General features: G+C 48.6%; 43 protein-coding genes (2 of these 43 cut by a window edge). 38 read left to right on the top strand and 5 right to left on the bottom strand.

Features of this window, described 5'->3' with window-relative positions; all coding sequences use genetic code 11:
• The 5 genes from cdaA to B1748_RS38125 form a co-directional block, all read left to right on the top strand.
• On the top strand, nt 1-542 hold the 3' portion of the coding sequence (cdaA, locus tag B1748_RS24990; protein ID WP_087570669.1) for a diadenylate cyclase CdaA. 298 nt of this gene lie to the left of the window's left edge; the window shows 542 of its 840 coding nt (coding positions 299-840); its start codon lies beyond the left edge, outside the window; its stop codon occupies nt 540-542.
• Between the two features lie 3 nt (nt 543-545).
• Nucleotides 546-1,979, top strand: coding sequence for a CdaR family protein (locus B1748_RS24985; RefSeq protein ID WP_087570668.1), 1,434 nt, complete (start codon nt 546-548; stop codon nt 1,977-1,979).
• Nucleotides 1,980-2,111: 132 nt separating this feature from the next.
• Nucleotides 2,112-3,455 carry a phosphoglucosamine mutase gene (gene glmM, locus B1748_RS24980; protein ID WP_087570667.1) on the top strand — a complete coding sequence of 448 codons (1,344 nt, stop codon included), beginning with the start codon at nt 2,112-2,114 and terminating at the stop codon, nt 3,453-3,455.
• 662 nt (nt 3,456-4,117) lie between these two features.
• On the top strand, nt 4,118-5,950 hold the full coding sequence (gene glmS / locus B1748_RS24975) for a glutamine--fructose-6-phosphate transaminase (isomerizing) (RefSeq protein ID WP_087570666.1): 1,833 nt from the start codon (nt 4,118-4,120) through the stop codon (nt 5,948-5,950).
• A gap of 130 nt (nt 5,951-6,080) precedes the next feature.
• Nucleotides 6,081-6,266, top strand: coding sequence for a helix-turn-helix domain-containing protein (locus B1748_RS38125; protein WP_087570665.1), 186 nt, complete (start codon nt 6,081-6,083; stop codon nt 6,264-6,266).
• 445 nt (nt 6,267-6,711) lie between these two features.
• Here the strand turns inward: B1748_RS38125 and B1748_RS24965 are convergent, their stop codons facing one another.
• On the bottom strand, nt 6,712-7,191 hold the full coding sequence (locus B1748_RS24965; protein ID WP_256975910.1) for a toll/interleukin-1 receptor domain-containing protein: 480 nt from the start codon (nt 7,189-7,191) through the stop codon (nt 6,712-6,714).
• A 782-nt stretch (nt 7,192-7,973) separates the two neighbouring features.
• Nucleotides 7,974-8,612 carry a hypothetical protein gene (locus tag B1748_RS24960; protein ID WP_087570663.1) on the bottom strand — a complete coding sequence of 213 codons (639 nt, stop codon included), beginning with the start codon at nt 8,610-8,612 and terminating at the stop codon, nt 7,974-7,976.
• A 317-nt stretch (nt 8,613-8,929) separates the two neighbouring features.
• On the opposite strand from B1748_RS24960, the gene B1748_RS37645 reads away from it, so the two are divergent.
• From B1748_RS37645 to B1748_RS24930, 6 genes are all read left to right on the top strand, one after another.
• Nucleotides 8,930-10,516 carry a restriction endonuclease subunit S gene (locus tag B1748_RS37645; protein ID WP_087570662.1) on the top strand — a complete coding sequence of 529 codons (1,587 nt, stop codon included), beginning with the start codon at nt 8,930-8,932 and terminating at the stop codon, nt 10,514-10,516.
• 15 nt (nt 10,517-10,531) lie between these two features.
• Nucleotides 10,532-12,055, top strand: coding sequence for a class I SAM-dependent DNA methyltransferase (locus tag B1748_RS24950; RefSeq protein WP_087570661.1), 1,524 nt, complete (start codon nt 10,532-10,534; stop codon nt 12,053-12,055).
• Entirely contained in the window at nt 12,045-13,355 is a 1,311-nt protein-coding gene (locus tag B1748_RS24945; protein ID WP_143810383.1) for a restriction endonuclease subunit S, read from the top strand. The genes B1748_RS24950 and B1748_RS24945 overlap by 11 nt, the downstream gene beginning before the upstream one ends.
• Nucleotides 13,356-13,372: 17 nt before the next feature.
• Nucleotides 13,373-16,510 carry a type I restriction endonuclease subunit R gene (locus tag B1748_RS24940; protein WP_087570660.1) on the top strand — a complete coding sequence of 1,046 codons (3,138 nt, stop codon included), beginning with the start codon at nt 13,373-13,375 and terminating at the stop codon, nt 16,508-16,510.
• Nucleotides 16,511-16,639: 129 nt separating this feature from the next.
• Nucleotides 16,640-17,407 carry a hypothetical protein gene (locus B1748_RS24935; protein WP_087570659.1) on the top strand — a complete coding sequence of 256 codons (768 nt, stop codon included), beginning with the start codon at nt 16,640-16,642 and terminating at the stop codon, nt 17,405-17,407.
• A gap of 34 nt (nt 17,408-17,441) precedes the next feature.
• The gene (locus tag B1748_RS24930) at nt 17,442-18,698 is read left to right on the top strand and encodes a helix-turn-helix domain-containing protein (RefSeq protein WP_087570658.1); all 1,257 of its coding nucleotides are present in this window, start codon (nt 17,442-17,444) and stop codon (nt 18,696-18,698) included.
• Between the two features lie 407 nt (nt 18,699-19,105).
• Here the strand turns inward: B1748_RS24930 and B1748_RS24925 are convergent, their stop codons facing one another.
• Nucleotides 19,106-19,579 (bottom strand): carboxymuconolactone decarboxylase family protein, encoded by a 474-nt coding sequence (locus B1748_RS24925; RefSeq protein WP_087570657.1) that lies wholly within the window; start codon nt 19,577-19,579, stop codon nt 19,106-19,108.
• 117 nt (nt 19,580-19,696) lie between these two features.
• On the opposite strand from B1748_RS24925, the gene B1748_RS24920 reads away from it, so the two are divergent.
• On the top strand, nt 19,697-20,566 hold the full coding sequence (locus B1748_RS24920; protein ID WP_087570656.1) for a sigma-70 family RNA polymerase sigma factor: 870 nt from the start codon (nt 19,697-19,699) through the stop codon (nt 20,564-20,566).
• Nucleotides 20,567-20,656: 90 nt separating this feature from the next.
• Here the strand turns inward: B1748_RS24920 and B1748_RS24915 are convergent, their stop codons facing one another.
• Complete coding sequence (locus B1748_RS24915) at nt 20,657-21,073, bottom strand: VOC family protein (RefSeq protein WP_087570655.1); 417 nt, start codon at nt 21,071-21,073, stop codon at nt 20,657-20,659.
• A 204-nt stretch (nt 21,074-21,277) separates the two neighbouring features.
• On the opposite strand from B1748_RS24915, the gene B1748_RS24910 reads away from it, so the two are divergent.
• The 11 genes from B1748_RS24910 to B1748_RS24860 all read left to right on the top strand — a co-directional run bounded on the left by B1748_RS24910 (nt 21,278) and on the right by B1748_RS24860 (nt 34,938).
• Entirely contained in the window at nt 21,278-21,526 is a 249-nt protein-coding gene (locus tag B1748_RS24910; RefSeq protein ID WP_256975908.1) for a type II toxin-antitoxin system Phd/YefM family antitoxin, read from the top strand.
• Nucleotides 21,523-21,960, top strand: a complete 438-nt coding sequence (locus B1748_RS24905) for a type II toxin-antitoxin system VapC family toxin (protein WP_087570653.1) — start codon at nt 21,523-21,525, stop codon at nt 21,958-21,960. The genes B1748_RS24910 and B1748_RS24905 overlap by 4 nt, the downstream gene beginning before the upstream one ends.
• A 411-nt stretch (nt 21,961-22,371) precedes the next feature.
• On the top strand, nt 22,372-23,328 hold the full coding sequence (locus B1748_RS24900; RefSeq protein WP_087570652.1) for an ABC transporter permease: 957 nt from the start codon (nt 22,372-22,374) through the stop codon (nt 23,326-23,328).
• Nucleotides 23,329-23,359: 31 nt separating this feature from the next.
• Nucleotides 23,360-24,238 (top strand): carbohydrate ABC transporter permease, encoded by an 879-nt coding sequence (locus B1748_RS24895; RefSeq protein ID WP_087570651.1) that lies wholly within the window; start codon nt 23,360-23,362, stop codon nt 24,236-24,238.
• Nucleotides 24,239-24,331: 93 nt separating this feature from the next.
• The gene (locus B1748_RS24890; protein ID WP_179215816.1) at nt 24,332-25,930 is read left to right on the top strand and encodes an extracellular solute-binding protein; all 1,599 of its coding nucleotides are present in this window, start codon (nt 24,332-24,334) and stop codon (nt 25,928-25,930) included.
• Between the two features lie 82 nt (nt 25,931-26,012).
• Nucleotides 26,013-27,746, top strand: a complete 1,734-nt coding sequence (locus B1748_RS24885) for a polysaccharide deacetylase family protein (protein ID WP_087570649.1) — start codon at nt 26,013-26,015, stop codon at nt 27,744-27,746.
• 27 nt (nt 27,747-27,773) lie between these two features.
• Nucleotides 27,774-29,015 (top strand): DegT/DnrJ/EryC1/StrS family aminotransferase, encoded by a 1,242-nt coding sequence (locus B1748_RS24880; protein WP_087570648.1) that lies wholly within the window; start codon nt 27,774-27,776, stop codon nt 29,013-29,015.
• Nucleotides 29,016-29,061: 46 nt separating this feature from the next.
• Nucleotides 29,062-30,903, top strand: a complete 1,842-nt coding sequence (locus B1748_RS24875) for an SMP-30/gluconolactonase/LRE family protein (protein WP_087570647.1) — start codon at nt 29,062-29,064, stop codon at nt 30,901-30,903.
• Between the two features lie 28 nt (nt 30,904-30,931).
• A complete protein-coding gene (locus tag B1748_RS24870; protein ID WP_143810382.1) occupies nt 30,932-31,972 on the top strand; it encodes an alpha/beta hydrolase family protein in 1,041 nt (346 codons plus the stop codon).
• A 110-nt stretch (nt 31,973-32,082) separates the two neighbouring features.
• On the top strand, nt 32,083-33,525 hold the full coding sequence (locus B1748_RS24865) for an extracellular solute-binding protein (protein WP_087570646.1): 1,443 nt from the start codon (nt 32,083-32,085) through the stop codon (nt 33,523-33,525).
• A 279-nt stretch (nt 33,526-33,804) separates the two neighbouring features.
• A complete protein-coding gene (locus tag B1748_RS24860; protein ID WP_179215815.1) occupies nt 33,805-34,938 on the top strand; it encodes an SGNH/GDSL hydrolase family protein in 1,134 nt (377 codons plus the stop codon).
• An 18-nt stretch (nt 34,939-34,956) separates the two neighbouring features.
• Here the strand turns inward: B1748_RS24860 and B1748_RS24855 are convergent, their stop codons facing one another.
• The gene (locus B1748_RS24855) at nt 34,957-35,898 is read right to left on the bottom strand and encodes a helix-turn-helix transcriptional regulator (protein WP_179215814.1); all 942 of its coding nucleotides are present in this window, start codon (nt 35,896-35,898) and stop codon (nt 34,957-34,959) included.
• A gap of 190 nt (nt 35,899-36,088) precedes the next feature.
• Between B1748_RS24855 and B1748_RS24850 the strand changes: the two genes are divergently transcribed.
• The 15 genes from B1748_RS24850 to B1748_RS24780 all read left to right on the top strand — a co-directional run.
• On the top strand, nt 36,089-37,984 hold the full coding sequence (locus B1748_RS24850) for an ADP-ribosylglycohydrolase family protein (RefSeq protein WP_179215813.1): 1,896 nt from the start codon (nt 36,089-36,091) through the stop codon (nt 37,982-37,984).
• Between the two features lie 88 nt (nt 37,985-38,072).
• Complete coding sequence (locus tag B1748_RS24845; protein ID WP_087570642.1) at nt 38,073-39,449, top strand: ABC transporter substrate-binding protein; 1,377 nt, start codon at nt 38,073-38,075, stop codon at nt 39,447-39,449.
• A gap of 84 nt (nt 39,450-39,533) precedes the next feature.
• Nucleotides 39,534-40,652 (top strand): ABC transporter ATP-binding protein, encoded by a 1,119-nt coding sequence (locus B1748_RS24840; RefSeq protein WP_087570641.1) that lies wholly within the window; start codon nt 39,534-39,536, stop codon nt 40,650-40,652.
• Nucleotides 40,646-43,606, top strand: a complete 2,961-nt coding sequence (locus B1748_RS24835) for an extracellular solute-binding protein (protein ID WP_087570640.1) — start codon at nt 40,646-40,648, stop codon at nt 43,604-43,606. The genes B1748_RS24840 and B1748_RS24835 overlap by 7 nt, the downstream gene beginning before the upstream one ends.
• Nucleotides 43,603-44,541 carry a carbohydrate ABC transporter permease gene (locus B1748_RS24830; RefSeq protein WP_087570639.1) on the top strand — a complete coding sequence of 313 codons (939 nt, stop codon included), beginning with the start codon at nt 43,603-43,605 and terminating at the stop codon, nt 44,539-44,541. Before B1748_RS24835 ends, B1748_RS24830 begins: the two co-directional genes overlap by 4 nt.
• A gap of 1 nt (nt 44,542) precedes the next feature.
• Entirely contained in the window at nt 44,543-45,457 is a 915-nt protein-coding gene (locus tag B1748_RS24825) for a carbohydrate ABC transporter permease (RefSeq protein ID WP_087570638.1), read from the top strand.
• A gap of 12 nt (nt 45,458-45,469) precedes the next feature.
• The gene (locus tag B1748_RS24820; protein ID WP_087570637.1) at nt 45,470-47,599 is read left to right on the top strand and encodes a YIP1 family protein; all 2,130 of its coding nucleotides are present in this window, start codon (nt 45,470-45,472) and stop codon (nt 47,597-47,599) included.
• Nucleotides 47,589-49,874, top strand: coding sequence for a DUF5696 domain-containing protein (locus B1748_RS24815; protein WP_087570636.1), 2,286 nt, complete (start codon nt 47,589-47,591; stop codon nt 49,872-49,874). Before B1748_RS24820 ends, B1748_RS24815 begins: the two co-directional genes overlap by 11 nt.
• Nucleotides 49,871-50,797 carry a carbohydrate ABC transporter permease gene (locus B1748_RS24810; RefSeq protein ID WP_256975906.1) on the top strand — a complete coding sequence of 309 codons (927 nt, stop codon included), beginning with the start codon at nt 49,871-49,873 and terminating at the stop codon, nt 50,795-50,797. Before B1748_RS24815 ends, B1748_RS24810 begins: the two co-directional genes overlap by 4 nt.
• On the top strand, nt 50,794-51,816 hold the full coding sequence (locus tag B1748_RS24805) for a carbohydrate ABC transporter permease (RefSeq protein ID WP_179215812.1): 1,023 nt from the start codon (nt 50,794-50,796) through the stop codon (nt 51,814-51,816). Before B1748_RS24810 ends, B1748_RS24805 begins: the two co-directional genes overlap by 4 nt.
• A 40-nt stretch (nt 51,817-51,856) precedes the next feature.
• On the top strand, nt 51,857-52,720 hold the full coding sequence (locus B1748_RS24800) for a sugar phosphate isomerase/epimerase family protein (protein ID WP_087570634.1): 864 nt from the start codon (nt 51,857-51,859) through the stop codon (nt 52,718-52,720).
• Nucleotides 52,721-52,752: 32 nt separating this feature from the next.
• Complete coding sequence (locus tag B1748_RS24795; RefSeq protein ID WP_179215811.1) at nt 52,753-53,724, top strand: Gfo/Idh/MocA family protein; 972 nt, start codon at nt 52,753-52,755, stop codon at nt 53,722-53,724.
• A gap of 26 nt (nt 53,725-53,750) precedes the next feature.
• Nucleotides 53,751-54,770 carry a Gfo/Idh/MocA family protein gene (locus tag B1748_RS24790; protein ID WP_087570632.1) on the top strand — a complete coding sequence of 340 codons (1,020 nt, stop codon included), beginning with the start codon at nt 53,751-53,753 and terminating at the stop codon, nt 54,768-54,770.
• Between the two features lie 72 nt (nt 54,771-54,842).
• Nucleotides 54,843-57,209, top strand: coding sequence for a hypothetical protein (locus B1748_RS24785; RefSeq protein WP_143810381.1), 2,367 nt, complete (start codon nt 54,843-54,845; stop codon nt 57,207-57,209).
• Nucleotides 57,203-57,671 carry the 5' portion of a glycosyl hydrolase gene (locus B1748_RS24780; protein ID WP_087570630.1) on the top strand. Its footprint extends 2,639 nt past the window's final position, so the window shows 469 of its 3,108 coding nt (coding positions 1-469); its start codon is at nt 57,203-57,205; its stop codon lies off the right edge, out of view. Before B1748_RS24785 ends, B1748_RS24780 begins: the two co-directional genes overlap by 7 nt.

Here is a 57,671-nt window from a genome sequence, read left to right as displayed (position 1 = left end):
CGCGTTCCAACAGTCCGGAGAAGACCGCGCTCAGCGAGCAGATCGACGAAATTATCCGTGCCGTGCAGCATATGGCGAAGCGCAAGATCGGCGCGCTGATCGTCTTCGAGCGGCAGACGGGCCTCAGCGAGATGATCGAATCCGGCATTGCGATGGAGTCGAAGATTACATCGGAGCTGCTTATTAATATTTTCACGCCGAATACGCCGCTTCATGACGGGGCCGTTATCCTTCGCGGCAATCAGCTGATGGCTGCGGCCTGTTACTTGCCGCTCTCGGAAAATCCCTTCATCAGCAAGGAGCTGGGTACGCGTCATCGCGCCGCCATCGGCGTGTCCGAAGTGAGCGATGCGCTCGCGGTTGTCGTGTCCGAGGAGACGGGACAGGTGACGCTGTCGCTAAACGGCATGATCGTTAGGGACATTAACGAAGAATCGCTCATCTCGAAGCTCTTCGAGGAGCTGACTCCCAAGGCGAGCGGCCGGGGCAAGGACAGCGGCGGAGCCGCCAAGTCCCCGTTCTGGAAGCGGAAGGGGGTATAGAGGATGGATAAGTGGCTAAATCATCCAACGGCACTAAAGATCGTGTCCGTCGTGCTGGGGCTCATTCTGTTTGCAATGGTACATATCGATCCCGAGACATCGCCGCAGACGACGGCTTCCAGCGTCGATACGAAAGTGATCGAAGCGGCGACCATTGTGCCTACGGGGTTGGATCAATCGAAGTATGTCATGACCGCTATGGAGCCGACCGTCACGAAGCTCGTCGTGGAGGGCAGCATCAGCAAACTGCTGGCGGCATCCACCGACGATTATGTCGTAAGCGTCGACCTGACGAATGCGAAGCCGGGACCGCAGGAGCTGCCATTGACAGTCAAGCTTCCTCGGGGCATCAAGGAGATCCAGCTGTCTCCGCGTACTGTCGTCGTGCAGATCGAGGAGATCGTCACCAAGTCGTTCGACGTGCAGATCATTACGGAGGGCGAGCCGGCAGAAGGATACGTGATGGGTACGCCTTCGATATTAACAGAGAATGGAAGCTCGGTCGAAGTGACATTGCCGAAGGATGACATGGAGCGGGTCGGCGTCGTTGCCGTCACGCTGAACGTGCAGGATGAGGATAAAACCGTCTCCAACAAGAAGGCCAAGGTGGTCGTATACGACTCCGAGGGAGTCGAGATTACGGGAGCGTTCGTCACGCCAAGCACGATACATGCGGAAGTGCCGATTACGCTGCCATTCAAGCAGGTGCCGCTGCAAATTCGTTACAGCGGCACGCTGGACGACAACCTCAGTCTGGTGTCCGTGAGACCGACAATAGAAAATATTACGGTCTTCGCCCAGCAGGACAAGCTGGATACGATCCAGGTTTATGACGGCGCGGTGCTGGATCTCAGCAAGGTAAAGGAGTCCGGCAAGATGAAGGTGAAGGCAACGCCGATCGACGGCATTCAAGCCGTGTCTCCTGGCGAAATCGAGCTTGACGTAGTCGTGGAGAAGACGGCGACGCGCACGCTCGACAATTTGAGGATATCGGTAGTCGGCGCGCCTGCCGGAATGAAGGCTGTAATGCGTACGCCGGAGAGCGGACGGATGAGTCTGCAGCTATCCGGTGCTGAAGCCGTGCTGGCGGACGTAAAGGAAACGGATGTCGTCATCACCGCTAACGTAGAAGGACTCGCTCCGGGCGTTCATACCGTACCGCTGGAGTTGGAGCTGCCTCCGTATATTGAGGCTGTATTAAACGATGGACAACCCTTGACGGCGTCCATCGAGATCGTGGACGAGTCGGCTTCGTCCGGCGGCGGCGAGACCGAACCGCCGGAGGATATCGAAGTTGGCGGTACGCCGACCGAGACGCCGGATCCCGGAGAAGAGAATTCCAATAATAGCGGCGGCAGCGGCAATGAAACGGCTGAAGAAGGCGGAGCAAGTGGCGGGGATGGCAGGAATACCGGCACACGCTCGTTGACCACATAAAAATTCATAAATAACCAAGCTTGCGGGATGCCATAGAGGAGCGATTCTCGACGTTTTTGTCACCGTCTAGGCGCTTGCTGCGTATTCGTATCAGGAATGCACCATTATTGTACTTAAAGGAGAACAGGAAATATGGGGAAATATTTCGGAACCGACGGCGTTCGCGGCGTCGCCAATAGAGAATTAACGCCAGAGCTGGCTTATAAGATTGGCCGCTGCGGCGGTTATGTGTTAACGAGAACGGCAACGGGGCAGCCGAAGGTTGTCATTGGCCTCGATACGCGAATCTCCGGACCAATGCTGGAGTCCGCATTGATCGCGGGCTTGCTGTCGATCGGAGCGAACGTCGTCCGGCTTGGCGTCGTATCGACGCCGGCGGTTGCTTATTTGACAAAGGAGCTGGAGGCCGACGCAGGGGTCATGATCTCCGCATCGCATAATCCGGTTGAAGATAACGGCATTAAGTTTTTCGCGGGAGACGGCTTCAAGCTATCCGACGATACGGAGCTGGAAATCGAAGCGCTGATCGATGCGGAGCAAGACGAACTTCCTCGCCCCGTGGGCGTTGAAATCGGCACGTTGACGACGGACGAAGGAGCGAAGAAGCGTTACCTGGACTACTTGAAAACGACGATCGAAGGGGGCTTTGGCGGCCTTAAGATCGTGCTTGACTGCGCGAACGGATCGGCATACGAGCTTGCCCCTGCCGTATTCCGCGAGCTTGGAGCGGATATTACGACGGTCGGCGCGGAGCCGGATGGCCGCAATATTAACGCAGGCGTCGGCTCGACGCATCCCGAATACTTACGCGAGAAAGTGCTGGAGCTTGGCGCCGATCTCGGCCTGAGCTTCGACGGCGACGCCGACCGGCTGATCGCGATAGACGACAAAGGCGAAGAAGTCGACGGCGACTTCATCCTGTGCATTATCGGCGATCGGCTTAAGCGCGAGGGCAAGCTGGCCCATGACACGGTCGTGACGACGGTGATGGCGAACATCGGCTTCTTTAAGGGAGCCGAGAGCATCGGCCTTAAGACGGCGCAGACGGCTGTAGGCGACCGCTATGTTATGGAAGAGATGCGCCGCGGCGGCTATAACCTGGGCGGAGAGCAATCCGGTCATGTCATCTTCCTCGACCATATTACGACAGGCGACGGCATTCTGACCGCGCTGCAGCTGGTGGATACGCTGGCGGCATCGGGCAAGAAGCTGAGCGAGCTGAAGGGTCTGATGCGAAAGTACCCGCAGAAGCTCGTAAACGTTCGCGTCGCGGACAAGAGCTTGTACAACGGCAACGAAGCTATTTTGGCTGCCGTAAAACAAGTCGAGGATGAGCTCGGCGACAATGGCCGCGTACTCGTCCGTCCATCGGGCACGGAATCGCTGATCCGCGTTATGGCGGAAGGCCCGGACAAGGAGCAAGTAGAGGCTTACGTCGACCAGATTGCCAACGTGGTAAAGAGCGCGCTAGGCTAAACATATCGAAAGTTGTCGATGGATGCGGTTGTCACAGCGGCAGCGAATTTCCGTTACGGATATTCGTTGCCGGCTGGGCCGTTCGTTTCTCGTCATTTTCAGAAAATGGTTGCGCGGGCAGAATAAAATGAATATGATAAGACGTAGGCTTCCATTCAAGAAGGAAAGAGAGGGCAGAGGTTACTCCAGATTGATAAGCGCCAGAGCTTGCGTGATGAAGGCTGATGTACGTGCTGACTTAGAGTAGAGAGCATGGACGAAGCTTCATACGGAAAGCTGACGAGGTGAAGGTGTTCGAAATTTCGGCGGGGACCTTCCGGTATATAGCGGCCAACCGAAAGCCGATACGCAAAACGATTGGGCGACCAATCCGACAAACGTACGGCGGGCTGCAGCAGAATGAAAAATTCGCTCCCGAGTGTCCAGGGGTGCCTCCTGTGAGGAAGGCGCGGGCAATGGGGTTGGTTTTGTCGCACTTATTTTTTCGTAATCATAGAGATCGTGATAAGGTGCATGGCCGGATTCGAAATTCGGGATGGCGACCTTCTCTTGGAATATGCTTACTTTGAGGAAATCATAAGACAACTTCATAAATTGCCTGTGCCGCCTTGGTTGGCATCCGTCTGGACGGGGAAATATACCGTTAACGGAGGTCTATTCATATGTGTGGAATTGTAGGATATATTGGTAATCGCGGGTCGCAGGAAATCTTGCTCGAGGGTCTAAAGAAGCTGGAGTACCGGGGTTACGACTCGGCAGGCATCGCCGTGTTTACGGACAAAGGGCTGGAGATCAAGAAATCGAAGGGCCGTCTCGCCATGCTGGAGGATAAGCTGAAGGGTGAGCCGCTGGAAGGCTCCGTCGGCATCGGGCATACGCGTTGGGCAACGCATGGCAAGCCGTCTGACGTAAACTCCCATCCGCATACGGATAATTCTTTGAAATTTTCGGTCGTGCACAACGGCATTGTCGAGAATTATCTGGATCTGAAGGATGAGCTCATCGCCAAAGGGCATGTGTTCGTATCGGAGACGGACACGGAGGTCATCTCCCATCTGGTGGCTGACGAATACGACGGCAACATTGTCGAGGCTGTACAACGCGCGGTAAAACGGATGCGCGGCGCGTTCGCGCTTGGCGTGCTGACGGAATACGAGCCGGAGCGGCTTGTAGCCGTACGTTTCGCTAGTCCGCTCGTTATCGGCATCGGCGAAGGCGAGAACTTCATCGGTTCGGACATTCCCGCCATTTTGGAGCATACGCGCAATGTGTATATTCTGAACGACGGCGAAATGGCTGTTCTGACACGTAATGGTGTCGAACTGATGACGACGGATGGCGATACTATTTCCAAGGAAATATTCCATGTCGATTGGGATCTGGTAACTGCGGAGAAAGCCGGATTCGATCACTTTATGCTGAAAGAAATCTACGAGCAGCCGAAAGCTTACCGCGACACGATGCTCGGCAGAATCGCGGATGACGGCAAGTCCGTCCATCTCAAAGAATTGTCGATGACGGATGATTATATCCGCTCCATCCGCAAAATTCATATCGTCGCTTGCGGTACGGCGTATCATGCAGGCTTGGTGGGAAAATCGGTCATCGAGACGCTGGCTCGCATTCCGGTCGAGAACGACGTCGCTTCGGAATACCGTTACCGCTCGCCCATTATTACGCCAGATACGCTCGTCATCGTCGTCAGCCAATCCGGCGAGACGGCCGACACACTGGCCGCTTTGCGCGAAGCGCAGAAAAACGGCGCTCGCGTGCTCGCGATCACGAACGTGGTCGGCAGCTCCGTCGCCCGCGAGGCGAACGATGTCATTACGACTTGGGCGGGACCGGAGATCGCAGTCGCTTCGACAAAGGCATACACCTCGCAGTTGATCGCATTCTATCTGCTGGGCCTGCATCTGGCTCGCGTGGCGGGTACGCAGGAGCAATCCGCTGTCGAGGAGATTATCGCAGGTTTGCATGAGCTACCTGAACAAGTTGAGAGCATTTTGGAGCAAGCTCTGGTGCTCAAGCAAGTCGCCGAGTCCATGGCTCATCACAAGAGTCTGTTCTTTATCGGCCGCGGCGTCGACTACGCTGTCGCTCAGGAAGGTTCGCTCAAGCTGAAGGAGATATCTTACATCCACTCCGAGGCTTATGCCGCCGGCGAACTGAAGCATGGCACGCTGGCTCTGATCGAGGACGGCGTACCGGTCATCGCTCTGGTGACGCAAGAGTCGCTGTACGAGAAGACGCTTAGCAACATTAAGGAAGTGAAGGCGCGCGGCGCCCACGTGCTTGCGGTCGCGAACAGCGGCTTCGAAGGCGAGGTCGCGAAGTCTGTCGACGAAGTATTCTCGATACCGAAGACGCTGCCGATTTTGTCGCCAGCTCTGGCTGTTGTGCCGCTGCAGTTGCTGTCTTATTACGCGTCGCTGGCTCTGGGGCATGATGTGGATAAGCCGCGGAATTTGGCGAAGTCGGTTACTGTGGAGTAATTGGGAATTGATGTTGCACAAATTGTCTGGTGAAATAAAAGTGTGGAACCGCTAGAACAGTCCCGATGATGCTTTATTAGGTCATCGGGATTTTTTTCATGAAGAAGGGGGTGTTGTTTGTCAATGTTAGGTGATCGATCGAATTAGGGGTATTAGAAAGCTTAATCAACTCAACCAAATTGAGTTTTCTCAGCGTATAGGAGTATCTCAAGGAACCCTGAGTGAGTTGGAACAGAACAAATACAATCGATCTCTGGAGACAATTCAAGCCAATATCAAAGTGTTCGATGTTAATGCTGCATGGCTCTTATTTTGATATGAAGCAATTGTCTTGAGTAGCCATGAGGGACTTGGGATTCTAAGCTAGTTGGAAAGATCCATGGTTAATAATTTCAGAAAGTTGTCATCACAAGAGCAGATGAGGATATTGAATATTATTGATTTAAATGTAGATTCACAAAGGTAATGAATAAGTGTCTAATGACATTAAGTTGGTGTGCTGTATTAATGTTCGTGTCTAGACTTCAAAAGGTTGTCCTTATTATCAGGGCTACCTTGTGGTTTTGGAGTCCATAAGATTTGTGAACTGTGAAAAGATGGTTAAGCGGGAGTTTAGTTCTAAGCTGACGGTTGCTGATTTATTCCATTCCCGACAAAGAAAAACCCAATGCAATTGCATTGGGTTTAAACATTGGTGCAACCGCGTTTGCAAAGTAACTGAGGTCCATGTAGCTCAACAAACTTAAGTAAACCAACAGAGCCTAGAGGGCGACTAGCTCTGCGAGCTTGGCCGCTACGTCTGCCATTGGCTCTTCTGCAGTGCTCAGGCCGCTTCGCGATCCGAGCAAGGGACTGACTTCGCGGAGAGCTTCATACGTTGTCTCGTGCACAATCGGAATGAGCCGATCACCCGCGAGGAGTGCCGAAAGTTCTTTGTCGGCGATGCCCTCTGATGGGAGGCGGCGTAGCATCGCAGGTGTCACCAGCACAATCCCAACTCGCGATTTCGCCAAGCCTTTGTCGATGGCGCGAAGCAACGGCACACCGAGGCCAACGTCTTTCTCACTGAACCAGACTTTAACACCATGTGACTCGAGTAGATCGTGAAGTTCCTTGGCGGCTCCCTTCCGGTCGTCCCACGCATGGCAAAGGAAGACGTCCCGAAGGTCAGGCTGATTGGCCAGGTTTTCGACGCTGTTGCGGACTGGTGTGAGTGCCCGAACTTCTTCAGCCGTGTACAATATGGCCGAACCTGCTCCTGACCAGCGCGGTTTTGAACTGCGGACGGAACCGCTAACGCTGCTTCGGCTGCCCCCAATTGTCGGGGAAGAGGAGTAAGATGAGGGCGAATAGGACCTGTAGCCACCACCACTTCGGCCATAACGCCCTCTGCACGCTGGACAGTTTTCTGCGGCACTCGCTGAGCTATGTCCCTTTACTGGAGCTGTGCATCTAGACATGTTTCTACCTCTCTAATTGAGTAAATATTTCTGACAAATTATAACACGATTCTCTAATATAATACAGATACAGATGATTACTGGCCTAACAAGAAAAGGACAAATACGAGAACGCATGTGAAAGCCAAAAAGGCATTGATAGTGGGATCGGGTCTTTACGAGGAACGTTAGTTCAACAAAGTAGCGGCAGTCTAAGACTTTATTTTCTCGTTTAGAGCTCCCGAAGGTGAAAATAATGGTGTCAGTCTAAAACTTATTTCTCAAACGCTGATGATTTTCTAGCTCAAAACCACGTCAAATCAACAATTGCAGTCTAATACTTTATTTTTTTGGAAAATTTGTACTGAGAAAATGACTCCATACGAGGCTGCCTTAGGGTAGCCCTGTTTTCTTTTTAGGAGGTGTTATCGTCATGCCCAAGCGTAAACGTGAAATCACGGACGCGAATCAGATTCATAAAAGTAGGCAGAGGACTAGGATATTGAGAAATTCAAAATTGAAGGGAATTTTATCAAGTCGATTGGGAGATTGCTACAGAATGTAGTTTGACCACTAATGGAACCTTAGTACTCCCAATCGTTTTCATTGTAGTTAAGAAGTGAATTTTCTACACGAACTCGAAATTCTTCCTCTTTAAGATAGCCTCGGTTTAACAAGAAATTGATGACTGGCGAAAACATAACTATTAATCCTATTACCATGAGAATGAACAAGGCAACGATAATGATTACATATTTGTTCCAATCAGTTGACTCAAAGAAAGTTGGGATAAATCCTAAAATAGGAGAGATAACTGTAATAATAAAACCATTCTTAATCTTAGAACCGGGTTTCGTACGAATTAAGTGATGACCTGATATAGTAAGTAAATCACGAAGCATAGCTACTCTGTCGCCATCAGTAATCGCTACTCTACTAGCGAGGAAATGTGTAAATTTTTTTCGGTTATATTCTTTGATACGATCGAAGTTTTTAGAGTTAATCTTTTTATGAAATCCAAGAACTATTAGTACAATCATCGCCAAGTAAACAAATATTAAGATTTTTGATTCGAGCAAAACCCCAATTATTGCAATAGATAAGGCACACAAAAAGAGGAATACAATTAGGATTAACCACCGCTCAGGGAGAGTTTTTCGAACATCTTTGAATGTATTAAATTCTTTTTTATAGTCGCTTATCAACGAATAATATGATGTCATATTTTTCAACCCCTAGATGAATTTATACTAAATACGCAGAAATAAAAGCATTGGTTTCTATGTTACTGTAAATTTGGTTTGAAAAACTAGCTTAGTAGATCATTAAGAACTCATAGACGGATTAGTATTTTAGAAAGGTTAATTTCAAAGAAATACAATAACGACAGCAGAATAACATTCTCGAAACAGAAGTGTAAAACTTACAAAAACTGCTGATATGAAGATCCGCCGTAGTTAGATCTAATTTTAGTATTGTAATACTGGATTATTGCGTGGTATTATTTAGGTGTAAGTTCCTAGGGCTAGAGGGTGATACATTGATTGAAACATTCTGGAATATTTGTCTTCTTCACGATATAGGGACTCGGGATCAATTGCTTCGAGAAGCAGTACGGGTTGTTCAAACAAGAAAGTCGCTCGAGCTGCAAGGAGCAGCACATACATCGATTCTAGAACCGGAAATGCTGTTCCAGTGGATGAAGCAGTATGCTGGTGAGCGTGAGTTCGGACACTTCCCCGGTGACCGGGAATTGTTTTATAGACTGTATCAAGTGGGCAAGGATATGGACTTGTTAGATTATGCCGTACAGACGATACAGCAAGACCGAGTTACGGGTGGCATTGTCGTTCATACGAGCATTGTTGAAAGATTTAAAGACATGTGTGAACGCAACCTCTACCGAACCTTGTTCATTACAGAAGTTGAGAAATACTTGCGTGGTCTGGCGGAAACTCGATTATACAAGCAATCGTTTACGATTACACTGCTGACCGAGAGTTACATCATCGCCAAGTTGTTGAAAACTTATTTTGAAACTTATCCTAATGTCCAAATCATTCAGGGATCGATTTATCAGCCGTTACCTTTGCAGGAGAAGTTCGATGCTATCTTAACCATTCCGAACTTTGGATTAAAGATGGATGACGTTAAAGATGCGACCATTAGAGATTCGGAAGGTGTAGCTATTAACCACTTACTTCCCCTGTTGCGGGACCCAGGGAGAATAAGCGTGACGTTCCCCCCAAGGATGATGTTTCAATCGGGGAGCATTGCAAAGTGGCGTGAGAAGACGAATGAGTCTTACCCTGTCCAATCCGTACATATGCTGCCCGATGGTTTGTTTCGACCCTATACATCGGTCAAGACGTATCAGGTTGAATTTGGGAGATCGCCTTCAGAGCAAGTGCTTATAGGTCGCTTACAGCTTCAGAAGGTGTCCTTAGAGCCTGAACGAGAAATTTCGATTCACGCCGAAGCATTTGCGCAACTTGAGAACTGGCGAATCGACATGTTGCTTGATGAAGATCATGATACACTCCGGTCCTTCCAACAGGCACCTGTCCCTAAGGCGAAGTTACGGGATGTTGCAGATATATTTCGTGGAAAATCTATTCTCAAGCAGGACCTAAAAGCTGGAAACATCAAGGTATTAAATATCTCCAACATTGAAGACGGCGAAGTGAAACTGGATCAGCTGGAGACAATTGATGAAGAAGAACGGAAGGTCAAACGCTACGAGATCCTGCCCGGCGATCTCGTCATGGCTTGCCGTGGAACAGTGAATAAACTTGCCATATTTCCAGAAGCAGAAAGTACGGTGATTGCTTCTGCCAATATTATCGTAATTCGATTCAAAGAGTCCATGATAAGCGGCTTTGCAAAAATATTTCTGGAAAGCCCTGTGGGAATAACAATGATTCAGAGCTTCCAGCGAGGAACGACTGTTATGAATTTAAATCCCTCAGATGTAGGTGAAATTGAACTGCCTCTCCTCCCTATCGATGAGCAGGTCAATCGAGTGAATTGTTATAACGAGGAGAACGAACGGTTTAAACAAACGATTCGTGAGGCAACGAGTCGATGGGAACAAGTGAAAAACAAACTTTATAACGAGCTTTACTGAGGAGGAAACTTAGGAATGGCAACAGCGAACTTGGGCTTTGAAGAAAAATTATGGAGCATGGCCGATAAACTGCGCGGCAGCATGGATGCAGCGGAGTATAAGCACGTCGTGTTAGGTCTGCTTTTTCTTAAATACGTATCGGATGCTTTTGAAGAGAAATATGAAGCATTGAAGAATGAGCCATATGCGGATCCCGAAGATGGTGACGAGTATGTTGCCGCGAATATCTTCTGGGTGCCTAAGGATGCTCGTTGGAGCCACATCAAGAACAATGCGAAGAAACCTGAAATCGGCCAAATAATTGACCAAGCAATGATCGACATCGAGAAGGAAAATACATCGCTGAAAGGTGTTTTGCCGAAGGATTATGCAAGGCCTGCTCTTGATAAAACACGCCTAGGTGAAGTTATTGACTTGTTCTCGTTCAAGGTTGGCGATGAAGATAGCCGTTCCAAGGATATGCTTGGCCGTGTATATGAATACTTCCTTAGCAAGTTCGCCAGTGCTGAGGGTAAGAACGGCGGCGAATTCTATACGCCCAATAGCGTTGTCCGCTTGCTCGTTGAGATGATCGAGCCATTTAAGGGCCGTGTCTATGACCCGTGCTGCGGTTCTGGTGGTATGTTCGTTCAGAGCGAAAAGTTCGTCGAAGAGCATCAAGGTAAGCTTGGGGATATAGCAATATATGGCCAAGAATCCAATCCCACGACTTGGAAGCTTTGTAAAATGAACTTGGCGATCCGCGGAATCGATAGCAACTTGGGGGAACATCATTCAGATACGTTCCATAACGATCTTCACAAGAACTTGAAGGCCGATTACATACTGGCCAATCCTCCGTTCAATATAAGTGACTGGGGCGGTGATCGGTTAATAGAAGACGCTCGATGGTCTTATGGTATTCCACCAGGAAGCAATGCAAACTATGCTTGGATTCAGCACATGGTAAATAAACTGGCTCCAAGCGGTATAGCCGGATTTGTCTTGGCGAACGGCTCCATGTCCACGGGTACCACGGCTGAATTGGACATTCGGAGCAAGCTGGTCAATGCTGATCTAGTAGATTGTATTATTACGTTACCAGGGCAGTTATTCTATTCAACGCAAATTCCTGTCTGCCTCTGGTTCATGGCGAAGAATAAAGCTCCAAGAGGGCTTCGTGATCGTCGCGGAGAAATTCTGTTTATTGATGCCCGCAAAATGGGCCAGATGGTCGATCGTACGCATCGAGAGATGACTTCGGAAGATATCAAGAAGATAGTCGATTTATATCACGCTTGGCGCGGGCAGGCCGAAGCTGGAGCATACGAGGATGTTAAAGGCTTCTGTAAAGCTGCGAAGCTTGCGGAAGTGCATGAGCATGAATATATTTTAACACCTGGGCGATATGTAGGTATTGAGGATGTCGAAGAAGACAGCGAGCCGTTTGAAGATAAAATGGCCCGTCTGACATCTGAGTTGGCAGAGCAATTTGTCAAATCGCGTCATCTGGAAGACGGGATTCGTAAGCAGCTTGGGGGGATTGGGTTTGAGTTTTGAGAATCAAGAATGGCGAACGTTAGAATTAGATGCATTATGTACAGTTACTGATTGCCAACATAAAACTGCGCCTGTAGTAGATTACAAAACTAAATTTAGAATGTTAAGAACTACAAACATTCGATATGGTCGAATTAATTCAGATGATGCGAGGTATGTGAATGAAGAAACCTACGAAGCATGGTCTGTTAGAGGTAAGCTCGTTGAGGATGATGTAATTCTAACTAGAGAAGCCCCAATGGGGGAAGTTGGAATTATTAAATCTTCAAATGAGAAGTTTTTTCTTGGACAAAGAATGCTTCAGCTTAAAGCAAAAGCTGATGTTATTATGCCTTACTTTTTATATTACTCACTTTTAGCACCTGAAGTACAAAATCAAATTAAAATGCATGAAGGTACTGGCTCAGTAGTTAGTAATATTCGTATTCCTGCTTTGAAAAAGTTTAAGCTCAAGGTACCTGCATTGGAAACACAATTGTCTGTTACCAAGCTATTGAGACAAATTGACGATAAGATTGATCTTAACAACGTTATTAACAAAAACCTTGAAGATATGGCCCAAGCCCTATTCAAACGCTGGTTTGTGGATTTTGAGTTGCCGAATGAAAACGGTGAACCGTATAAGTCCAACGGTGGCGAGTTTGAAGAAAGTGAATTGGGGTTGATTCCTAGGGGTTGGAAAGTTGGGAATTTTGGAGATATCACGGTTTGCTTTGACTCCAAACGAATTCCTCTTTCTAAGCAAGAAAGAGAATCAAGAGAAAAAGTATACCCCTACTATGGAGCAGCGTCATTGATGGATTACGTAGACGATTATTTGTTTGATGGAGTATATGTACTTATGGGGGAAGATGGATCTGTTATTGACGAATCAGGATTTCCAGTTCTCCAATATGTATGGGGGAAATTCTGGGTTAATAATCATGCTCATGTACTTAAAGGGGATTCTTCATTTTCAGAGGAGTACATTTACCTATTGCTAAAAAGGACGAATGTAAGACAAATCGTCACAGGTGCAGTACAGCCTAAAATAAATCAGAAAAACATGAATAGCCTTAAGGTTATAATCCCTCCGAAGAATGTGTTGCTCTTATTTAATGATATTGCTAATGAATTGTTTAAACTAATTAGAAATAACTTTGAGCAGAGCAACATTCTTATTAAAGCTAGGGATGTGTTGCTCCCAAAACTTATGTCGGGCGAAGTTCGAGTGCCAGAAGAGCAAGAACAATCGTATTCTACGCAACCATTCGCCTTATCTATCGCAGCCGAAAGCAAAGCGCAATACTCAAATTCATAACCGAAGGAGGTGCAAGTATGGCCCTTTACTCCACATCCTACACAGAGAACGACCTCGAACAAGCCGCATTGGAATGGTTCGAAGAACTGAACTATAACAAAGCTTACGGTCCCGAGATTTCACCAGAAGGAGAATATCCGGAAAGACAGTTCTATCAGGATGTCATCCTGATAGAACGCCTTCGTGAATCGCTTATTCGCATCAATAAGCACCTGCCACGTGAGGCCATCGAGGAAGCGATTCGTATCATCGAAGTGCCTCGCAGCCCGAGCTTAATGATCAACAACAAAGCGTTTCAGAAAATGGTCACGGACGGCATTGATGTTCAGTATCGGAATGCCAATGGCGACTACCTGACTGAAAAAGTTTGGTTGTTCGATACGAATCCGGACCGCGTGGATAATAACGATTTTCTAGTTGTGAATCAGTTTACGGTCATTGAGAACCAAGTGGATAAGCGTCCGGATGTAGTGGTGTTCGTCAATGGCCTTCCGATTGCGGTGCTGGAGCTGAAGAGCGCCTCCAATGAAGAAGTGGGAATCAGTGATGCGTACAATCAGGTGCAGACCTATAAAAAGGCGATCCCGTCCCTATTCACGTACAACTCTTTTATGGTCATCAGTGACGGTGTAAATGCCAGAGTAGGCACTTTGACGGCTGACGAGGAACGGTTCATGATGTGGCGAACCATTGATGGCGAGGAAGTGGCCTCCTCCTCCCAGCCTCAGCTCGAAGTGTTGATTAAGGGCATGTTCGAGAAAAGTCGTCTTCTGGACATCATCAAGCATTTTGTTCTGTTTCAGACTGATGGTGAACGTCTATTCAAAATATTGGCCGGTTACCATCAGTACCATGCCACGAATAAGGCGATTACCGCTACGGAAAGAGCGACACTGGAGGATGGCGACCGCAAGATCGGAGTTATCTGGCATACACAAGGCTCGGGCAAGAGCCTTTCCATGGTCTTTTACGCAGGGAAACTGGTTCTGACACTTGATAATCCGACGATTGTTGTTGTAACAGACCGTAACGATCTCGACGATCAGTTGTATGCTACATTCAGCAAATCGAAAGATTTGCTCCGTCAAACCCCGCAACACGCCGAAGAGCGTACTCACTTAAAACAGCTGCTTTCGGTGGAGGCAGGTGGAATTATTTTTACAACGGTTCATAAGTTCACGCCTGAAGAAGGCGAATACAAGTACCCTGTACTTACGGACCGTCGTAATGTCATCGTAATAGCGGACGAAGCACACCGCAGTCAATACGGCTTTCAAGCTGAAATGGTCGCATCGGATGAGGAAGCCAGCATTAAGTACGGCTATGCGAAATATATGCGTGATGCATTGCCAAACGCTTCTTACATTGGATATACCGGAACGCCGGTTGAGTTGACGGATAAGAACACTCCGGCAGTTTTCGGGGATTATATCGACGTCTACGACATGACCCGGGCTGTGGAAGATGGTACTACAGTAAAGATTTACTATGAGAGCCGTATCGCACGGTTGGAGCTATCGGATAATGAGCGTCCAGTTATCGATGAAGAGTACGAAGAGATTACTGAGTATCAAGAGTATTCTCAGCAAGAGAAGCTCAAGTCCAGATGGGCGCGCCTTGAGGCGCTTGCTGGTGCAGAGAAACGTATCAAAAAGGTCGCCAAGGACATGGTTGACCATTACGAGCAGCACAAAGGAGCTATGTTCGGCAAAGCGATGATCGTCGTTATGTCTAGACGTATTGCCATCGATCTCTACAAAGAGATTATTACTCTTCGTCCGGACTGGCATAGTTATGATGACAATGAAGGCAAAATCAAAATCGTCATGACTGGAAGCTCAAGCGATCCTGCTGAATGGCAACCTTATATCGGGACAAAGCGGCGTCGAGAACATCTAGCCAAGCGAATGAAGGACTTGAATGATCCTCTGGAGATCGTCATTGTGCGCGATATGTGGTTGACCGGGTTTGATGTACCGATTATGAACACGATGTACATCGATAAGCCAATGAAGGGTCATAACCTGATGCAGGCTATTGCTCGCGTTAACCGAGTATTCCGTGACAAGCCGGGCGGGCTAATCGTGGATTACATCGGTATTGCAGATATGTTGAAGTCGGCACTCCAGCAATACACGGAAAATGATAGCAAGACTGCAGGGATCGATACCGATCAAGCTGTCGATTTCATGCTGGAGCGGATACAACTTATTCGTGAACAGTTACATGGGCACGACTTTTCGAAATTTGAATTGGAAAAAGCCTCCGAGCGGATGAAGGCAATCGTCGAGACAGTAGACTATGTGCTTGGACTTGGTGACCAAGGCAAACGTAATTTTGTCAATTGGACGATGGAGTTGGCGAAGGCTTATGCACTGTGCGCTACGACGGAAGCTGCAGAATCGGTCAACCTGGAAATCAGCTTTTACAAGGCTGTAAAATCAGGCATCGTCAAAATCATCACGACTGAGAACAAGAAGAAAACGACAAACGAGCTGGATGCGGAATTGAACCAGTTGATTTCTAAATCGGTCATGTCCGATGAAGTCGTCGATATTCTCGAAGCGGTTGGCTTGCAGAAGCCGAACATCGCGATTTTGTCGAATGAATTCCTTGAGCATGTCCGGGGATTGAAGCAGAAGAACCTCGCTGTCGAATTGCTGAGAAGGCTCCTTCAGGGCAAAGTAAAGGCTGTATCTCGCACCAGCATTGTACAGTCAAAGAAATTCTCAGAAATGCTTGAAGAAGCTATTCGTAAATACAATAATCGTACTATTGAGACGACGCAGGTAATTGAAGAGCTAATCCAGATGGCCAAGGAGATGAACGCTGCCGTCAAGCGTGGCGAAGATCTCGGGCTTATCAAGGAGGAAGTAGCCTTCTATGACGCGTTGGCTTCCAATGAGGCTGCAAAAGAGCTAATGGGAGATCTAGTTCTTAAGCAAATTGCTCACGAGTTGACCCAGGCTATCAAGAACAATATCAAGGTTGACTGGACTCTGCGGGAGAATGTACGGGCTCAGATGCGGATTACGGTTAAAAGACTGTTGAAAAAATATGGATATCCGCCTGATCTTGAAAAGATGGCAATTGATTTGGTGCTTCAACAGGCAGAGTTAATGGCGCAGGCAGAGACAGAAGAATTTAAATACTAACAGACATCAGGCGTAGCTAAAAGGGCTGCGCCTTTAGAATAGAAAACCTTATTGAATAAAAAACACTCGAAAATTGTAAGAGATTAGGTATAATAAATTAATAGGAATTATAGGGAATCTGGAGGAAAAATGGTCGGACATATTGTTGAATTATGCAATGATTTGCTGGATGCTATAGAGAGCGAGGATTTCAAATCTGCTAAAGGCTTGTACTACACAAAATACTTTTCTTTTATTACTACAGAGTTATCAATGTTAAATATAATGGAATTTGCTCCATCATATCGAACACAATTTTTATTTTTAAAATCGGACTTTGATAATTTTTCAAAACAAGCTGCTGGTTTGACTTTAACTGATATATTTAAAACAAATTTACGTGATAAAACAACACAATTAATTAATAATCTAAGTTCATATGGTCAAATCGTTGCATCAACAATGATTGATCTATCGTTTATGGTTGATCCAGAGTTGAAAGCCTTTGCTACCAGAGATTTTCACGACCTCGCAACGAAATTGATACTTGACCGAGCGTGGAAAAGTGCAGTTATATTAGCTGGAAGTATCTTAGAAGCTATTTTATTTGATGTGATAAGTAATCCAATCCACAATTCTAGGGCTATACTAGCTCGAAGAGCTCCAAAAGAAAGAGGAACGAATACGGTATTAAGACTTAATAAGTGGAAATTAAAAGACCTAATCAATGTTGCTGTTGATATCAATTTATTGGATCGTACAACTGAGAATACGATTCATCAAGTTTTGCGAGATTACCGGAACTTTGTTCATCCCCTTCTTGAAAAAAACATGGGATTACAGTTGGATGAAACGGAAGCATTACTTGCAAAGGGTGCGATTATGTCGGTTTGTAAGAAACTTTTGCAAAGTGTGTAGCAGTATATTCAGAGAGAAAAGGAAGAATAACTTCATGTACAATGAATGGGGCTTTAAGAGATCACCCTTCGATACTAATCCGTTACCTGCGAATAATGAGGGTAAGGAGTTATTAATTGGAAGACAAGATGACTTAAATAAAATTAAGAGACGATTAGCTAGCTCTTCAAACATTATAACAGTCGAAGGCAATAATGGTATTGGAAAGACTTCCCTTGCAAACATTACCGCCTATGCAATGTATAATGATTACTTAGAATCAGGTGAGGGTGTTTTTTTGGTCCCTTGTTCTGAACCTATTCAAATGACTTCAGATAAAGATTCTGAGGAGTTTATTGATGAAGTGCTTCTTAAAGTATTTCAAACATTATTAACAAAGGGGCATGAACTTGCTGAAAGTGGTTATCGATCGTCGTCAAAAAATATTAATATTTGGTTAAGTCAAGTTGAACCAATGGAGCAATACTTTAAAGACATGAAAATTAGTGTAATTGGTAGTGCAAGAGTTGAATTTAGGATAAAAATATTGAATTGGTTAAAGGAAATATTCCCCTATAACACAAATGGGGGAGTTGTTTGCATCCTAGATAACTTAGAGTTGTTGAATACGTCTGATGATGCTCGTAAAAAAATTGAGGAATTCAGGGATACGTTATTCGGTTATACCGGTATAAGGTGGATACTTAGTGGGGCATTGGGGATTGTGTATGGATTAATGTCTTCTCCTAGGCTTGAAGGTAGATTAAGCCCTCCAATTGAGTTATATGGAATTGATAAGAAGTTTTCCTCCGAGATTCTTCAATCAAGAGTTAAAAAATATGCTCAAAGTGAAGATATTTACTTACCTTTAAATACTGATGAATTTAGCCATTTATTCGAGTTATTGAAAGAAAACACGCGTCATACACTCAGTTATTGTGATGATTATTGTAATTGGATTTCCGACTATTCCCATAATCCACAGACATATGAAGAAAAGAAGCAAATGTACTTTACTTGGCTTGAAGTGAAAAGTAAAAAGAAGGTTGAATCCTTAAGAAAGAACATTACGCCAACTACCTTAAAGACATTTATATCTGCGGCAGAAATGGGTGGAGAATTTACTCTTAGTGACTACGAAAGTTTTGGATTTAAAAGTATTAATAGCATGAGACCATACATTAATAGTCTCGAACAATATAACTTAGTCACGAGGTCAACTGATGAGAATGATAAAAGAAGAAAAACTATTCAACTAACTCCTGAGGGATGGATTTATAGCTTCGGATTGAGTCTACTTCAACAAACCTAGGGATGCCCATTTAGTGATCGGATACTGCTACAGTTCGGATAAGTTCTAGTCTAATACTTTATTTTACATTTCAAAATTAAATATTGCTTCACAAGGATTGGAGTCTAAAACTTAATTCTCAAGAGCTGACGATTTTTAAACTCAAAAACCGTGTCAAATCAACAACGCCAGTCTAATACTTTATTTTCTTCGAACAGTTGGATTGAAAAATAAAGGAATAGACCGGCAACGCCCCATTAAGCTAACGGTGCAGTTTAGTTTAAGATCAAACACGGTGAACTTTATCACAAGTAACGGCAAGTTTTTTGATAATTTGCTTGGTTTATTTGTGAAGCCTAGACGGCCTCTTGGCATCAAACAATGGGGATTGGACGACTACAGTGAGTCGTCCTTTTCCTGTTCTATCTTCAATTGGCGAGCGAAGTGGCAACAATCTGCTTTGTCGTGACATTTAGGCGATTATATAGGTTGGCTGTTGCAATACCTGCGATCAGAGTCGCCAATTCCTGTTCTTGGTAATGTCTGGAAGCCTCGTCGTAGATTTCATCAGGCACGGAATCTGCTCTGTCGTTAATTCGGGTAACGGCTTCGCTGAGCGCAAGGGCTGCTCGTTCCGCGTCATTGAAGTGGGAAGTTTCACGCCATGCCGAAACGGCGAGAAGTCGATCTGCCGTTTCGCCTGCCGCTTGCGCATTGCGCGAGTGGAGATCGACGCACACGCTGTCTCCATTGATTTGGCTCGCACGGAGATAAGCAAGAAACAATGTCTTGTTCGGGAGTCCCACAACCGCTGCAGATCCGAACAAGGCTTTGCCAAGCGCTTGTAGGGCTTGACTTGCTTCTGGTAAAATCATGGCGGGGTTGTTCATTCTTGGTTTCATTGGAAACACTCCTTTGTTAAATGTCGGTGCCGGTAATCGGCCCTCACTAAGTTGACGGATCAAAACTCGGGTTTGTGACATGTTCGGGAAAAATCCATTAGGAAGAAGGACTGGAAGATGAGTGCTACGCAGGATTGGTTGGCTGAGCAATTCGAAGCGCATCGCTCCCATCTTCAGGGGGTGGCTTATCGAATGCTTGGATCGTTGAGCGAAGCGGAGGATGCGGTGCAAGAATCTTGGTTCCGCTTAAGTCGATCGGATACCACCGATCTCAAGAACCTTGGAGGCTGGCTGACAACGGTTGTTTCTCGAGTATGCCTTGATATGCTTCGTACACGAAAAGCCAGAAGGGAGGAAGCGTTGGAAGGATACTTGATCGAGGCAATCGTAAGCGATGAAGCTCGAGGCAATCCTGAACAGGAAGCGTTGATGGCGGAATCTGTTGGTCTCGCGATGCTGGTCGTGCTCGGTAAGCTGAATCCAGCGGAACGCATTACATTCGTGCTTCACGATATTTTTATGATGCCATTTACCGAAATTGCCCCGATCGTAGGGAAATCTGAGATGGCGACCAGACAACTTGCAAGCCGGGCACGCCGTCGAGTCCATGGGGACGTTTCGCATTTGAATCCCGATCTGTCGAGCCAACGCGAGCTGGTCGACGCATTCCTCTCTGCGGCGTACGCAGGCGATTTCGATACGTTGATTACAACGCTCGATCCAGACGTCGTACTTCGAGATGATCGTCAGTTTGAAGCTGTTCGAGTGATTCGAGGCGCTGCAGCATTGGCCAAGCATGTATCGGGACGGGCGAAAGCGGCTCAGGTGGCTCTCGTGAACGGTTCTATAGGCGTCATCGCCGCTCCGCAGGGAAAACTTCTTTACGTACTCCAATTTACGCTCAAGAACGGGAAGATCTCCGAGGTCGATTTGATTTCCGACTTTGCACGCATTCGCAAGCTGGATTTGTCGATATTCCCATCATGAATGAAAACTAATCATCGCAAAGAAGACGCCGGGGAAGATACCCGGCGTCTTTCTTTATGAACCCTAGTATGAACGTGATATCCGTTAGCCTTAACCTTGTGCCGCATCCATGTTCATGTAGTTAATGGCCCACAGATGGCCGTCCAAGTCCACGAAGCCCCAATGATACATGAACCCATGATCTTCAGGTTCAGCGTGCAATTTTCCGCCCAAGGAGACCGCGGTATTCACGATTTCATCGACCTTTTCCCGACTCTCGAAGGCCAATGCAATCGTCATCTGCGCATACTTGCTCGTATCGACGGATTCCCTCTCCGTGAGCGTATTAAAGAATGCTTGATTGATCAGCATGACCTGCAGGTTGTCGCCGATCACGATGGCTACCGAATTCTCGCTCTCAGGAAATTGCAGGTTGAGCTCGAATCCAAGTCCGGTGAAGAACGCTTTCGATTGTTCTACGTTTTTTACAGGCAGGTTGAAGCTCGTGAATGCGGACGTTAATGCCATCTTCAAAACACCTCTTCGTCAAATTAGTTTGTGTTCATTTATGCCTTCGTTTATATAGACGACAGCCGACCCGGGAATTCATCGGTCTCATGGATCTCGATCAGATCGCGACAACGCTGGTTAGTTCTAAAAATAAGGCGATTATAATAAGGTATTCTGTGTTATAATATGGCTAGACTGTCTAGATTATTGGAGGGATCGATAATGCAATGGCAACTACAAGAGGCGAAGAACAAATTGAGCTACGTTGTTAAAAAGGCTAGGGACGAAGGAGCTCAAATCATTAGCGTACGAGGCGAACCCACTGCAATCATTTTGTCAATTGAAGAGTATAATCGGCTCACACAAATGAAATCCAGTCTAACAGATTTTTTTCAAGAATCACCTTTTTCTGATGATTTACAACTTGATTTGGAAAGAAGTACAGCCCCTTCGCGAGAGGTAGATATATGAAATATCTTCTGGATACTAATGTCATATCAGAATTGGTCAAAAAGGAGCCTAACCCAGGTGTTCTTCTTTGGATAGAAAAATGTGATGAGATGAATTTATTTTTGAGCGTTATCACATTCGGTGAATTACAAAAAGGAATTAGTAAATTGAGTGATAAGTCTCGAGCAGATCGGTTGCAAACCTGGGTGAACCAAGATCTGAAAAAACGATTTGAAGGAAGGATTTTGCCTATCGAGCTGGACGTTGTATTAACATGGGGCAGGATACAAGGAATTTCAGAAAGGAACGGAGTAAAACTTCCTGCGATGGATAGCCTTATAGCAGCAACTGCGATTACTCATAATCTGATCGTTGTTACTCGAAATGTTCAAGATATTGAGCGTTGTCAGGGTTCCGTATTTAATCCATGGGATGATGCGTATAACAGAGCATAATAACAGCTTGAGTAACACCTATCACCATTTCAATTTTCTGCCTCCGTTTTCAGACGCTGGTTCTCTTTTCGCAAACTATTCGAGCAACAGATAAGCCGTGTTCCTGCACATAAGACGGGGACACGGCTTATTTGCGCCCGGATTACGGGAGACGCTGCCGACGCATATTAAGGCGCCTTGATGGCGAAGGAAAGGTGGAACGGTTGCCCTAGGCGGCAGTCGTTCCCGCTAGACGCATTGGTTAGGCGGAATCAGGTTATTATTTGAATTCGCTTACAATTGTGCGATCGAAAACGCATTCATTTTTAAAAAAAGGATTGACAGTCATAGGCACACGCTATAAAATACAGGTAAAATACATGTTCAAATAACGATCAAAATTTACGAAAAGCGAGGAGTGCTGAGCAAGTAATGATACGAACAACAGTCCCGGTTCAGGGAAGCACGAAGTCGCGAAGCGCATGGGGAAGAATAGGTCTGCGGTTATGGAAGGAACGTTACGTTCATTTGCTGATATGGCCAGGCATCTTATATTTCCTTGTGTTCCGCTATCTTCCGATGGCCGGTCTTGTAATCGCATTCAAGGATTTCAACCCGTTTGCAGGGATATGGGCGAGCGACTGGGTCGGCTTTGCCCACTTCGCCCGTATTTTCGAAGATGATGAAGTTATAAGAGTGCTCTGGAACACGATCAATATCGCGCTTCTGCAAATTTTAGTCGCATTCCCGGTATCGATTGTGCTTGCGCTCATGCTCAATGAGGTGCGTAACGGCACATACAAGCGATTTGTGCAATCGATGGTTTACCTCCCCCACTTCTTGTCATGGGTCGTCGTAGCGGGGATTTTCACCGTATTCCTGCGGGGAGAAGGTCTGATTAACACCGTGCTGGGCTCATGGTTCGGGATAGAAGCCATCCCGTTTCTGACGGATCCCGCGTTCTTTAAGCCGCTGATCACATTGCAGATCATCTGGAAGGAATCCGGTTGGGGCACGATTATATTTCTGGCCGCGCTGGCCGGGGTCAATACGAGCCTTTATGAAGCGGCCGTTATCGACGGCGCCAATCGCTGGAGGCAGCTATGGCATATTACGCTCCCGTCCATTCGCGGCGTTATTGTGATCATGTTTATTATTCGTTTGGGTAACGTGCTAGACCTGGGCTTTGAGCAGATTTTCCTGATGCTTAATCCATTTAATATGGATACCGGCAACGTCCTTGATACTTATGTGTACTTCAAGGGGATTCAGCAAGGCGATGTCAGTTTTGCGACAGCGGTAGGCATGTTCAAGGGCGCCGTCGGCCTCGTGCTCGTGGTCATTGCAAACCGGATCGCCAAGCGGTTCGGCGAAGATGGACTGTATTAATTCTAAAGAGAGGGTCGGGTGATTTGCATCTATGTATAACCGGTCTATAACCGATCGAATAATTGACGCTGCCAACTGGCTGCTGCTTGCTATCGTTGCGCTGTTAATGGTGTTCCCATTCCTGCATATTTTCTCCGTATCGTTCTCATCCTTGCGGGATGTGTTGGAGAAAGAATTTATTATGTGGCCGACCCATTGGGTGACGGATGCGTATCAGACGATTCTTGCCTCCAACAACTTTATTCGCTCATTGGGCGTCTCGTCGTACATCACAATTGTGGGCACCGTTGTCAGTCTGCTGCTGACGGCCACCATGGCATACGGTCTAACGAGAAACGTGACCGGACAACGCATTATATTGCTGCTAATTATTTTCACTTTGCTGTTTAACGCTGGCATGATTCCGACGTATCTGGTCGTAAAGGAAGTCGGGTTGATGAACTCGACATGGTCGCTTATCATTCCGTCGGCGATCAGTGCTTTCAACTTGATCGTGATGAGACAGTTTTTCTTAAGTATACCGAACGAGCTGACGGAAGCCGGCCTAATTGACGGCGCGAGCGAGCTGCGGATATTTACAAGCATTATGCTGCCGCTGTCCAAGCCGTCGCTGGCCGCCTTCGGATTGTTTTATGCGGTAGGCTATTGGAACAAGTACTTTGAAGGCGTTCTCTATTTGAATGATTCCTCCAAATGGCCGATCCAGGTCGTTCTGAGGCAGATTGTCATTATGAACGAGGCGACCGCAGCGTTAGGCAACGAAGCGATGCTCATGCTAGAGAATCCGCCTCCTCCGGTGACGATCCAGATGGCTGCGATTTTAATGGCAACGCTCCCGATTTTGATTGTGTATCCGTTTCTGCAAAAGCATTTTGCCAAGGGGGTGATGCTCGGTTCGGTAAAGGGCTAGCCTATGTGGTGTAGCGGGCAGTCCGATTGGCTAGGCGAGCATGAGCAGGCAATGATGGGAAGTTGTGAAAAGACAAAAATGGAGGGTTCGACGATGAAAAAGAAAGCGTACCTCGTATCGACAGTAGCTGCCGCAATGTTGGTTTCGGCAGCATGCTCGAACGGAAACAATGCTGGCGGCAGCAGCAGCGAGAAGCCAAGTCCGACGCAGTCGACGCCGGCGGAAAGCGCGGCGCCAGAGAAGGTTCATAAGATTAGCGGCATTACGTACATTTATGGAAACCCAGCACCTAATGACGGTGAAGGCTTGAAGAAGCTGAATGAAAAGTTTAACGTGGACTACTTCGTTGAAAAGGTTCCGGCGGAAACGTATCCAGAGAAGCTGAGCGCAGTCGTTTCCTCCGGGTCGATGCCGGATATGATCGGCTTCGAGGCCAGCCGCGCGGATAATTTCCCTCGCTGGGCGAAGCAAGGCGCGTTCCTTGAGCTGAACGACTATATCGATCAGTATCCATCGCTGAAGGCCATTCCGGATGAGCTTTGGGCGCCATTCACCATCGATGGCAAAATCTACGGCATTCCGTCCTGGTCTCCGACAGAGTCAAGCTCTTTCTATATCCGTAAGGATTGGCTCGACAACCTGGGTCTGCCCGTTCCGACGAACTATGAGGAACTGGCTAGCACGCTCATCGCTTTCACGAACGACGATCCGGATAAGAACGGCAATAAGGATACGTATGGCATGGCAATCGGACAGAACATCAACCCGAACTATGCTATGGGGCCGTACTGGCAGTTCGATTCTTACTACCACCAGGACGAGAAAGGGAATTACATTCCTGGCATGATCTCGCAAGGCCGCAAGGAACTTATCGAATTCTTTAACAAGCTGTATCAAGCAAAGGCGCTGACGCCGGACTTCGCCGTTATTAACTGGGCGGATACGAATAATGAGTTTTATTCCAGCAAGGCTGGCCTGTTCCTGGTTGCGCCAAGAGGCATGTCCCAGGACTACATGACAAGCTTGCTCGAGATTTCGCCGGATGCGGAATTTGCAGTGCTTCCTCCATTCCTGGCGCCAGACGGCTCTCAAGGATTTGTTGGCGGCAAGGGTTATGCTCGCTTCAATGCATTTAACGCCAAGCTGAAGGATGATCCCGAGAAGCTGAAGAAAATTCTCGACATGCATGAGTTCTCCCGTCAGTTCTACCCAATGGCCGAACAAAATGCTTCCAATGCGGATCATGACTGGTTCTACGGCGGCGAAGGCGCAGGCTACGAGGTTGCGGACGGCAAGCGTAAAGTCATTGAGCCGGAGAAGGGCAGTCAGCCTTACCACTACTTCCAGGACAACACGGCATGGGTGCTTCCGGATCAGGATCCCGAGTTCGAGTCGGCCTACACGGAGCCGAAGCTCATTCAGGCAACAACCGATCTCGTGAAGATGAGCAAAGACTATAAGCAATACTTCCAGCCGAACGTAGGGGTCGTGTCCGAGACGGAAGCGGCGAAAGGCGCAGAGCTGATGCAGTTCCTCATGAACGAACAGACTAAAATGATCGTCGGCCAACGTCCGATTTCCGATTGGGATGCCGTAGTTAATGAATATCTGTCGCGCGGCGGATCTCAGATCATCGAAGAATATAATGCAGTGTTCAAGGAACGCGGCTATACAGAGCGCCGTTGGAAATAACGTATAGCGGATCGGGCTATGTATCATAGCCCGATTTGCTATCGATGGAAATTATTACGAAGAGTAAAGGTGCGTTTAATCTATGAAAATGGCAAAAATCGGCATTTATCTCGATTCGCTGGCTACGGCTCGTATTCACCAGCATCATGCTAACGTTTTTCAGCTCTACATCCAGGAGCTGATGACGTTTGCGGGTATTCCATTCAGGAGCTTCGACTCGGCGGACGAAATGGACGCTGGCGATTTTGATATAGTTATTGCGGCGCTTACCGGCGGTATGGAATCGGAAAGCAGTCTATGGGACTTCGCAGAGCGAGGAGGTATCGTCATTTCCTTCGCGGGTTTGCCATACTTGGCGGCTCGGCTCGGCTGCCGGCAGCTGCAAGAGGTGCCGGTTGGCTATGCATCACTATCAGGCGAGCCTGGCGGCGGTCGCCCGATGCGATACTTTCGGGCGCGTCCATGGCTGCATACGTCCTCGGATGCGGGTTCGCTTGCGCTTTCTTGCGAGGAAGACGGCATGGTTCGCGTCGGAGCTGCAGATGGCGCCGTCGCTGGGCCGCTTCTGCAGACGTTCCGGGTTGGCAAGGGGATAATCGCCCGCTGGGCCGTAGATATTCCTACTCTGATCGTACGACTTCAGCAAGGCGAGCTGCCCGTCTATGAAGACGGCATTCCGGCGCAGGACGGATCAGGGGCCCTCAATGAAGGGATTCTGAAGGCGGACGACCAATGCCAATTGGACTGGGAAGCCGACAGAACGCACACGGCAACGGGTATGCCTTATTATGAGCATCCGTACGCCGATTATTGGCGAGAGGCGTTTATGCATCAGCTTCTGTCCGCGGCATCGACCTCCGATCTGATTGTGCCCTTCGTCGACTACTGGCCGGCGGGAGTCGAGGCGGTTGCTATGATCTCGCATGACAGCGACTTTAATAGCGACGATGCGGGCCGGACGACTCTCGAGGTGTTAAGCGAATGCGGCGTAAGATCGACATGGTGCATGATTGAACCGGGATATTCCCCGGAACTGTATCCGATGATACGGGAGGCGGGTCATGAGCTTGCGCTTCATTATAACGCTCTGGAGATCGAGCAAGGCATTTGGTCGCAAGAGGAATTTAATCGCCAAGCGTCCTGGTTCAAGAAGGCAACCGGTCTTCCGGCGGCGACATCCAATAAAAATCACTATACGAGGTTTGAAGGCTGGGGCGAGCTGTTCCGCTGGTGCGAGGAGGCCGGGATTCAGTCCGACCAAACACGCGGTCCAAGCAAAAAGGGGAATGTTGGATTCCCGTTCTGCACAAGCCATCCGTACTTCCCGATCGCCTGGGCGGACGAATACAATCGTCTCTACGATGTGCTGGAAATTGGGTTCTTGACGCAGGATCTGATGCATCCGGCCTTATCGGATACGTCTGTTATTGCGCCTTTCCTGGAGAAGGTGATGGAGGTTCGCGGCGTCGCGCATTTTCTTTATCATCAAAAGCATATTCATGAGCAGCCGGAGGTTCGGAAAGCGTTGGTGACTACAGCAAGCGAAGCGAAGAAGCTCGGATTCGAGTTCTGGACCGGAGCCGAAATCAATGACTGGGTGAGGGCGAAGCGCGAGCTGCGGATTATTGGACTTGGCGAGGGTGGACGCTTGCGCGTAGAAGGCGAAAGAACGGCAATCGCCGCTTATCGTCCGCTGTTTGCAGGGGAGTCGTCCGAAGGCGCGGTGAACCGATTTGGACTCCCGTGCGTTTTGCTGCAGGTCGAGTTCGAAGGAGCATCGCGGCAACAATCCGTTGCGTTATCCTCATTACAATAAAGCCGAAGGGCCGAAAGGGGCAATGAAATGATAAGCAAGACGGAGGAGCTCGCGCTGTTGGGCGGGCCAAAAACGAAGACGACCGCATTTAGCACAGGCAAACGATTCGGGGTCGAGGAGGCTCGCGAGCTTCTGGAGGCTCTGGAGCAAGAGACGCTGTTTTATCATTTTGGCAATAAGGTCAAAACGTTTCTTGATGACTTTAATGCCATCTACGGCGTAAAGCACAGCGTTGCGACATCGTCCGGAACGGCGGCGATTCATGTGGCGCTCGGCGCGGCGGGCGTAACCGTTGGCGATGAGGTTATTACGAGTCCCATTACGGACCAAGGAACGCTGATTGGCATCCTGTACCAGAATGCCATCCCGGTATTCGCCGATCTGGATCCGCATACGTACAATCTGGATCCCGCATCTGTCGAGGCGCGAATTACGCCGCGTACGAAGGCGATTGTCGTTGTTCACCTGGCCGGCAATCCTTGCGACATGGATGCGATCATGGCGATTGCGCAGCGTCACAACCTTAAGGTGATCGAAGATTGCGCTCAAGCCTACTTGACCCGGTACAAGGGGCGTTATGCGGGTACATTTGGCGATTATGGCTGCTTTAGCACCAATGATTTCAAACATATATCGACCGGCGACGGCGGTATGGTTACGGTGAATTCCGGCGAGGAGACGGACTATTATCGGACACACGGCTTCGCGGACAAAAACTATCATCGATTCGGGACAGAGGTGCAGCGCGAGCTCCATTACGTTGCCCCCAACTATCGAATGACCGAATTGCAAGGCGCTGTCGGCATCGCGCAGCTGAAAAAGCTGTCATGGATTTGCGAACGTCGGCAGGCGATCGGCGATCGGATTACCGAAGGACTGCGCGGAACCCCGGGCATACATGTTCATCAGGTGACTGAAGGCGGGGCCTGCACGTATTGGTTCTACATGATGAGGCTTGACTTGTCCGCCTTATCCTGCACGAGGCAGCAATTCAGCGAGGCTCTTGAAGCGGAGGGGATTCCGAGCCGACCCGGCTATATCCCGCAAGTGGTCTACAAGCAGCCGTTGTTCCAGCGGAAGCAGGCCTATCTGAACAGCCACTTCCCGTTTGATTTGACGGATCGTTCGTATCAACAAGGAGATTGCCCGGTAGCCGAAGAAATTTTAGAGACAGCCATACAAATTCCGATCAAAGAGTTTTATTCGGATACAGATGCAGAAGATATTATTCGAGGGGTGCGCAAGGTCGCATCGTATTACAAAAAGTAAATCTGCGAAATCGAAATCGATGACTTGTGAAAATGGGATGGTGAGCATGCAGCAGTATACAGAGCATGGCGTTCCTGCGCCTGTGGTAGAGTCGCGAACGGCCGCGGTGTGCCGGAGCCGCAACGGCGACGAGCGCGTCGTCATTCTGGCGAAGGGATTTCTGCTCGTTGTCGACCCGGCAACGGAACGCTGCACGCAGGTTCCGTTCCCGAATGGCAACACAGAATATCCATATATGTGTTTTGCCAGTTCGGAAGGCATGTTCTATGCCGGAGCCGGGACGCAGTTCATGGCGTTCGATCCGTTCGATTGCAGCTTCCTTCATGCCGAGGACGTCGGCTTGGAGGGTGAACTGGTCGGCTTCAGCTATGCGGAGTCGGCGGAGGGTACGATATATTTTGCGGCCTATCCTCATTGCAGATTGTTTGGTTATGTGCCTTCGGAGAGACGCGTTATTCCGTTAGGCCAGCTTGATGCAGAGGAAAAGTACCCGAGTCATCTCGCGGTTGATGAAGCAGGCTGGGTGTATGCGGGCATCGGCACAGAACGGAGGGGACTGATCGCCTTTCGGCCGTCCGATGGACGCACGGTTCAGCTTGTCCCGACGGAGGAGCGGACGAGAGGGATGGGCGTTGTTTACGCGGCTGCGGACGGCTCCGTGTATGGTCATTGGGCGTTCGCTGATTTGCGGGAAGCGGAGACGCCGGAACGATACCGCTGGATGCGGCTTCGCGGCGGGCAGGCAACGCCGGTTGATTGGCGCGATGTCCCGCCTTCTTTATATTCCGGAGCGGCGTTCTATCGGCTGCATCGTCAGCTATCGGGCGCATGGAAAATCGAGAAGCATGATCTGGCCGAACGAGAGCTGAGGCTGCGGGCGGCGGAGGGATCAAGCACGCGAATGATTCCGCTTCGTTACGAATGCGGCGGCGCGCAGCTGTCTCCGCTCAGTACGGGAGCGGACGGGCATGTATACGGAACGAGCAACCATCCGCTTCACTTCTTTAGATATGAGCCGGGCGAGCAGCGGCTTCGCAGCTTCGGAGGGCATGTGATTGAATTCGGCGGAGGCGGCAACCTGTGCGCCTATGCTTCAGTTGGTCCGATGCTAGCCGGAGCCGCTTATCCGGGAGGGCACCTGCATCTGATGGATACGAGGCTGCCTGTCCAGGCCGAAGCCGGGGACCCGAACCAAGCGCGCAATCCGCGCCTTGTTGCCAGTCACCCTGAGGTGCACCGCCCACGCTGCGCGCTGGCGCATTCGGACGGGGAGCATGTGCTGTATGGCGGTTATCCCGGCTACGGCGCTGTCGGAGGAGGCTTATGCCTCCATAATATAACGACAGGCGAGGACATGCTTTTGACGCATGATCAGGTAGTTCCCTTCCAGAGCACGATCAGTCTTGCGGAAGGCCAGTCGGGTCATATATTCGGGGCCACGAGTATCGAGACGCCGGGCGGAGCTGCGCCTAAGGAGACGAGAGCCAAGCTGTATCGGCTGCACTGGGATAGCCGAACGGTGGACGGGGTATGGTCTCCCGTAGAAGCGCGGGAGATCGTCTGGATTTATGCAGACCGCAAGGGACGTATACATGGCATGACCGAGGCTTCTCGTTACTTTGTGTTCGACCCTGAGGAGGAGAGGCTCTGCGCCGAAGCGGATTTGTCGGAGTGGGGTTCGCCGGTGCGAGTCGGTCTCGCGGCCGATCCGAACGGAACGATCTACGGTGCGCTCAGTCGGGCGATATTCCGCCTTGATCCGGATCTGTCCAAGGCGGTGAAGCTGTCGGAGCCTCCTGTTGCGATAACGGCGGGTCTGGCCGTCGCCGGGGACAAGGTTTTCTTTGCATCGGGCTCGCGGCTGTGGAGCTATCAATTGGAAGTATAAACGGCGGAAAGCCGAAAGGAGGGATTTTATGAAGTATCGATTATCGGATTTGAATGAAGGCAACGTGCCGAAGCTTGCCGTCGGCAAGGAGGCCGGCACCGCCGAGGCATGGGGGCAACGGCGCGCGGAGATTGAGGCGGCATGGAGGGAATATGTCGGGGAGATTCCCGCGCCCGTTGATCCGCAGCCGGAAATACTGGAGACGGTGCGGGAGCCGAATCATGTACGCGTACAATTGCGATACGCTACCGGCTTCGGCGACAAGGTAACCGCCTATTTGCTCATCCCCGGCGACGATCCGGCGCCTCAGTCTCCGCTCCCTGCTATATTAGCGCTGCATCCGACGCATGCCTCCGGCAAAGCCGATGTTGCGTCGTCCGAGGCGCGTGCCAATCGGGCGTACGGCTTGGAGCTTGCAGCGCGGGGCTATGTCGTGCTGGCGCCAGATACGATCACGGCAGGAGAACGCATCTACGAGGGCGAAGAAGCTTTCCGGACCGCGCCGTTTTACGCCATGCATCCGACTTCGACGGCAGTCGGGAAGATGCTGCATGACCATCGGCAAAGCCTGGATGTATTGTCTGCTTTGCCGTTCGTGGACGCGACGCGAATAGGGGCGATCGGCCACTCGCTTGGCGGCTACAACGGGTTCTTTCTTGCCGGTTTCGATCGCCGAGTAAAGGCCGTTGTCTCAAGCTGCGGCTTTGCGACCTTCGCGGGGGATCCCGATCCGAACCGCTGGGGACAGAGGGACTGGTTCTCCCACTTGCCGCGAATCAGCGAATGCTTATCGACTGGCTATGTGCCGTTCGAGTATCATGAGATCGCCGCGCTTGCAGCTCCGACGCCATTTTTTAATTGGAGCGGCATGTCGGATCGGATCTTCCCGCATTGGCAGTCGGCAGCGAAGGCATTGGCGGAGCTCGGCGAGTTGTATCGGGTGCTCGGAGCAGAAGACCGGCTCGAGGTGCTGTTCGGCAACAGCGGTCATGATTTCCCCCCTACGATTCGGAAAGCGGCCTATGCTTTTCTTGATCGATGGCTGAAAGACGCGGTTGAGGAAGGATGACCTGCAAGTGAAAATATGTTACAATATTGAAGACTAATATACAATATAAGGAAGATATAGCTGGTGGATATGGACTGTCGTGAATGCGGCAGAGAGGGGAGCCGGTCGGCATGCTGAAACGTACCAATAGTTTTGAAGATCGGTATAACCGATTACAGCAGGAGTTGCGAAACGAGATTCTTACAGGCAGTCTTCTTCCTGGCGAATTTATTTTGCCCGAGAATACGCTTAGCGAGAAGTATGAGATCAGCCGCGTGTCGGTTCGCAAGGTGTTGGCTAAGCTTGTCGACGAGGGTCTTATCGAGAAGATTGCGGGCAAGGGCAACCGAGTGCGCATTCCGGGCGAGGATATTAAGCGCGAGACATTGACTGTCGCCTGGTTCTCCACGTCTTACGAGCTTGATATCATTCGTAATCTGATTGCTTTGTATGAGCAAACGCATCCTTATGTCAAGGTAGAGCTGCTGCTTCTGACAGAGGCAGAATATATTAATAATTTGGTTCATCTTATCAATTACGGGTTTGGGCCCGATGTGTTCATTCTCTCTGATATTCATATTCGCCATTTGATCGAGAAGGATCATTTGGACATCTTGATGCCATATATGCCTGCCGGTATCGATATCGAGCGGGACAGCTATCAGAAAGTATTCGACATGTTTACGGTGCAGGGAGAAGTGGTATCGACGCCGATCGTGTTTTCGCCGACTGTCATTTGCTATAATGAGCGGCTGATCAAGGACGCAAGCGCCGAGCTGCATGATTCGATGAGAGATTGGTCCGATCTGTTGAGTTTGGCGGAGCGATGCACCGTGCAGCGAAAGGATAGCGAGGTTATCGATCGATTCGGCTTCTGCTTCTCCGCATCGCCGAACCGCTGGCCCGTATTTATGCTTCAAAATGACGGCAGATTCATTGAGAAGGACGGCCGAGCATCCGTATTCTCCGAGTCCAATAATGTTGAAGCGCTGCAGTTCTGCGTCGACCTGATGTACAAGCATCAAGTTTCACCGATCTATTCGCACGGCAGCAGCTATTTGGCGGAGGGCTTGTTCAAGAAGGAACGCGTAGCGATGGTTCTCACAACCTATTACTTTATGAACGAGTTCCGCGGCCATGATCTTCGCTGGGATGTACTGCCGCTGCCGCAGCGGAAGAAGCCTGCTACTTTGCTGATCGGAGGCAGCCTGGCCATCAATCGCCAGACGAATCAGCCCGAGATTGCCAAGGACTTCATTACCTTTATGACGAGCAAGACCGCCCAGACGATGTTGAAGCAGCAGGGCTGCACGATTCCGATTCTGCGCGAGGTCGCGGAGGATGATGGGCTCCTCGACCCCGACATTCATCCGGAGTGCTACAACGTATTCCTAGAGGTACTGCCGTATGCATCGACGCTCCGCGATTTGTCGCTTAGCCAGTCGGAGCTCGAGCTTGTTCAGAAGGAGCTCAGCTTGTTGTGGGCCAATATGGAGACGCCAGAGGACGCATGCAAACGCATCGAAGAGCAGCTGAACGGGCTCAGAAACATTGTCCCGGTATCAGGGGTCTGATACGGGGTCAGGATACCAGAGACATAAGGGATAACACAGCGACAGTCCAGGACTTTATCGTCCTTTGACTGTCGCTGTTTCGATGTATGGGGTCAGATATTGAATGACGATCTCTTGCCCATTGCCAACGATCTTCAAGACTTCTGCAGTTATACTATAGACCTCTATGATTTTAAAGTGTGCAAATCTTAATCCAGATCATTTCTAATGGCAATAAAAGTTGCTATCATTAAGGCAATAACATATTACATGATCCTAATTAATGAGGTGAAGCTTGCTTTGGATTCAAATTCAAGAGTTCAATCAAATGATGTTCGGATACCGCAAAAAATATGTACGTTCAATGATGCATGGACGCAATGGCTGCAAGGAAGCAAGTTCCCGATTGCTTTTTTCGGAGATAGTACGGTCGACGGCGCGAATACGACGGGGTGGGTTGCCAATACGATTGGAATAGACGGCACTTCGCCTAACGCTTTTTCGAAGAAACTGGAGGAATTGCTTCGCCAAGCTACTAATAACGAAATATTGCGCATCTATAACTCGGGCTTTACCGGAACGAATGCGAGTTGGGCGATAACGGTCTTGGAGGAACAGTTTGGTGAATCTTCCGCCTATCATGATGCTCAAATGATTGGAATAGGCTTCGGAATCAACGACCGGCTTCTCTATCCGAACGAAAAAGCGTATAGGGACGGATTCAAAGGATGTATCGAACGAATGATTAACTGGTGCTATTCGAAGAACATCCAACCGTTTCTCCTGACAACCCAAGCGATACTCGAGCCGGGGGTAAAAACGGAATATGCGGAAGACTACCCTATGAGAACGAGCGAGCATATCGCGAGCATAGCCAATGAAGTGAAAAGAGAACTGGCGGAAACGTACGGACTTCAGCTCGTTGATATGAATGCATATACGGAAATGTTTCTCCTGTATTCTTCTATAAGCGCGCAGAAAATCATTTCAGACCATTTGCACTTTGGAGACATCGGCCATCGGTACGAGGCGGAAGTCCTTTTCACTTGCTTATCCCCTCGTACGATCATCGTGGACGGCTATACCAAAATCGATTATTCCAGTCAGAAAATCAAAGACAGCGTTCCTGACGACTGGTTGACAATACCTGAGATGCCGACGGACAGCTTCAAAGTTTTTGTGGACTACACGAAGACGGATTCGATGGACAGGATTATTATGTCCGCATGGGTGTTCGTAAACGCCAAGCGAAAGCTGACGTTGAAGGCATATAAAGGTAGTTCGCCGGATACCTATGTAAAAATTAACGGCAACATCCAACGTTTAGCCGGTGAAGAGTCGATTATCGATCAATTGGATCTAGGCTTATATAAATTGGAAGTATTCACGGGAGCGTCAACAAAAGTGGACTTTAAAGGCTTCATTCTTGAATAGATGAACAACAGCTCCTATCTAATAAAGATTAGGAGCTGTTGCTTTAGTTAAGGATGGATTGCCAGCAGATAAGAGTGTTTGGAATTTATCACGATAGTGCGAAGGCGATAATCCTTCCAGCTTTTTGAACGTTTTGCTGAAATACAAAGGGTTCTCAAAGCTTAATTCAAAGGCGATATCTTGCACGGACTTCTCGGTTTCACGAAGCAAATACTTAGCCCTTTGTATACGGAGTTGTTGCAGATACAGGTTAATCGTTATGCCCGAATATTTCTTGAATATGTTGCAGAGATATTCGTATTTTCGGTCTAGCATTCTCTCTATAGACGCAGCGGTGCATTCCAGCATATAGCTTTCGTTCAATATTTCCACGAGTCGTTGGTAAGTGATGATGGATGCGGGCAAGTTGATGTCGGACATGACTTTATCCAGTAAATCCTCCGCGGATATTTCGATTAATTTGGCCAAGCACCGATTTAATCGATAATGGTAATAACCTTTCGGTTTGTTGAATTCGTTGATCATGATTTCGAACGTATGCAAGCATTCATAACGACGCGACGGAGTATAAAGACGAGGAATAATTAGTTTCCCTGCATGTTCATTAGTAGAAGTACGTAAAAAATTTGAACTCGTATGGCAAATCTTAAGCAGCGAGGTTAAATTATCTCCTGCATCTATTAATTCAAGTGACGGGTCGGATGAGAATTGAACCCAGAAGAAGCTGCCGCCCCCGGGTTTCCAGGCGAAATGCTCCTCCCAAGGCAACAAGAGTAAGCAGTCCCCGCCGTTCAAAGTATATTTCTCTTGTCCGACTTGAATGAATACAGGACTATCAGCAACCATGATCAGTTCATAGTGCGGATTTGCCCGCGGTATCAGAAAGTTTGGGTCTATGTTGTACAATCGCGACCACTTTACGTCTAGTCTGGCCAGTCCGTTTATAGAAAAGTAGTCCATTCTGAAGCCTCCTTTACACATTCTTCGATAAGCAAACATTAATCCTAGCAATGTTGTTATTGAATAGGAAGCCATATAATGAAAACACTTACAATTATACAGAAGAGTCACCTATTGGGTCAATCCATTCGACATGATGGTGATGGTGATGTTGAGTTGTATTCATTGAAGATAAGAGGAGGTGAGCGGATTGAAAAAAAGCGTATTAAACGAACAAGATTATTATCGCAAAGTATTCGGTGGGTGGCTCGGTAAAAACATTGGCGGTACTTTGGGTGGTCATGACGAGGGAAGAACAGAACTACTGAATTTGACCTTCTACCCCGAAATCCCGGATAAGCCTACAGCTAACGACGATCTTGATTTGCAGCTCGTCTGGCTACATGTACTGGAACAGTATGGCGCAAGAATCACTTCGAAGGAACTGGGACAGGAATGGGTCGAGCACGTCTTTTTCCCGTTTGACGAGTACGGTTATAGCCTCACGAACTTGCGCTATGGATTGCAAGCGCCGGTAAGCGGATGGTTCAACAATCCGTTTACCGATTGCATGGGATCGCCGATTCGTTCGGAAATTTGGGCTATGGTGGCGCCAGGAGCACCTGGAGTGGCAGCCTATTACGCTTATCAGGACGCGATTGTCGATCATGCTGGTGGCGAAGGCGTATACGGCGAAATGTTCTTTGCGGCGATCGAGAGCGCGGCTTTTCTCGAATCCGACCGGGATCGGCTCATTCAAATCGGCTTAGCCTTTATTCCTGAGCAATGCCGGATCGCGAATGCGGTTAAGGATATCCTGGATTGCAAGACAATGGGGAAATCGTGGATTGAAGCGCGGGAATTAATTGTAAGCAAGTATGGGAATTACAATTTTACGGATGCCCCCCAGAATGTAGCGTTTACGATCCTTGGCTGGATTTACGGCGATAATTTTGAGGATTGTATACTTAAAGCGGCCAATTGCGGCTACGATACGGACTGCACGGCCGCAACGCTCGGCGCGATTCTTGGAATCATTGGCGGAGCGGAAAGTATACCGGAACGATGGGCCAAACCGATCGGGCACAGTGTAGTCGTAAGTCCGCAAATCAAAGGATTTTCTGTCCCCGCCGATCTGGATGAGCTCACAAGACGCACGCTGCAAGTGAGCAATGAGGTCATCGCTATATGGAATATTCCAGTTATGATCGATAGTCAGTGCTCGACCTACGTTGAGGAGGACAACATTCGCGTTCCTGGTGCATGGATCGGGGATTATAATCCTCGTGGGCTGCTGGAGCAAAATGTGAAAGTCAACCGCTACCTGCTTCCTGAAGGAGCTGCTTTAAATCAAGGTTTGGAGGTGACGATAGATTATGGGCCTGAAGGACCTACCGTTGGAATGACGGAGCGGAAAAAACTGATTATTACGCTAAGCAACCAATCAGAGGAGCCATGGGAGGGGAAGCTTGCGTTAGAAGTTCCATCCTCATGGAGTTCGGAAGAAGCCCCTAACTATCAGCTTCAACCTTATGAAAAACTGGTATGGGAAACGGTTGTTGAAACGGGAAGCGATAGGCAGCCATTCTATGAACTGTCCTTCCATATCGAACGCTTTCACGACAACTCTTTATGGAACAGCCATACCGTTCGATTTATATTACTATCAGCGGGCCATTGGAGGCTATGGGGGCCAGACAGCACGAAACATACTGAAGTTGTCATTCCTGGAAATCAAATTTCTTTCTCCAAGTTACTGGGAACGGAAGAGCCGGGAACATATAAGGCTAAGACAATGTTGATCAATCCACGTAAGCGCAATGTCAGGTTGATCATCGGTACTCCGTTTCCGGTAAAAGTTCACTTGAATGGAGAAATCGTATTAGAAGATCATGAAATGAGAGATTTCATTCCAGGCTATCATCGCAGCTATATGCACAGGCTATTCGAGATGGAACTTCCCCAGGGAGAGCATGTACTGGAAATTGAAGCCCAGAAGGGGAAAGACCCCTTGGAGCTGTTTGTGCTGCCAGTTGCATTCACCAAGACGAAGACTCCCGGAGGCAATTATTATTTTACAGATATCCTGTTTGGATCAGTCCAATAACTAATATTGATACAAAACACGAAAATAGTAGGTACAATATTAGGTTTCAATGTAAGATAATATAAAATGGAATTCGGGAGGGTTATCTATGAAAAAGCTTGAATTATTAAAGATTTTGAAAGTGCTTACAATTTGTATGCTGGTAGTAGTTGTAGCGGCATGCAGCAGTAAAAATGAACCACAAGTTACAACGGCACCGACGAAGCAGCCAGAGTCTAGCCCGGTAGAATCGCAAGCAACGCCAGAATCGCAAGAGCCCATCACGCTGAGAGTAGGTTGGGTCATTCCGCCAGAAAATCAGGATTGGCCTAAAATGTTCGAGGCTTTCACCAAGAAGTTTCCTTGGATAACGGTGGAGGGCGTGTACGCGGAAAATGGCGAAGATGAGTTAATTAAAAGCATTGCAGCGGGACAGCCGCTCGATATTATCTGGAATACTTCGCTGGATCGGGCGATCGAAGAAGATCTTATCGAAGATTTAACGCCGTACGCCGAGAAGGACGCTGAATTCCAAAGCTATCCGTATCGCGATGGGTATTTGGATAATTTCAAGAGAGATGGCAAGCTTTATGCGCTAAGCCGCGGCAATGACGGATTTTTCATCCTGTACAACAAAGAATTATTAAAGCAATACGGTTTGGAGAAGCCGAAACTAGATTGGACTTGGGAAGACTTCAGAACGATGGCCAAAGCAGCTACCAATCCGGGTGCTGGTCACTTCGGCGTAACCAACAGCGTATGGTGGCATAACTTCGTGTCGATGGCATTGCCGATGGCAAATGGACATGCGCCCAACATGGCGGCGATGAATGAAGATTTCTCGAGAAATCTTGCCGACGGCTCCGTTCCTGAAGTATTGGATGATTTGAACTTCTTTAATGATTTGATGGTTAATGACGGATCACTAATCAATACGAAACGCGCGGCGGAAGCAAAAATTGAAATGAATGCGTTCCATATCGGACAATCTTTATTCTTCACTGCGATCGGCCCCGTTCTCCCAGGCTTTAAAGCGGCATTCCCATTCGAATGGGACATCGCCACTATGCCTAAAGGGACAGCGAAGCAGGTTAATTTCGGCTGGCTCAGTCCAATGTCGATCTCGAAAGCGAGCAAGCATAAAGAGGCAGCTTGGGAATTGATCAAGTTCTGGGATGCGACCAAGGAAGGTCAGAAGACATTGTTTCAATTCGGCGGCTCGTTCCCGAACTCCAATGACCCGGAATTGGTGGAAGCTTTCGCGAGCGCGGCAGTATATGAGGGCTTCGATAAAGAAGTATTAATGTATACGCCGGGAATTACCCATTTCGATCCTGCAAGATTCATACCTGCTAGTAAAGAAATAGGACTAAGCTTTACGGAATTTGGATCCATAGCCTATGAGGAAGAGATCAGTGCGCATGAGTTTTTCCCATCAAGAATGCAAAAGGTTAATGAAATTCTAAAAGAGAAGCTTGGCAAGTAGGAGAAGAGATTTAGGCAACAGTGAGGATAACAGTCAAGCTTTGGATAAACCCGAAGCTTGACTAAGCATAAGGGGGGAGCGACCGTGTCTAAAGTATTGTTTCAACACATTTATAAACAATACGCCGGGGAGCAGCGGGTAGCAGTTAAGGATTTTCATCTGGAGATTGAGGATGGCGAGTTTCTGGTGCTTGTCGGTCCTTCTGGCTGCGGCAAGTCCACTTTGCTCCGGATGTTGGCCGGATTGGAGGATATATCGGAAGGAAATATTATTATCGGAGACAGGATTGTCAATTATATTTCGTCCAAGGATCGCAATATTGCAATGGTATTCCAGAACTATGCGCTATATCCGCATATGACGGTATATGAGAATATAGCGTTTAGCCTCAGACTAAGTAAACTACCGAAAGCTGAAATTCATGAGCGTGTAAATCGCGCAGCCAAAATATTGGACATCGAATCGCAACTGCATAAATTGCCAAAGCAAATGTCGGGCGGACAAAGACAGCGTGTTGCTTTGGGGCGGGCTATTGTTCGTGAACCTGAAGTATTCCTCTTGGATGAGCCCTTGTCGAATCTCGATGCCAAGCTGCGTATTCAGATGCGCGAAGAGATTGGCAAGCTGTATCGCAGACTGCGTACAACAACGGTTTATGTTACGCATGATCAAGTAGAGGCAATGACGATGGGAACACGCATTGTAGCTATGAAAGATGGAGTTATCCAGCAGGTTGCGAAGCCCGAGGAAATTTATAGTAGGCCGGCAAATTTGTTCGTGGCCGGGTTTATCGGATCACCGCAGATGAATTTTATTGAAGGAAAGGTCAGGGTTCGCGATGGGTATAGCTTATTTGAAACACGCAAGCATACGCTGCGCATTTCGGAAGATAAGAGCAAAATGCTGCGTGATAACGGATCAATCGATAAGCCGATTATTCTAGGCATTCGGTCGGAAAACCTGCTTTATCGAAATGATGATTTGGCGAAGCCTGAGCAGCAGATGAATGTATTCGAGGCTGTTATTGAAATTAAGGAATTGTTAGGCGCGGATACCTACTTGTATACAAACAACAAAGAGCAGAGAATCGTTGTGCGTGTAGATCCTAAAACCCGTTTCGAAGAGGGAGAACGGATCGTCGTTGGCGTTGATATGAACCATGCCTTGTTCTTCGATAAAAATTCGGAGGCTTTAATATGTTGAGGCGTTGGAAATACGTTAAAGCTGTGGTGTTATCTTCTATCCTACTTTTCTCCTTTACAGGTCCCTTGCCCATGCAGATTGTGAACGGGGATACACATAATGAAATCAAAACACGTCCGATCGAGAAAGTGAACGGAATTCCCACCTATTTGCAATGGCTAGCGTTGGCGCCCGAAGGAACGCAAGATTCGACCTTGCTGAAACAGCCGCTTCTGCTTCCTGCCGAAGACTACGCGGACTTTTCCGATCCGCAGCTATATAACCTCTTGTCGGATGACATAGGTCTGCTGTCAAAGGGAGGTGAAGGGTGGATTGAATGGACGGTAGAATTGCCGGAGGATGGCTATTACAACATGGGTGTGATCTATGATAGTGCCGATGATCATAAGACCGATTTGCGGTTAGGGATTCAAATCGATGGCATTTCTCCCTACCTGGAGGCTGAGCGTATTGTACTTAAACGCCACTACTCGGACAGTGTTTATCCACCGGAACGAGATGAATTTGATAACGATCGCAGGCCTGCTTCCGTTGAGGCAAGTGGCTGGAAGAATGTACGACTAACCGACTACGCAGTTGACCCGAGACCTTTAAAGTGGTTTTTTACCAAGGGGAAACACACAGTCCGACTAATATCTAGCCGGGATGCAATGAAGCTACAGGGACTATATTTGGTATCCCCTCAGGATCCAATGCTTTCAGATGAGCTCACACGGGAAAATGATCAGCTTACAGCAACGACAGCTTCAGGTAAATGGCTGCAGAAGGTTGAGGCCGAGCAAATCTCGCTTAAGTCGAATACGTCGATTCAGCTGCAATCGACGGATAGTGCATTGATATCTCCAGCGGCAGACGGTCATATTCGTTACAACACGATCGGAGGCGACCAGTTCCGCAGAAGCGGGGAATGGATTGAATGGGAATTCAATGTGCCCAAAGATGGCATTTATCATATCGGATTTAAATATTTACAGGCATATTCCAATAATGCATACGCTTACAGAACCATTACGATCGACGGCAAGTCTCCGTTCAAGCAATTGCAGCAGGTCGGTTTCCCTTACAATTCATCATGGGATTGGAAGGGATTGACGCTATCAGATGAAGAGGAACAGCCTCTACCGTTTCAATTGACGGAAGGGAAGCATACCCTCAGAATGACCGTCAGCTCCGCTCCAGTTATGCCGGTTTATGAAGGACTGCTGCACAACTTGCAGAAAATAGGCAAGCTGGAACAGACCATTCGGAAAATTACGGGAAACTTCGAGAAATCGTATTCGACAGGGGGAAATACGGATCTCAATCGAGATTGGGATTTGGAGAAATATATTCCCGGTCTCTATGAGCAAATGACGGTTATTATTGAGGATTTATCCGATTTGTCGAGCTTGCTTGGTGAAGTTACAATCGGGCGATCGGATATTGAGAATGCTTTTGATTCGGCGGCCAGAGATCTAACTGATTTACGAGACCATCCGCGTACGATCCCGAATCGATTGAATCTGTTTGCATCCATACAGAACAATTTAGGAACATGGACATTTCGTATGCTGGATCAACCGCTGCTGTTGGATTTTCTGTGGATCGCCGAGCCCGGTGCACAACTTCCTAAGATCAAGCCCAATTGGTCGCAACGAACCGGCCATATGTTAGGCAATTTCTTTCGTTCCTTTACTAACAATTTTGAATATGTTCGTAACAAGCCTGAAGCAATAGATGTATGGGTCAATCGTAATCGGGATTACGTCAACGTGATTCAACAATTAACGGATGAAACTTTCACGGCTGAAACTGGCATCCAGGTTAATATCAACATTGTACCGGACCCGCAGCTGCTTATTCTGGGCAATATATCCGGCAGGCAGCCAGACGTGGCGTTAGGTGTCGACACGGGGATGCCGATTGACTTTGCAACCCGGGGAGCATTGACGGATTTATCTCGTTTTCCCGACTACGATGAGGTCGCCAAGCGATTCCACCCCGGTGCGTTATCGGTGTTTCATTATGATCGGAAAGACTATGCACTGCCCGAAATACAAGGATTTAATGTCCTGCTCTACCGTACGGATATTTTGGAGCAATTGGAGTTAAACGCTCCGGACACATGGGAAGATGTCCTGCGGATGCTGCCGACGCTGCAGCAGAACGGATTCGATTTCTATATCCCGCCCAAGGACGGATTGCCCTTCCTGTATCAACAGGGCGCTTCCTACTATACTGCCGACGGTTTGCACTCCGCACTTGACAGCGAAGAAGCGCTGCAAGGCTTCGAACAATGGACAGATATGTTCAATTTGTACCAAATGCCCAAGGAAGTGCCCAGCTTCTATAGTCACTTTCGAATCGGCGACATTCCGATAGGCGTCGTTGACTTCAATACTTATTTGCAAGTTCAATTTGCCGCTCCCGAGCTTGCAGGGCGTTGGAAGATCGCCCCGATCCCCGGCATGAAGCAGGCAGATGGGACGGTTGTTCGCTGGGCCGGAGGAGCATTACAGGCCGGAGTTATCTTTCAGAAATCCGAGAAACAGTCTGATGCTTGGGAATTCTTGAAATGGTGGACTTCTACGGACATCCAGCGGCGCTTTGGCAATGACATCGAAGCATTGTACGGACCGGAATACCGATGGAATACGGCCAATATGGAGGCATTCAAACAACTGCCGTGGCCTGAGCAAGACCTCAAATCGATAGGAGAGCAGCTCCAATGGTATAAAGAGGTTCCCCAGCTTCCCGGTGGTTACTTTACAGGCAGGTATTTGGATATCGCGTGGAATAAAGTCGTGCTGGAGAAGAAAAATCCGCGCGTCGTTATGGAACAAGCGGTTGCCGATATTAATCGGGAACTGGAACGGAAGCAGGTCGAGTTCAAGCTGAGAGATCGCGATGGTACAGTGCTGCGTACACTTGATATTCCGCAAATTGTGCAACCTTGGAAAGGAGGAGCGCCATGAATTCCACTGTATCAATCAAACAGAGATGGCAAGCATTCACGACGACGTTATGGAAGCAGCGGGTTTCCTATCTGTTCATCGCGCCCTTTCTGATCTGTTTCACGGTTTTTATCGTTATTCCGATCGTTCTGGCAAACGCGCTGGCATTCTTCTCGTTCGATGCTATTTCTAGGCCGACCTTTATCGGATGGGATAACTTTTTGACCATTTTGGCGCGGGATCGCATCTTTTTGCAAAATGCGATTCCGAATACATTTAAATTTGCGATTATCGTCGGACCCTTGGGGTATGCGTTGTCTTTTATACTGGCATGGTTGATTCATCAGCTTCCCAAACGTATCCGCGATATATTCACGATTGCAATATACACGCCATCTTTATCTGCGGGTGTTGCTATGTCGGTCGTATGGCTAGTCATCTTCAACGGTGACCGAGTAGGCTACTTAAACAACTTCCTTTTGTCAATCGGTGTGGTGAGAGATCCGCAACTATGGCTTCAGGATCCGCAATATTTTATGAATATTATGATTATCGTTTCATTGTGGGCAAGTATGGGCGTAGGATTCCTAGCGATGCTTGCCGGCCTGCAGACTGTAAATACGGAATTGTACGAGGCCGGCGCAATCGATGGAATATCGAACAGACTTCAGGAAATTTATTATATTACGATTCCGGCTATTAAACCGCAAATGCTGTTTGGCGCGATCATGTCGGTCGTCGGAACGCTGAAGGCGGGATCGATCGGTGCCATGTTGGCCGGTTCACCGATTACGCCGCAGTACTCCGGTCATCTTATTACAAACCATATCGATGACTACGCATTTATTCGTTACGAGCTTGGTTACGCGTCGGCGTTGTCCGTCGTTCTGCTTCTTCTCGTCTACGGAAGCTCTAGGCTGTCGTTCCGGTTATTTGCAACGAAGGGAGATGAATAAGATGGAGCCGAATCTTGTTCATATTCCGAAACCCAAGACCGGATTGAGGATAAGACTTTCGCGAATCCGTTGGAAAAAGATCGATCTGTTTCAAGTTCTTGCAATGATCGGGCTTACTTTGCTGGCGTTGTTCATGCTGTTGCCGATAGTGTTTATTATCAACCATGCTTTTAAACCGATTAGTGAATTATTTCTATATCCGCCCAGATTCTGGTCGAATCAACCGACGTTGTTCAACTTTCAACAGCTGATTCTGAAATCGCAGACGACGGTTATCCCGTTTTCCCGTTATTTGTTTAACAGCGTTCTTACGACCTTAGTTACAGTAGCAGGGGTTATTTTCGTTAGCTCGTTGGCCGCCTACGCGTTTGCCAAGCAACGGTTCATAGGTCGCGAGCTTTTCTTTTCCTTTACAATAATCGCCCTAATGTTTGCTCCGGAAACTGTCGCTATTCCGCGCTATTTGGTCATAGCGAATTTGGGCATTATGGATACTTATCTTGTTCATGTGCTGCCGCTTCTTGCCGCGCCCGTAGGCGTTTTCTTGATGAAGCAGTTTATGGATCAAATCCCTAACGAACTGATCGAAGCGGCGAAAATTGATGGTGCGAAGGAATGGGTCGTCTTTTTCCGAATTGCGTTGCCGATTTGCATGCCAGCGGTAGCCACCATTGGGATTCTTGCTTTCCAGGGATCATGGGCGCAGACAGAAACGTCGGTACTGTTCACCTCTACCGAATCGATGAAAACACTTCCTTATTACACGATGACGCTAACGAACGGGTTGGCCAATAATGTGGTCGGACAAGGGGTTGCTGCCGCTGCGGGATTGATTATGTTTGTTCCGAATTTGGTCGTTTTCCTGCTGTTTCAACGCAGAGTACTGAATACGATGGCTCATTCGGGCATCAAATAAAGGAGTGGAACGATGCCTACAAGCAGCAAGACGCTCAGGCGAATGATTAAAATACTGTTGGCCGTTGTCTTGGGAGTCGTTCTCTTCTTGGGAGCGGATCGGCCAGCTTATGCCGAACTGCCCTATACGACCTATTCAAGCGATACGAATGACGTATGGATTAGAACCCCCAATGCCTTCGTTCCGAAAGCCGTGTGGGGGGGGCTAAACCATCCGGAGGATTTATTCATGACATCCAAGGATGAGCTGTATGTAGCGGATGCAGGCAATAATCGTATCGTGCAGCTTGACTTGGAGGGGCGTATTGTACGGACGATACCTGAATCGACTGATCAGGATCCCAAGGCAAAGCTGCGAAAACCGGAAGGCGTATTCGTGACGGAAGAAGGCGTAATCTATGTCGCGGATACCGGGAGCCGTAGAGTCGCCGTTTTCGACCGTGAAGGGAAGTTCGCGAAAGAGCTGCTTGCCCCGTCTTCTGAGCTGCTGCCGAAAACGTTTGTGTATGCGCCTTTGAAAGTGGTTGTCGATCAACGCGGATATATTTACTTGGTTACAAAAGGCGGTTATCAGGGACTGTTGCAGCTTGCGCCCGATGGAACGTTTGCGGGTTTTTATGGAGCCAATAAAGTTCCGACCAGCTGGCTGGACAGCTTGAAGAGGAAGTTTTTCACGGAGGAGCAACTGAAGGAAGAGCTTTCGCGCTTGCCGGGCGCGGTTACGAATGTGACTCTTGACGCCAAGAAATTTATGTTCACGGTCAACAAAGATTTGAAGAGCGGGCAGTTGAAGCGGCTTAACTTCGGCGGGGTCGATCTCCTGATGAATCATAATTTCGCACCTTGGGTGAAGCCTTTGGAGCGGTTTTCTTTTCAAGATGTTCACGTGGATTCGCATGGGGTTATGTCGGTGGTGGAAACTGCTGAGGGGAAAATATACCAGTATGATAAATACGGCCAGCTGTTGTTCCTTTTCGGAGCGACTTCCGTAGGCTCGGAACAGCGGCTAGGAATGTTCAAACGGATGACAAGTATCGTTGCAGACTCGAACGGCACCCTCTATATAGCCGATGGGGAACTAAATCGCATCCAAGTCATGAAACGTACGCATTTCGGAGAACTGGTCCATCAAGCCTCTTATTTGGATAACCAGGGGAAATACGAAGAAGCAAGGGGACTGTGGGAAGAAATTCATCGCTTGAACGGGATGTACGACAGAGCTTACTTGGGTATAGCCAAAGCTATGTTTAAAGCAGGGGAAAACGAACAGGCTATGGCGTATTTCGAACAAGCGAAGGATAAAGAAGGCTATTCGGAATCGTACTGGCAGGTGCGGATGAACTTTCTTCTTCAATACTTCGGTACGGCAATGACGGTGCTGACTATTGTTCTTATCGGCTTTATTCTTGGCCAGAAAATCATTAGAAGCCGCAAGAAACCGGGGCTTACCGACGATCAGAGCGAGGCATCGGCGGTAAATCTACCGCAGAGAAATAGTCGCTTGGCATTCTGGGCACGCATGCTGGCCGAGCCGTGGAAGCAGATGCTCGCCATGCTGCGGCATCCGATGAACGGGATGTACGACATTACTGCATCGACGCAGGTCAGATGGCGATTCGCTTTGTTCTTTGTAGTGCTCGGATTTGTAGTCATCATTGCGGGCAAAGCACTCGTAAGCATGCTGTTCGCCGCGCAGCGGTTCGAGACATTGAATCTGACAACGGAGGCCATGAAATATTTTCTGCCCTGGATTTCCTGGATCGTAGCCAATTATTTGACGGGCTCAGTTATGCGCGGCGAAGGCTCGTTCGGCAAAGTTTTTGTCGTGAACAGCTATGCGTTGGCGCCGTACATATTATTTATTTTACCGATACAATGGTTGTCGAACGCGCTGACTTTGCAAGAAGGGATTTTTTACACTGCGGCTCATTATTTGATCATCATCTGGGTGTTTATTCTGATCTTTGTCGGCACCCAAAATGTGCACAATTATAATCTGAAAGAAGCGATCGGCATGATGTCGGTTTCCGTAGTCACGTTTCTCTGCCTGTGGGTATTCGGTTTCATTCTGATCGGATTGGTCTATCAGGCGACCGACTTTGTTACTGGCTTTGGGCAGGAGGTGTGGTTACGTGTTCGATAAAGCGATAAAGATGTTCGACCGGAGGCATTGGAAAAAAGGAACTGCGGCGTTGGCCGCCATTCTGATCATCATCTCGGCTGTCTTGTGGATGAACCGGCCCTCTTCCGTTGTCGTGAATTCTGACATTTATTCAACGACTGATGCTATGGCCTTCTTCTCCAGCTTGGACGTTACATCGGATGTACCTCAAGTGGAGTCCCGTAATTTAGATGGCGTGCAATGGTTCAAAGCGTATGAGCAGAAGAAGGCTGCTTTATGGTTTGATCCGCAGACCGGACAGGTTGCGGTCGAGGATAAACGCAGCGGAAAGATGTGGCGAAGCAATCCGGATTCCGCGGCGCTGGCGATGGATCAAACAAAAGGATTATGGCGCTCTCATCTGGAGTCTCCTATCGTTCTAAGTTACTTTAACGCCGATAGGACTTTAATCAAAGACACGAATTTGAAAGAATATCCGACGACTGTAAAATGGCATAGCATCGAAGAGGGAGTCGCCTTGATGTACGTTATCGAGGAACTCGGCTTCCAGTTTTACGTCGAATACCGACTGGAAGACAATCAACTGGTTGCCCGCATCCCGGAGCTTGGGATTATAGAAACGAAAGAGAATTTGTTGATGGAGCTTAATTTCCTTCCTTTTATGGGGGCAGCCATGAATGGGTCTGACGGTTATTTGCTTGTACCGGATGGTCCGGGCGGTCTGATCCGCTTTAACAAAGAAGGCCTCGATTTAATAAATGCCTATAATTACCCGGTGTACGGTCAGGACTGGTCGATTCCCGCCACGACTCCCTCAACGAGAAGAACACCGGTTTCCTATCCGGTATTCGGTCTTAATTCGGGCGAGGAAGGTTATGTTGCCGTTATCGAGGAAGGAGCTTCCAGAGCGAATATTGTAGCTACTCCGGCCGGTATTTCGACGCAATTCAATGAAGCGCATGCGAAGTTCGTATACCGTCGAATTTATAGTCAGCCGACAGGTCAGACATCGAGTATCTTATCGTATGAAAAAAAGATGCCGTACGAAGCCGTTTCGGTTCGCTATATTTTCCTCGATCAGAAGGATGCGGACTATGTGGGCATGGCGCAAGCCTATAGGGACTACTTGATGACACATCGTAAAGTAGAGAGGCTCGATTCGAAACTCAAACAGTCGCCTTTGCAGCTCCAGTTCGTCATAGGCGCAGGCGAATCGACGCCGCTGGGAGAGAAGCTTAGAGTCGCAACGACTTTCAAGCAGGTAGAGGAAATCGTTCTAAGCCTTGTGGACCAGGGCGTTACCAACATCGAGGTCGGGTTGGCAGGCTGGCAGAACGGTGGAGATCCGGGGAACTTGCCGAAGCGTTTCCCGATTGAAGGGGAGGCGGGAGGCGAGCAGGAGCTTCGAAATCTGATTGCCCAGTTGGGTGCGCAAGGCATTCAGATAAGCCTGAACGATCGTATTGACACGGCTTCCATCTCCCGGAACAATGGATTTTCTCCCGGAGACGATGGTATACAATCCATCGTAGGTACGCCGCTAATCTATAGGAACGCCGCGGACGAAACCATATACTTGGTCAGTCCGGTTAGGAATATACAGAAATACGTGCCCGACCTGATCGAGAAATGGAAGGGAATAGGGATAAAAAGTGCCAATCTGGTTAACATGGGGACCCAGCTTAACAGCGATTATCACCCGAGCCGAAAAATAAGCAGGCTGCAATCCATCTCTTACTCGCTCCAGATAACGGATACTGTGCGCCAAGCATTAGGGAGTGTCAAAGTATCGGGAGGGTTTGACTTTTTATTAGGCCACGTTGATCATATGTTCGACTTTCCTCTTGAATATAATTTCGATCTGATTGTGGATGAGCAGGTCCCTTTTTATCCGATAGCCGTACATGGCCTGGTCCCCTATTCTTCAGGCCCGGCTAATCTGAGAGAAGATCAAGCTGTGCAATTTTTGCGGGAAATCGAATATGGGGCAGTTCCGCGATTTTCACTGACTTACGAGGATCCGCGAATGTTGAAGAGGACGTCGTATGAAAACTTTTTCAGCTCCCAATATGATGTTCTCGAACAACAAATTTTGGCCGAATACGAGGTGTTATCGAAGACGGGAGTCAGGAACAGCTTCATCACCGGGCATCGCAAGCTGGCTGAAGGCGTTTTTGAGACCCGCTATGAGAACGGGCGAAAGGTTCGGGTGAATTACAATAATGACCCGTATCAGGGGGAAGGTTTTACGATTGAGCCCATGTTCTACCAAGTTGCAGAGGAGGAGGAAAGATGAGCCGGATGAACATGGGTACGTTAATGACTAAAGAAGATCATGCCCGGCACAGAAGAATGCAATCGTTAAAGGATGCTTTGCGAGGCTACCTTTTCCTCCTGCCCTGGATGATCGGGATCGTTATGTTTGTCGCCTATCCGTTAATCTATTCCTTCTTTATCAGCTTTCATAAGGTAGGAGTCAAGATCGACGGATCAGGGTTGAAATACGATTTTGTAGGGATGACCAATTATAAACATGCGTTTGTAGTTGATAACGTTTTTCCGATAGAAATGTTTCTGTTTATGCGTGAAGTGATACTGGTTGTGCCGATTACCGTCATTTTTGCTCTCCTGATCTCTATCATGCTGAACCAGAAGTTCAAAGGAAGAATGCTGTACCGAGCCGTTTTTTTCCTTCCCGTTATTTTCGCTTCAGGTCAGGTGCTGCTCGAATTGTTCAATCAAGGGCAGGGCTCATTGCCTCTAGTGGAGAGATACAATCTGACGGATGTGATCTATGACGTACTGCCGTTAACCGCTGCCGGAACGGTTGTGGATTTGCTCGGCAAATTCGTCATAATACTCTGGTTCTCCGGCGTGCAAATCATTTTGTTTCTGGCGGCGTTCCAGACAATCTCCAAGACGATTTACGAAGCAGCTCAGATCGACGGGGCGACGCCATGGGAATCATTTTGGAAAATTACGTTTCCAGCCATTTCACCGTTTATTATTTTGAATCTCATTTATACGTTGGTGGAGCAGTCCTCCAACCCGTTCAACCCCATTATAAGCCATATTCTGGAAAATACAACGGATGCAAATACAGGATACGGTTATGCCAGCGCTTTAGGATGGATTTACTTTGCATTTATTATGTTGCCAATATTAGCACTTGTCTTTATTGCAAGACGTCAAAGCAAGAAAACGGAGGCGACGAGATGAATGATGGGCAAATCCCGACTAGCGAAAAAAGTAAAGTGGGACATTCTAGCTTGAAGCGTTTGGACGATTGGCGCATCAGGCTGAGGACAAGCGAACGAATGCAAAAAAGCCGCATGCTTATATTCGGAAGGCACTTTAATGACGGATGGTTATTCAAACTGGCCATCTACATCATCCTATCCGCAGCTGCGTTGTTGTATCTGAATCCTGTTGTCTATATGTTGACGACTTCCTTGAAGCATGGAACCGATCTAGTGAATCCCATGATCCAGTGGATTCCGAGTAAGCTGGAGTGGTCCAATTATGCTTCAGCTATCATCGGCTTGCATTATTGGAAGTCCCTTATACAGACGGGATGGATTTCGATCGCCGCTTCGCTCTTGCAGATGGGTTCGTGCGCGATCGCGGGCTACGGTTTTGCCAGAATGCGGATTCCGGGGAAATCCGTTTTCTTCTTCATCGTATTGCTGACTTTTCTGATCCCGCCACAAACGTTATCCATTCCGTTATATGTACTCTATTCCAAGCTGGGTTGGCTAAACACGCCGCTGCCCTTGCTCGTTCCCGGCTTGTTTGCACAAGGGCTGAAGGGCGCGATATTTATTATTATTTTTCGTCAGTTTTTTGCTACCTTGCCTAAGGAGTTGGAAGAATCCGCTCGCATGGACGGAGCGGGTCCTCTAAAGACGTTCTGGCGTATTATGCTGCCGTTAGCTAGACCCGCGCTGTTGATCGTCTTCCTGTTTTCTTTCGTGTGGCACTGGAACGACTACTACGAGCCTGCTTTATATTTAAAAAACGGCGATTTCACTTTGCTGGCACAAAGCATGCAGTTTTTGCAAGGGAACTTAAATTCGGCTGCTGCCACAGGTTCTTCCATGGGCGGAAGTTATTTCAGCTTAAACGAGTCGATTACGATGGCGGCAGCCTTCTTGATTATCGCTCCGCCGCTAATCGTGTATATGTTCGCGCAAAGATATTTTGTCGAAGGTATTGAGCGCACGGGTATCGTGGAGTGATGAAAGATGATGACTTGATGAATGAGGAGTGATTATAGGCATGAAACCGGGCGTAAGCACTTATAGTTTGGTAGATAAAATCGTATCCAGGCAGATGAGCGTGCTGGACGTCATCCAATGGATATCTGATCAAGGTGGCGAGCATGTCGAGATTGTTCCCGCGGGATACGACTTGGAGAACAATATGGAGCTTGTTGATGCTATTCGGCTTAAAGCTGAGGGGCTGAAGTTGGATATATCCAACTACGCGATCACTGCTAACTTTGTCGCAGGGGATGCACAGGCTTGCGAGGCTGAAATCGCGCGTGTCATGAAGCATGTCGATATCGCCAATCGGCTCGGCGTGAAGCTGATGCGCCATGATGTGGCTTTCCGGCCGGCCGAGGAAATGACGGAGTCCTATTTCCTTGGCGATCTGGATCGAATGGCTGATGCTTGCCGTCGAATTGCCGATTATGCCGCGCAATACGGCATTACAACCAGTGTAGAAAACCACGGACATTACATTCAGGCAAGTGAGCGGGTTGAACGTCTAATTCGCCATGTGGATCTACCTAATTTCAAAACGACGGTGGATATCGCGAATTTTATGTGCGTGGATGAAGATCCAATTCAAGCATGCAAGCGCAACGTGCCCTTCGCATCGATGGTTCATGTGAAGGATTTCTACGTGCGCCCTTCGGACTTCGATCCGGGAGAAGGATGGAGCAAATCTGCAGGTGGCAACTACCTCAGGGGGGCGATTCTGGGTCATGGGGATATCAATGTTAGGGAAATATTGAACATGATCAAAGCTTCCGGCTATGACGGCTATCTGTCTTTGGAATTCGAAGGCATGGAGGATTGCCTGACAGGTACTAGAGTGGGACTGGACAATCTGAAGCGGTTATGGTCGGAAATATAAATTAGTTGGTTAAGAGAGGGATGGAGCTAGAGATGAGCATCAGGATCGGATTTATTGGCGTGGGCGGCATTGCCCAAGATCACATTCGCGTACTTATGAAGATGGAAGATACCAAGATCGTCAGCGTGTTCGATCTGAATGCGGATAATGCAAGGCGGGCAGCCGAGGCGACCGGAGCTGAGGTGATGGACAGCGCCGATCAAGTGTTGGATAAACAACGGATCGATCTCGTATTTATTTGTACGCCGCAGTTTGCCAGAGGAGACCTGGAGGTCGTAGCGGCTCGCCGTGGAATTCCGTTCTTCGTCGAGAAGCCGCTTGGGGTTGATGCAGAGGTGGTTCGGCAGAAAGAGCAGATCATTCGCGAGACGGGAATCATTCATGCGGTGGGTTATGTGTTGCGCTACTATGATACGGTTCAACAAGCGAAGCAATATTTGCAGGGAAGGCGCCCCCATCTCATTCAAGGCATCCGCATAGGTGGCTCGCATCCCGCTAAGTGGTGGAAGCAGTTGGACATGTCGGGCGGTCATTTGGTAGACACCGCCACCCATCAGGTCGATATGATCCGTTATCTCGCCGGGGAGATCCGCGAGGTTCAGGCTGCATTCGGGCGCGTGTCCTTTGATCAGATGGAGCCGGAAAGCACGATTCCCGATGCCGGCGCCATCAACTTCTTGATGGACAGCGGGGCTGTAGGCTCGCTTACAGAAACTTGTTTGTCGCCGTTCTATGGCGGCTCGGACATTAAGTTTTTCGGTCCTGATTTCTATGTCCATTTAAGCCAAAACGGTAGCCACTTAACGCTGATCGACAACGAACAGAGCTTAAGCGTAACGGCACAATCGGATCCCGGCTATGAGCAGTGCAGAACGTTGGTCGACGCCGTGAAGTCTGGAAATCAAAGCTCGATTTTATGCGATTATGCCGATGCGCTTCAGACGTTGAAGGTTACACTGGCCGCGAACCGTTCTTCGGCCGAACAAGCCGGGTTATCTTTGTAGCAACCATAATAAGAGGAGGCGTTTCCATGTCAATCTTGCGATTCGCAGTGGTAGGAACCGGTTGGGTAGCGGGTGAGTATTTGAAAGCGATTGATGCGCGCCAAGACGCGGAGGTTTATGCCGTAGTCAGCGCCCATCAGGCATATGCCCAGCAAAGACTTTTGGAGTTGAACATAAATGCGCGCGTATTCGAGCGCTACGAGGATGCTGTAGCGGATCCGCAAGTGGATGCCGTAGTTCTCTGCTCCACGCCCGGCATCCGTCCGGAACAAGCGGTGCTGGCCGCGCGTCATGGCAAACATATCGTCTTTGAGAAGCCGCTGGCTATGAATCGCGAAGAATTGTGGGAGATTGCGAAGGCGCTTGAAGATAATCCGGTGCATACGATCGCCGGTTTTGTTCTCAGATGGAACCCCTCGTTCAACAATACGAAAGCGTTGATCAATGACGATGCAATCGGTCGGGTGTTCATGGCGCAGATCGATTACTGGCATAACATTGGTCCACATTATCCGCAGTATCGGTGGAGCAAGACGAAGGCGCTTGGAGGCAGCAGCATGCTATCTGCCGGCTGTCATGCGGTAGATGCTGTCCGTTACTTCGCGGGAGAGATCGAAGAAGTGACCGCATACAGCTGCCGGACATGGGCGGATTCCGAATATGAGTTTGATTCGAACGCGATTGCGATATTAAAACTCCGAAACGGTGGGATCGGCAAAGTATCTTCTTCACTGGAATGCAAGACGACATACAAATTCAACATTCACCTGCTCGGTGAAAAAGGCGCCATCATGAACAATCAACTGTACAGCCACAAGCTGCCGGGTCAGACGGATTTCGCTTTAATTCCGACGATCTTACCGGATAGCGGTGATGTCTCGCACCATCCCTTCGCTGAGGAAATCGATGATTTCATGATATCCCTTCAAGGGAAGACCAGGTCTCGCTGTGATTTCTTCGATGCCATGCAAACGATGGAGGCGTGTTTCGCTATCGATGAGTCCATAGAGAGCGGCCGGAAAATTACGTTGCCGTTGGTCAGATAATGAATAGCCATTAGCAGGCAGCTAGCATCCCTTAACCATTCGAGAATTTTAATAGAAGGAGTTGTTTTTTTAGTGTCAGATTCCCGTCAAACCGAATCCAGTTGGAACCGGATTTCAGGACTGTACCCGCGAACCCGATCTAAACGCGTTTATATCCATCCACCTTTGTCAGACACCTTGGTTGAAGTTCGGCCGGATTTCACCTTATTGATCAAAGACGCGCTTGGCCGTAGAGGGGATTTGCGGCGTGGACACGGTTTCTTTATCGGCGAGGAGCAGGGAGCGGAGCCGCAGTTTCTTGATTTTCAAAGCGTCGAGCAATCGCTGTTGTCGCCTCAGGAACCGATTTTGTGTTCTTCGATCAAGCAAGCGGATTTCGATCATAACGTGACTAGTTTAACGTTAAAAGCGTCGGATGGCAGCCTGCGCATCTATCAATATTTGTCGGTAACGAACCTGCACCCGACGCAAGCAAGAACGGGCGAGTGGTATTTCCTGAACGTCGAGGCTAGTCATCGCGATTTCTATCGACATGTGAATGAGGACTATGTGCCCTACGAAAGTAGGGCCGAGGCTTGGTTTGGCGGAATGCCTTTAGTACAGCGTGCGATCAATGAAGCGTCCGGCTGCTTGATAGATGGGGAGGGCGAAACCATCCTTCGTTACAAAACCGATCCCTCCTCGCACGTGGAGTATGTAGCGGAAGTCGGGCATTACCGGAACGTCCTGAAATTCCAAATAAATCTTGCTCCGGGCGAGACCAAGCAAATCCAGATCGAGATTTTCGACACGCTTGTTCACAAGAGAGGCAATCTTGAAGCAAGCGGGAATGACCTTTTCCTGGATGAGCAATCCGCAATTTGGCAATCCAGGAAAATCTGGAGAGATGCCTTATCGGGAATGGCAGGGATCCAAGTTCCTGAACAGGTGATTCAGTCGATTTTCGATACCGCCAAGACGAATACACTGCAGTTGATCGCCCAGCAGGATGATGGCTCGGCACTTCCGGGGCAGGGCGGTTTTAATGATTATACGGTTGTGTATACATGGGAAGCAGCTGTGTATTTACGGATACTCAGCCGGTTAGGAGCCACGGATACCGTCAAGAAAACGCTACAATACTTCTTAAGCACGCAAGCTGGAAGTATCGGTCCTGCAGGCGACATTATGTCACCTGAGGGTTCGTTCCGCGCGCATATTTTCTGGATGGGAGAGACGGGATCGGTTCTGGCATTGCTGGCGGATTATTATTTGATGACCAAAGATCGGGAATGGTTAGAAGCCAATCTGTCCATCATTCTTAAAGCCTGCGACTGGGTGAGCAGGGAGCGCAATGCCACTAAAGTGTACGAAGAGGACGGCTCTAAAGTGGCCCACTACGGATTGTTGCCCAAAGGGCGCGTACATGATTGGCCGGATAAAGGCTATTTCTTCCTCTCGAACGCGTCGACGTGGCAGGGCTTCGACCTCATGGCTGCTGCCTTGGCCGACATCGGCCATCCTGCTGCCGCCCAGTATGTAGCCGAGGCTAACGATTACAAGCAATGCATTCTTGCATCAGTGAAGCAAGCAACCTACGAATTGCCCGAGGATAGGCACGTCAGGTGGATATCCAACGAAGTGTACACGAAGCCCGATGTCAGGGCAGCCGTGTATGCGATAGACGGCCCGACATATTTAATGGAAACGGGACTTATCGATGCTTCGGACGATATCGTCCCGGAGATCGAATACGTGATGCGCAAGCGCTATGCCATGAGCGATTTGTTTGCCGTTAAGCTGCCGGGGATGGAGGATGCGGAGTTAGGAGAGCTGCAGGAGGCATGGGCGGGAGCGCCGATTGATCTGTATTACGTGAACAATACGGATAAAATATGGCACCGCGTCTGGAGCATGCGGGGCGAGCGGGAAAAAGCGCTGCGCTACTTTTATGCGACGATGGCTTATTCCACGACGCTAGATACAATGCACGTACATGAACGATTCAGTCCGCAGCTGCAATGGTTGTCGCCTTGGCAGCCGAACGGCAGCGGGAATGGCCGGATCATGGAAATGATATTGAACTCCCTATATTTATTGGAGGGAAATACGCTTCATCTTCTGCCCTGTATTCCTGCGGATTGGCTAGATGTTGGCAAAGCCGTGCAAGTAAGCGGAATGGCTACGTTCAATGGAGTGCTTTCGTTCCGCTTGGAAAGAAGTTCGCAGACTACGATTGACGTGGATATTCACCTGCCTGCCGGGATCGAGGAAATGTCCTTACATTTATTTACGAAAGACGAGTACGTAATACAAGCGGTAGAAGCGTTAAGCATGGATGGTCAGGCAACGGAGTGGAGCGGAAGCTTGAGCGCGAATACGCTGAGTTTGACTGCTCCCCGTCGAGAACTGAAATTTAAGGTGGCGCTGTCGGCTCAGGAGGCGCCATACGAATGTTGAAAAACAGGGAGACGTGGACAAAAGGCTGCTTATCGTTCTGGTCCTGGAACGATAAGCTGGAACCGGAAAAACTGATCGGACAGCTGGAGCAGTTTCGCAAAGCCGGCATGCACGGCGTATTCCTGCATGCCAGGGGCGGGCTGCAAACCGAATATATGGGAGAAGACTGGCTTGCGGCGGTCGGAATTTGCGTCGACTATGCTCGCCAATATGACATGGAAATATGGCTGTATGACGAAGATGCTTGGCCGAGCGGATTTTGCGGCGGGAAAGTACCGCGGACAGGGGAGCGGCACCAACAGAAATGGCTGGAATACGAATGGATTGCTGCAGGTTTGGCGGCGCCAGGCCCCCGGACCATCGCTTTGTACCGCAAGCAGGATGGGGGACGCTGGACGATCGTGAGTCGTCCAGAATCGCTGCAGGCAAACGAGGAACTGCTCCATGTCTATTATAACTGCA

The sequence above is a fragment of the Paenibacillus sp. MY03 genome, from assembly GCF_002165585.1.
GTDB lineage: Bacteria > Bacillota > Bacilli > Paenibacillales > Paenibacillaceae > Pristimantibacillus > Pristimantibacillus agaridevorans.
This window is presented reverse-complemented; position numbering and strand designations above follow the sequence as displayed.

Bases quoted from the DNA above. Each gene is read 5' to 3' on its own strand.
- B1748_RS24915 (WP_087570655.1), bottom strand. From the start codon at position 21,073: ATGGCATTAACGTCCGCATTCACGAGCTTCAACCTGCCTGTAAAAAAC.
- B1748_RS24910 (WP_256975908.1), top strand. From the start codon at position 21,278: ATGCAATGGCAACTACAAGAGGCGAAGAACAAATTGAGCTACGTTGTT.
- B1748_RS24900 (WP_087570652.1), top strand. From the start codon at position 22,372: ATGATACGAACAACAGTCCCGGTTCAGGGAAGCACGAAGTCGCGAAGC.
- B1748_RS24880 (WP_087570648.1), top strand. From the start codon at position 27,774: ATGATAAGCAAGACGGAGGAGCTCGCGCTGTTGGGCGGGCCAAAAACG.
- B1748_RS24845 (WP_087570642.1), top strand. From the start codon at position 38,073: ATGAAAAAGCTTGAATTATTAAAGATTTTGAAAGTGCTTACAATTTGT.
- glmM (WP_087570667.1), top strand. From the start codon at position 2,112: ATGGGGAAATATTTCGGAACCGACGGCGTTCGCGGCGTCGCCAATAGA.
- B1748_RS24805 (WP_179215812.1), top strand. From the start codon at position 50,794: ATGAATGATGGGCAAATCCCGACTAGCGAAAAAAGTAAAGTGGGACAT.
- B1748_RS24950 (WP_087570661.1), top strand. From the start codon at position 10,532: ATGGCAACAGCGAACTTGGGCTTTGAAGAAAAATTATGGAGCATGGCC.
- B1748_RS24820 (WP_087570637.1), top strand. From the start codon at position 45,470: ATGCCTACAAGCAGCAAGACGCTCAGGCGAATGATTAAAATACTGTTG.
- B1748_RS24800 (WP_087570634.1), top strand. From the start codon at position 51,857: ATGAAACCGGGCGTAAGCACTTATAGTTTGGTAGATAAAATCGTATCC.
- B1748_RS24905 (WP_087570653.1), top strand. From the start codon at position 21,523: ATGAAATATCTTCTGGATACTAATGTCATATCAGAATTGGTCAAAAAG.
- B1748_RS24875 (WP_087570647.1), top strand. From the start codon at position 29,062: ATGCAGCAGTATACAGAGCATGGCGTTCCTGCGCCTGTGGTAGAGTCG.
- B1748_RS24895 (WP_087570651.1), top strand. From the start codon at position 23,360: ATGTATAACCGGTCTATAACCGATCGAATAATTGACGCTGCCAACTGG.
- B1748_RS24935 (WP_087570659.1), top strand. From the start codon at position 16,640: ATGGTCGGACATATTGTTGAATTATGCAATGATTTGCTGGATGCTATA.
- B1748_RS24930 (WP_087570658.1), top strand. From the start codon at position 17,442: ATGTACAATGAATGGGGCTTTAAGAGATCACCCTTCGATACTAATCCG.
- B1748_RS24885 (WP_087570649.1), top strand. From the start codon at position 26,013: ATGAAAATGGCAAAAATCGGCATTTATCTCGATTCGCTGGCTACGGCT.
- glmS (WP_087570666.1), top strand. From the start codon at position 4,118: ATGTGTGGAATTGTAGGATATATTGGTAATCGCGGGTCGCAGGAAATC.
- B1748_RS24810 (WP_256975906.1), top strand. From the start codon at position 49,871: ATGAGCCGGATGAACATGGGTACGTTAATGACTAAAGAAGATCATGCC.
- B1748_RS24835 (WP_087570640.1), top strand. From the start codon at position 40,646: ATGTTGAGGCGTTGGAAATACGTTAAAGCTGTGGTGTTATCTTCTATC.
- B1748_RS24865 (WP_087570646.1), top strand. From the start codon at position 32,083: ATGCTGAAACGTACCAATAGTTTTGAAGATCGGTATAACCGATTACAG.
- B1748_RS24960 (WP_087570663.1), bottom strand. From the start codon at position 8,612: ATGACATCATATTATTCGTTGATAAGCGACTATAAAAAAGAATTTAAT.
- B1748_RS24940 (WP_087570660.1), top strand. From the start codon at position 13,373: ATGGCCCTTTACTCCACATCCTACACAGAGAACGACCTCGAACAAGCC.
- B1748_RS24830 (WP_087570639.1), top strand. From the start codon at position 43,603: ATGAATTCCACTGTATCAATCAAACAGAGATGGCAAGCATTCACGACG.
- B1748_RS24795 (WP_179215811.1), top strand. From the start codon at position 52,753: ATGAGCATCAGGATCGGATTTATTGGCGTGGGCGGCATTGCCCAAGAT.
- B1748_RS24855 (WP_179215814.1), bottom strand. From the start codon at position 35,898: ATGGACTACTTTTCTATAAACGGACTGGCCAGACTAGACGTAAAGTGG.
- B1748_RS24925 (WP_087570657.1), bottom strand. From the start codon at position 19,579: ATGAAACCAAGAATGAACAACCCCGCCATGATTTTACCAGAAGCAAGT.
- B1748_RS24825 (WP_087570638.1), top strand. From the start codon at position 44,543: ATGGAGCCGAATCTTGTTCATATTCCGAAACCCAAGACCGGATTGAGG.
- B1748_RS24920 (WP_087570656.1), top strand. From the start codon at position 19,697: ATGAGTGCTACGCAGGATTGGTTGGCTGAGCAATTCGAAGCGCATCGC.
- B1748_RS24790 (WP_087570632.1), top strand. From the start codon at position 53,751: ATGTCAATCTTGCGATTCGCAGTGGTAGGAACCGGTTGGGTAGCGGGT.
- B1748_RS24870 (WP_143810382.1), top strand. From the start codon at position 30,932: ATGAAGTATCGATTATCGGATTTGAATGAAGGCAACGTGCCGAAGCTT.
- B1748_RS24985 (WP_087570668.1), top strand. From the start codon at position 546: ATGGATAAGTGGCTAAATCATCCAACGGCACTAAAGATCGTGTCCGTC.
- B1748_RS24890 (WP_179215816.1), top strand. From the start codon at position 24,332: ATGAAAAAGAAAGCGTACCTCGTATCGACAGTAGCTGCCGCAATGTTG.